This is a genomic window from Nocardioides sp. FY1077 (assembly GCF_058681775.1).
Window position 1 is genome coordinate 454,931 of sequence record NZ_JBZWDB010000002.1, and the last position, 54,965, is coordinate 509,895.

Consider the following 54,965-nt stretch of genomic DNA (forward strand, 5'->3'; position numbering starts at 1 on the left):
CCAGTGGCGGTCGGCGGCGTCGAGGGCGAGCCCTGCGGTGTTGATCGCGCGGCGCAGCAGCGAGGTGTGCACGACGTCGGGCAGCAGGCCCGACTCGCGGATCAGCTCGCCGCCGCGGGCGGCCTCGGCCTCGCCCTTCTCGGTCAGGGCCACGTCGACCCAGCCGGTGAAGAGGTTCTTGGCGTTCCACTCGCTCTCGCCGTGGCGGAGCAGGACCAGGGTGTGGGTCATCAGCCCTCCTCCGACTCGCTCGGCGCGGGAGCCTCTTCGGACTCCTCGCTGGACTCCTCGCCGCCGTGCTCGGGACCGTACTCGACGACGGCCTCGGGGAACTCGCAGTCGTAGGCCTCGGTGGTGCCGGCGCCCTCCGTGCTCTCGGTGCTCTCGGCGGACTCCGACGACTCGGAGGGCTCCGCGCTCGCGGACTCCTCGGAGGCCGCGGTCTCCTCCTCGTCGGAGACCTGCCCGTCGTCGCCGACCGTGCCGCCGTTGGCGGTGTCGTAGCCCTCGTACTCGTCGCACGCGGTGACCACCGGCACCTCGATGTCGACGGTGTCGTCGTCGAAGGTGAACGTCAGCGGCAGCACCTGGCCCGCGACGAAGTCTCCGGTGATGCCGACCGGGGTCTCCAGCTCGGCGAGGTTCAGCAGGCTCTGCGGCGCGATCTCGCCCCCCTCGATCGAGGTGAGGGTCAGCTCGGTCTCGGCGTCGGACTGCGCCGAGATGCTCTCGAGGCTGGCGTCGTCGGACTGGCTGTCGTTGGTGACCGTGACCACCAGGGTGCCGGCGCCGGGGGCGGCGGAGACGATCACCGCGCCGAGCACCCGGACGGCACCGTCACCGGCGTTGGTGCCGGCGGTGATGGTGTTGGGCCGGTTGGTGCCGGGCTGGAAGCCGCACGAGGTCAGCACGGGAGCGGTGAGCGCGATCGCGCCCACCGCCAGCGTGAGCTTGCGGGGGAGGAGCATGTGGTGGCCTTCACAGGTCGTCGTGGCGCGTGACTGTGGCGCCAGCCTAGCGGTCGCCCCGGGGGCCGCAGCGCCGGTCCGGTACGGCGCCGGGCGCGGTGAGGGGCGCGGTGAGCGGCGGGGTGCCGGCCGGCGAGGTGGGGCGGTCAGCTGCGCAGCCCGACCACGGTGCCGGCGACGCCGAGACCGACGACGACCAGCGCCAGGTAGACCACGACGACGGCCAGCACCCGGGTGGCGCCGAGCTTGAGGCCGAGCCGCAGCGGCAGGTAGGTCCAGCCGTCCTCGTTGTCGGCGACCAGGCCCCACAGCGCCCGCAGGACGTGCACCCCGATGCCGAGCAGTGCGGCCAGCACGACCATCACCACGGTGGGCGCGGAGCCGGCGTCCTCGCCGTTCCAGCCGCCGTAGGAGAGGAAGACGGGGTAGAGCGCGAACGACACCGCCCACGGCACGAACGACAGCAGCCCGCTGCGCAGCACCACGTTGCCCACCAGCCCCACGGCCAGGGAGACCAGGTACGCCGAGCCGGCGGTCGTGCCGTGGGAGATCGCCAGCGGCACCACCAGCAGGACGCCGCACGCCAGCGCGAACCACACCGTCCCGGGGTCGAGGCGGCCGTCGGCCAGCGGCTTGCCGGCGGTGGCGTGCGCGGCGTCGCGGCCGCGGTCGACGAGGTCGTTGTGCCAGCCCAGCACGGCCTGGCCGACCAGCACCGTGGCGAGCACCAGCGCGAGCTCGCGCAGGGGTCGGTCGGCCAGCGCCGCGGCGGCGGTGACCAGCACGGCGGTCAGCGCGGCCTGCTTGGGGTGGGCGGCCTGCAGCAGCTGGACGCCGGTGAGCCGCGAGGGGGAGAAGCGCCCGGCCCGGCCGGCGTCGCCGCTCGAGACGGTGTCGGCGTGCGGGTCCGCGGGTCGGTCGGCGACGGCGACCGCGGTCGCGCCCGGGGCGGTCCCGCCCGGTGCGGTCGCGCCCGGTGCGGCGGCGGTCGTGCCGGCGTCCGGGCGCGGGGTCTCGCTCACGGTGTCGCCGGGCTGCGCGGCGTCGGCGCGGCGGCGTCGCCACGGGGTCGGTCTGGACATGCTCCGCAGTATCGGTCACCCGGGGCCGGTGCGGGAGGGGAACGCGCGGTGCACGTGTCGCCGGGGGCTGCGCGGGGGCGTCGGGAGGCTTCCGGAGGGGGTCGACGGAGCGTGCCGCACCACACAGTGCGAATCCTGTCAAGACCCGAACACGCGTCTGACCTGCACAAACGCGGCCGGCGTCGTTCTCAGGCCGTGTTAAGATAGCCGCCTAGGAAGGGGTACCTGACATATGACATTCACCGTCGGCGAAACGGTTGTTTACCCGAATCACGGGGCCGCAGTCATCGAGGACATCGAGATGCGGACGATCAAGGGTGAGGACCGGCAGTACCTCGTCCTCCGGATCGTGGCCCAGCAGGACCTGGTCGTGCGCGTGCCGGCCTGCAACCTCGACCTGGTCGGGGTTCGCGACGTCGTCGACAAGGAGGGCCTGGAGCGCGTCTTCGACGTGCTGCGCGCCGCCCAGGTCGAGGAGCCGACCAACTGGTCGCGTCGTTACAAGGCCAACCTGGAGAAGCTGCACAGCGGCGACGTCATGAAGGTCGCCGAGGTCGTGCGCGACCTGTGGCGCCGCGAGCGTGACCGCGGCCTGTCGGCCGGCGAGAAGCGGATGCTGGCCAAGGCCCGCCAGATCCTCGTCTCCGAGCTGGCGCTGGCCGAGCACACCAACGAGGACAAGGCCGAGGCACTGCTCGACGAGGTCCTCGCCTCCTGATCCACCGACCCGGCCTGAGCCGGGTCCCGCACCACCACGACGCCCCCGGGGAGCACCCCTGGGGGCGTCGTGCGTGCCGGGGGCCTCGCCGTACGGTAAGGCGTGACCTCTCCCCAGCTCGACGGCCAGCTCGACGGCCAGCCCGGCGACCAGCCGAGCGACCAGCACCCCCTCGAGGACGACGCCGAGCCCGTCCCGGCGCTGGGCGTGGTCGTGGAGCAGGGACGTGGGTCGCTGCCGTTCGCGCTCGTGCACGGCGAGGCGCTGGTCGCCTGCGCGGCGTGGGCCCTCGGCGAGGCCGGGGTCAGCGCGGTCGACCTCGGCACCCGGTGGGAGGGCCTGGCCGACTCCGGTGAGCCGTTCGTGCTGCACGACGCGCTGTGCCCGATGACGCCGGCGTCGTTCATCGCGCAGTGCGTGGCCACGGCCGTCGAGCACGACTCCGTCGTGGTGGGTGTCGAGCCCGACCTCGACAGCACCCCGCGGGTGGCCTCGCCCGTGGTGCTCCCGCCCGCCGTGGTGGCCGCCTGGGCCGAGCGGGCGTCCGGCGGCGTGGGCGACCTGGCCGGAGGCTCCGACGGGTCCAGGGAGGGCGACGGGATCGACGGCGGCGACCTGGCCGGGCTCGTGGCGGCCCTGGCCGAGCAGCACCCCGTCGTACGCCTCGAGGTGCCGACGGCCGGGCGGCGGGTCGCCTCGCTCGACGACGTGCACGCCCTCGAGGCCCTCACCACGCCCGTACGCCGCTGACCCGGGCCTGACGCCGCGGAGGCGCCCTCTACGGTGGGGCCGATGAGGACGACCGCTGACACCACGCCGGCCCCGCCCGCCGCGGCGCTGGAGGCCGTGCTGGTCGTCAGCCACCACGACGCGCTGCCCTTCGCGCTCCTGCACGGACGCCCGCTCTACCTGCACGCCGCCGCGTCGCTGGTGGCGGCGGTGGGGGCGACCCCGACCCGCACCACGCTGGTGGTCACCGACGCCGACCGCGACCGGGTCGTCGCGGGCTGGGCCGGGGCCGCCGTCGACGGCGCCGGCCGCGGCCCGGGCGAGGTGGTCGTGCGCACGGCCGGCGAGTGGTGGGCGGACCGCCGTACCCGACCGGGCGCGCCGCTGCTCGTGCACGACGCGCTGTGCCCGCTGGCCGCGCCCGACTTCCTCGCCTCGGTCGCTGCCGAGCAGGCGGCCCGGCCCGGGACGTCGGTGGCGACCTTCCGGCCGGTGACCGACACGGTGAAGACCGTCGACGACGGGCGGATCTCCGGCACCATCGACCGCGAGGGCCTCGCAGCCCTGATCGGGCCGGCCGTGGTGTGCGGCGACCTGGTGGGCGCCGCGGTGGGCGACGGGGAGGCGCCGCCGGTGGAGGACATGACCGCGCTGGTGTCGTGGATGCGCGCCCGCGGCCCGGTGCACCTGGTGAAGGGGCCGTCGCTGGCCCGCCGCGTCGACGACCGCTCCGCCGTCGAGCTGCTCGAGTGCGTCGACGAGCTCAGCCGGCACGTGCGGCACTGACGCCGTGCGCCGGCGGTCGCCCGTTCCGTGCAGGTGCGCCGGTCGAGGGCCGCGAGACGGCAGACCTGCCCGAACCGCGCGAAGCAGGCTTCGTCGACCCCGTAGGCACGCCACGGACGGGACGGTCCTGAACCGGTGTGAGACCTGATCGAGCACCCGGCGCGTCTTCTCGACGTACCGACCCCGACAGAGAGGAGACACCGTGCGCGGGAGCAGGCGCGACGACACCGAGTTCACCGAGTTCGTCGCTCAGCACTCCGACCGGCTCTACCGCAGCGCGTACCTGCTCACCACCTCGCCCCACGGCGCCGAGGACCTGCTGCAGACCACGCTCGCCAAGGCCTTCGCCGGCTGGGGCCGGCTGCGCACCACCGACGACCCGGTGGCCTACTGCCACCGCATCCTGCTCAACGCGTTCCTCTCAGAGCGGCGGCTGCGCCGCAGCAGCGAGCTCCCGTTCGGGGAGCTGGCCCACCACCACGCCGCCGACACCGCCACGCCGTCGGCGGACGTCGCCGACCGCGTCACCCTGATGGCCGCCCTGGCCGAGCTCACCCCGCTCGACCGCGCCGTGGTCGTGCTGCGCTACTGGCACGACCTCAGCGTCGCCACCACGGCCGCAGACCTGGACCTCACCGAGCCGGCAGTCAAGAACCGCACCAGCCGGGCACTGCAACGGCTGCGGGACCTGCTCGCCGACGACATCGACCTCCCGAGGAGCACCTCATGAACGACACCGACCCCTTCGACGGGCACGACGCCCACCTCAGCGAGCGCATGGACCGCGCCGTCGGCGGCCTGCGCGCCCCCGACGTCGCCGACCGCGCGATGGCACGCGGACGCCGGCAGCGCACCCACCGGCGTCTCGCCTACGGTGCCGGCGGCCTCGCCGCCGCCACCGCGCTCGTGCTCACCGTGCCGACGTTCGCCGCCGACCTGCCGGGGCAGGAGCAGGACCCCTCCTCACCCCAGGTGGCCACCGATCCGACGCCCACGAGCCCCTCCACGGCCCCCTCCACGAGCCCCACGGCGACGCCGGGCGACGGTGGCCCGGGGGACGACACGTGCGGCGCGGCGGCGACCGGGTGGTGGAGCAAGTCCACGGCGCAGATCGAGGCCGAGCTGGCCGCCCACCTGCCCGGGGGCACCCGGATCGGCGAGACCGACGGCGCCGTGGCCGGCGAGTGGCGCGGCACCCTCGTCGTCGGCGACGACGTGGACTTCGCCAGCCTCACCCTGCTGCCGCCCCCCGGTGTCCTGGGCCCGAGGAGGACCCTCGAGGAAGCGCGCAGCCTGGGGCCCTGCGGGGGTGGGAGCAACGCGCCCCTGCAGCCGGTGCAGCCGTGCGACCAGCTCACCGGCCTCCTGGCCTGTGCCGAGGTCCGCTCCGAGGACGGCGAGGTCGTCGGCGTCGTCACCGAGCAGGCCGAGCTGGTCGACGTGGACGGGCAGGAGCAGCCCACCGACAAGACCTTCGTCCTGGCCGCGGTCACCGTTCCCGGGGGCGGGCACGTCGAGCTCCACGTCGCCGACGGCAGCCCTGCTGACCGGCCCGACACGGTGCACGACCCTGCCGACGTGCCGGCCCTCACCGTCGAGCAGGTCGAGAAGATCGCCACCGACCCCTTCTGGACCAGCTGACCACCAGCCGGCTCGGCGCCGTCAGTTGCGCAGGCGACCGCCGGCGCGGCTTCCACCGGCCCGGCGGGTCGTGCCCGACCGGCGCGATCGCGCTGGTCGAGCACTGCGAGGCTGTCACGGGCAGCCCGAACGGCGCGATCGCGCCGGGGGCACCGGGCCGGAGGAGCACGGCACTACCGGCGCACCAGCTCGCGGAACTCGCGCAGGAACTTGACCGGCTGGCGCAGCACGGCCCCCGGCAGGTGACGCACGAAGCCGACGGGGTCGGCGGAGGCGCGGCGCAGCATGCGGCCGGGCTTGCTGGCGACGCGGTGCTCGAGGTCGACGACGTACGCCGGCAGCAGCGCGCGCTGCGACAGCTCGAGGTGGGTGCCGCAGCGGGTGCAGCGCACCGAGTCGAGCAGCCGGCCGGCGTAGTGCAGCTCGTGGTCGGTGACCCGGTCGCAGGTCTCGCAGCGCAGTGCCGCCTGCTCGACGCTCATGCGTGCTCACCCCCGGGCCAGAGCCCGCGCAGCAGAGGACGGCGGTGGGGTCGCTGGCCGGCCGGTGCGGAGAGGTCGTAGTCGGCCTTGGCGAGCAGCCGCTCGGCGAGGAAGAGGTCCTCGGGGAAGGTGATCTTGACGTTGCGGGCGTCGCCGTCAACGCACTGCACGACCAGGTCGGTGTAGCGCTCGACGCAGCTGGCGGTGTCGGTGCCGACGAAGCCGTCGGCGGCCGCGCGGCGGTAGGCCTCCAGCAGGGGCGCGGCGCGGAACGCCTGCGGGGTCTGCACCGCGACCACCCGCTCCGGCGGCTTGGTGGTGCCGTCCAACGAGGCGAGGTGGGGCTGGTCGCGCACCGGGATGGCCCCGCCGTGCTCGAGCGCCGTCGCGATGACGGAGGCGAAGAGGGCAGTGGTGGCCAACGGCCGAGCGGCGTCGTGGATCACCACGACGTCGACGGCGCCGCCCTCGATGTCGGGGGCGAGGGCCTGCAGCGCCTCCCACTCCGAGGCGTGGCGGCTGTCGCCCCCGGTCACCACCGTGACGTCGGCGCCGACCACCTCGCGGGCGACGGCGGCGCTGACGTCGGCACGGTCGGCCTCGCGGATCACCACGACGGTGCGCACCACGCTCGGCAGCTCGCGGGCCCAGCGCACGGCCCAGGTGAAGACCCGCCGCCCGGCCAGCGGCAGCAGCACCTTGTTGGTCTGGTAGCCCGCGCGGCGCCCCTCGCCGGCGGCCAGCATGACCACCGCGGCACGCGGACCTGGCTCGCGGCCGGTGGAGGCCGCCGCCGGAACACCCGGGTGCCGGGACCGTCCGGGCGGGCGGGAGGGACGGGGCGGCACGCCGCGAGCGTAGCGCTCGGCGCGGCCCCCTCCCGGCCCACCCGGACGACGTCCACCCGGCTCAGCCCGCCACGAGGCGACGGGCCAGGTCGCCCAGCGCCGGCACGTCGGCGCCGGGGGTGTCCATCGACTCCTGGATGCGCCGCATCCGCACGATCAGCGACGACTCGTCGAGCGTGACGTCGTCGTAGGTGAGCACGTGGTCGACCGGCACGTCGCGGGTGAGGACCGCGCCGGCCAGCACGCCTAGCGGCACCAGCCCGCCGCGGGCGAAGTCGTCGGCGGGGTCGATCAGGCCGCGCACCGTCATCCCCCCGATGCCGTCGATGCGCTCGCCGGCCGACATCGCCCTCTTGGTCTGCGCGCCCACCTCGGCGGTCCAGTGCTCCGTGGTGAGGCTCGCCCGGTGGTCGAGCACCATCTCGTACACGGTGAGCGGCGCCTCGATGCTGGCGAGGTGGTAGGGCCGGTAGAGCGCGAAGTACGGCCCGTCGCCCATCTGCAGGTAGCTCATCTCGTGGTGCACGTACGGGTCCTCGGTGCGCACGACCACGAAGACGCCGGGCGCCACCGGCCCGGTGCAGTAGTCGACGACGCCGGGTCGCTCGAGCACCCCGCCGTCCTCGACCAGCGCGAACGTCTGGTGGAGGGTGGGGACGGTGGAGGCCGGACCGTGCATGCCGCGGGTGCTGACGCCGAGGCCGGTGGTGTTGGCCAGCGACGCCATCTCGATCATGGCCTTCGAGCCGTCGACGAAGCTGGTGAGCATCTTGGGGTTCATCTGCTTGCCCACCGCCCGCTCGGCGAGCGACACGGGGGTGGCGTACGGGTCGAGCGGGTTGTTCTTGCCCTTGCCGGCGCAGATGACCTCGAAGTTCAGGTCGCGGGCGTAGTCGACCAGGATCTTGGTCTCGACCGGCTCGTCGCCGCGGCACACCGAGTAGATCGCCCCCGACTGGGCGGCCAGGTGGGCCAGGTAGCGGCCCACGGTGACGTCGGCCTCCACGGTGAGGGTGGCGACGCCGATGCCGGCCGAGAGCGCCTGCACCGCGACGTTGACCGCCACGTCGGGCACACCGGTGGCCTCGACGACGACGTCGAGGGGGAGCGCGGCGATGTCCTCGGGACGGGTCAGCGCGACGCTGCCCCCGCTCTCCACGACCCGGGCGGCCTCGTCGGGGCCGCTCACCGCGACGGGGTCGATGCCCGCCTGGGTGAGCGCCTCGACGGCCCGTTCGTGCTGGACGTCGACGACGGCCGACAGCGTGATGCCCGGCATCCGCAGCAGCTGGGCCGCGAACCCGCGGCCCATCTGCCCGGCGCCGACCAGGCCGATGCGCAGCGGTCGTCCGGTCTCCTCCAGGCGCACCTGGAGCCTGTCTCGGTAGCTCATGGGCTGCCTTCCTGTGTCGCGCTGGCGCGCGTGATCGCGAACGAGTCGCCGACGGCGAGCAGGGGCAGGTCGCCCTTGCGCACGCACACGTCACCGGGCAGCTTCGCCTCGGTGCGTCCGTCGGCCTTGAGGTCGAGGTGGCCGAGCTGCAGCAGGTTGTCGCGCACGACGTCGCCCACCGCGAGCACCTCGAGCGAGGTGCCCCCGACGTGCACGGTGTCGCCGGGACGGGGCCCGTCGGTGGCGACGTCGGCGCGGTGCAGCACGGAGATGTCGTGCAGCTCGGCCGGGGAGCCGTCGGCGAAGAGGATCAGCAGCCCGTGGCCGAGGAACGCCTCGACCTGGTCGCCGACCTGGGTCACCTGCGAGGAGTACACCGTCGTGACGGCCCGGCTCGTGGTGGTCATGCCTGCGCCACGTCGTCGGTGCCGACCCCCGAGACGAACAGCTCCTCGGTGATGAACTGGGCCAGCGGACCCGCCGGGCTGGTGGCGTGGATGTCGACGGTCTTCACCTTCTTCATCGGGTAGACCCCGACGCGGGCGGTGCCGCCGCAGTCGATGACCGCGACCGCGATCTTGTCGAAGGGCGCGGAGCCCTTGAAGCCGTCGACGACCTCACCGCCGGTGAGGTCGGCGATGCGCTGGGCCACCGGGTGGATGCCGCCGCCGGTGATGGAGGCGATCAGCGGGCGCTCGGCGGTGGGAGTGATGGTCAGGGGACCGCCCCAGCCTCCACGGCCCTTGCTGACGGTGACGGACGTGTAGTCGCTCATGGGAGTCCTTCGTGTGGCGGTGGGTGGGATCAGCTGGAGGCGCTGTAGAGGCCGAAGCTGGCGAAGTAGGCGATGACCACGGACAGGGGGCCGGTGATCATCCGCGAGATCAGGACGGCGGGGACGCCGACCTCGACGGTCTCGGGCTCGGCCTCGCCGAGGGCGAGCCCGACCGGGATGAAGTCGCAGCCGACCTGCGGGTCGATGGCGAACAGGGCCGGCAGCGCGTACTGCGGCGGGATGTCGCCCTCGCCGATGCGGGTGCCGAGGATGACGCCGACGACCTGGGCGATGACCGCGCCGGGCCCGAGCACCGGGGACAGGATCGGGATGGAGCAGAAGATGCTGATGGCCAGCAGGCCGAGCAGGTTGCCCGCGAGGGGCTCGACGAGGTGGGCCAGCAGGTCGCCGAGGCCCGACTCCTGGATGATGCCGATGAGCACCGCGATGAACGCGATGAACGGCAGGATGTTGCGGATGACGGTGTCGATCGTGTCGCGACCGGCCTGGTAGAGCGTGTTGACGACGCCGCCGACGGACTTGCCGACGCCGACGAGGGCCCGGTTGACCGCGCCGACGCCCTTGTTCGGGGTGCGTCCGCTCGGGGTGTTGGTGGTGGTGCTCATGCCGCGACCTCCTGGGTGGTGCCACGGCGCGCGAGCATCCGGGCGGTGATGATCTCGGTGAGGATGCCGCGCAGCAGGATCACCACGAGGCCGACGAGCAGGTAGCGCACCGCGAGGTCGCTGGTGCCGAGGCCGAGGGTGGTGATGCCCGCGGCGATCCCGAGGTAGACGAACAGCTCACCGGCGTTGGCGTGCGGGAAGATGCCGGTGATCGGGTGCACGAAGCTGACGGCCGAGTCGTAGAAGGCCGGCTTGTAGCGCTCCGGGAGGAAGCGGCCCATCGTGTAGCACATGGGGTTGGTCAGGAAGAAGACCGACAGCATCGGGAACACCAGGTAGCGCACCGGGTACCACTGGATGCCGGGGCGGGCGGCGTACTCGCCGAGCTTGTCGATGCGCTCGGGGCCGATCCAGCGGATCAGCGCGTTGACCGCCGTCAGCAGGACGATCAGGGTCGGCAGGATGCCGGTGACCAGGCCGATGAAGACCTCGCCGCCGGCCTCGAACAGACCGATGAACCACTCGGCGCCGTCGGCGAGGGCGCCGAACACCCCGGTGGGCTCGTCGATCGAGGGATCTGCTGCCCAGGGCAGCAGTCCCACGGTGGTGGTGAATGGCATGATTGCTCCTCGTCGAGTAGGCCGCCGTCGGGGGCCAGTTCGTGATGCGTGCCCGGCATCGTGGTGACGACCGGCGGGTGGGCCCGCTCGATCCGTGTGCCTCTCGTCGGTCCCGGGCTCCACCCCGGGGTCGACGGAGGTCGTGCTGGTGCTGAGGTGCTGGTGCTGAGGTGCTCGTGCTGGGTGGTGTCGGGTGGTGCTAGGCCGTCGCCCGGTCGGCGGCCCTGGTGCCGGCCCGCAGCAGCTGCACGGCCTGGCGGGCCGCCTCGCGCTGCTGGGGGGAGAGAGGGGGCAGGTCGCGCTCGCCGAGGACGAGCGAGGACTTCACGTCCACCAGCGCGGGCACCGGTCGGGCGCGGGCGAAGGTGGTGAAGCCCCTGAGGGTGAGCGCGTCGCGCACGACGCCGTGGTCGTCGACGGCCACCGCCACGAAGGCGCGACCGCCGCGGTAGCGACGTCCGGCGGCGCCGACCGAGACGGTGCCGGAGCGGCGCAGGCCGCGCACGGCGTCGTTGAAGGCCGTCGACTGCCGGTACGACAGCACCAGCTGGACGACCCAGCCGGCCACGACGGCCGCGAGCACGAGGATCCAGGACGTGGGCATGGTCAGGCTCCTCTGCCGGCGACGGAGCCGGGGGTGGTGGGCGGGACAGGCTCCTGCGCACTGCTGAGCAGGCTGCGGGCGAGGGTCTCGTCGCAGACCAGCGAGTCGACGATGCGTCCGCGCAGGGCGCCGAGGACGCCGGGGGTCTTGGCCCGGCCGCAGGCCACGCCGACGACGTGGGGGATCTCGAGCAGCGCGGTGAGGCCGATGCCGAGGACGCGGTCGTCGACGGCCCCGCGCACGGGGCGGCCCTGGGCGTCGAAGTAGCGGGCGGCGACGTCGCCCACCGGCCCGGCCGACCAGAACTCGTCCTGCTCGGCGGGGGTCAGGTTGAGCGCCTCGAGGATCGCCGACGACGACCCGTGGGTGGGGGTGCCGATGCCGACGAAGGCGAGGTCGGCGCGGCCGGCCTCGGCCAGCGCGTCCGCGATCGACGACTCCGCCACCAGGGCGTTGCGCGAGCGGGCGCTCTCGAGCGTGGCCGGTGCGTGCAGGAACCGGTACTCCGCCCCGAGTCGGACGGCGAGCTCGCGCACCAGCTCCTGGCCGCTGATCTCGTTGCTCACCGAGGACAGCCCCCCGACCAGCTGCACCAGCGAGAGCCGGTCGTGCTGCTGCTCGGAGGTGGTGGCGTACACCATCGTCTGCAGGGCGTGGCCCCACGACAGCGCGACGGTCATGGAGTCCTTGAGGTTGTCGAGCAGCAGCCGCGCGGCCTGGGTGCCGACCTGGTCGTCGATGCGCATGCCGGGCGCCAGCCGGGCGTGCGCCACCCGGACCTCCTGGAGGCCGAAGCGGGTGCGCAGGGCGTCCTCGAGCTCGTGCACGCGCCCCTCGGGGTCGTTGATGCGGATCTCGACGATGCCCTGCAGCTGGGCCTCGGTGAGCATCCGCGAGACGTTCGAGCGGCTGGTGCCGAGGGCGTCGGCCACCTGCGCCTGGGAGCGTCCCTGCAGGTAGTACAGGCGCGCCGCAGCCAGCAGCATCGCGGGATCTCGGGGGTTAGGCATCGTCACCTCTGTGCAGACGTGGATCACATATGTCGGTGGGACATGTATAGGAGTGTGAGGCCGGTCACGTCAAGACATGAACCGGTCATTTCCGGGTGGCGCCCTGCGGAGCGGGAGAGCTGCGGGGCGCCGGGGCGCGCCCGCCCCCTGCACCGCCCGTGGGGGCGGTGCAGGGGGCGGGCCGGCGCGGCCGGCGCGGCGCTACAGGCTGCCGTCCAGGCGTCGCTGCACCTGCTCGAGCAGCTGGGCGGCGTGGGCGCCGTCGGCCACCCGGTGGTCGACGGTGAGGCCGGCCTCCACGGTGAGCGCGAGGCCGACGCCGCCGGTCACGGCCACCGGGCGCTGCGCGATGCTCCCGAGGCTGAGCACGCTGGCCTGCGGCGGGGTGAGCAGTGCCTGGAAGCGGTCGACTCCCATGCCGCCGAGGTTCGACAGCGAGGCGTTCGCCACGCCCATGTAGCTCGGGTCGAGCTTGCCGCGGTGGGCCGAGGCCACCACCGCCCGGATCTCGCGGTCGAGCTCGGCGGCCGTGTCGACGTCGGGCTCGGTGAACGTCGGCACCAGCAACCCGCGGTCGGTCGCCACCGCGAGAGCCACCGACGGGGGCGTCGCCGGGCTGGGCCGCTCGTCCTCCCACCGGCTGAGCAGCTCGGGCACCTCGCGCAGCGAGGCGGCGTAGGCCCGCAGGAGCACGGTGGTCCACGAGAGCCCGTGACGGCGCGCGTCGGCGGCGTCGAGGTGCAGCTGGCGCCACACCGTGAACTGCGGCACCGCAGCGCTCGGGCCCATCTTGCGGGCCACCGCCACCCGGATCGCCGTACGGCGGTCGGGCGCGGGCGGCCGCGCGGCGGCGGGGGCTGCCGGGGCGGCGGCCGCCGCGGGACGGTGCTCCGGGGGAGCAGGCGCCGCCTGCGGCTGCGGTGTCGGTGCGGGGGTCGCCGCCGGTGCGGGGGCCGCCGGGGTGAGCAGGGCCTCCACGTCGCCCACCCGCACCAGCCCGTCGGGGCCGGTGCCGCTGACCGTCGCGAGGTCGATGCCGTGCTCGGCGGCCAGGGCGCGGGCCCGGGGCACGGCGGCGACCGGTCCCGCAGCCGTCGGTGCCGCCGCCGGCGGCGGGGCCGTCGGTGCGGCGGCCTGCGGGGCAGGCGGTGCGGCCGGTGCGGGGGCGGGGACCGGGGTGGTCGTCTCGGCCACCAGCGTGGTGGCCGGCACCTCTGCGGCCGGCACCCCCTCGGTGGTGGTGTCGGTGGGCAGGGGCTCCGGCGCCGCGGCGGGCTCCGCGGCGGGTTCCGGGGCAGGGGTGGCCGGGGCCGCGGGTGCGGCGTCCGGAGCGGCGAGCAGGTCGCCGAACCCGCCACCGTCGTCCTCGCCCTCGACCCAGCCGATGGGCTCGCCGACAGCGGCGACCTCGCCGGAGTCCACGGTGATCTCGACGAGCGTGCCGGCGACGGTGCTCTCCACCTCCATGTCGACCTTGTCGGTCATCACCTCGCACACGACGTCGCCGGTCTCGACGGTGTCACCGACCGCGACCATCCAGGAGGCGAGCTCGCCCTCGGTCATCGTCATCGACATCTTCGGCATGCGGATGGCCAAGCGTGCCATCAGGACTCCTTCACCAGCGTCAGGGCGGCCTCGACGATGTCGTCGACCTGCGGGACCGAGGCGCGCTCCAGCTGCGGGGCGTAGGGGATGGGCGCGTCGAGGCCGCTGAGGCGGCGCACCGGGGCGAGCAGCCGGAACAGCGTGGGCGAGCCGGTGATCCGCGCGGCGATCTCGGCGGTGAACCCGGCGTGGCCGGGGGCCTCCTGCACGAGCAGGGCACGCCCGGTGCGCGAGACGTCGTCGAGGATGGGGGCGTCGTCGAGCGGGGTCAGCGTGCGCGGGTCGAGCACCGAGACCTCGATGCCCTCCGCCGCGAGGGTCTCGGCCGCCTCGAGGGAGCGCGAGACCATCACGCCGGTGGCCACGATGGTCAGGTCGGCGCCGCGGCGGTGCACCGCGGTCTCGCCGAGCGGCACCCGCACCGCCTCGGTCGGCACCGGCCCGGAGGTGCGGTAGAGCAGCTTGTGCTCGAGCACGATGACCGGGTTGGGGTCGTCGATGGCCGAGAGCAGCAGGCCCTTGGCGTCGGCCGCGGTCGCCGGCATCACCACCTTGAGCCCGGGCACGTGGGCGAACCACGCCTCCAGGCTCTGGGAGTGCTGGGCCGCCGCGCCGGTGCCGGACCCGGAGGGGGCGCGCAGCACCATCGGCACGCTCGCGGCGCCGCCGAGCATGTAGTGGATCTTCGCGGCCTGGTTGACTATCTGGTCCATCGCCTGGTTGGTGAAGTCGGAGAACTGGATCTCCACGATCGGGCGCATCCCCGCCAGCGCCGCACCCACCGCGGCACCGACGATGCCGAGCTCGGAGATGGGGGTGTCGCGGATGCGCTCCGGTCCGAAGCGGTGGAAGAGGTCGCCGCTGACGCCGAAGGCGCCGCCGTACACGCCGATGTCCTCCCCGAGCATGAAGACGCGCTCGTCGGCCTCCATGGCCTGGCCGATGGCCTCACGGACGGCCTCGGAGTAGGTGATGACGCGTTCTCCCGCGGGGGGCGAGGTGGGGTCGAGGGACGGGTCGAGGGTGGTGGTCATGGGTGCTCCTGTGCGTGCGGGCGGTCAGGCCGGGGCGAAGACGGCGGAGAGGAGGTCGGTCGGGTCGGCGTCGGGCGCCGCGTCGGCGGCACGGACGGCGTCGCGCATCGCGGCCATCGCCTCGGCGCGCACGGCCGCGACGGCGTCGGCGTCGAGCAGCCCCTGCTCCTGCACCACGGCCTCGAAGCGCACGATCGGGTCCTGGGCCCGCCAGCCGGCGATCTCCTCCTTGCTGCGGTACAGGTTCTTGTCGGACTTGGAGTGGCCCTTCCAGCGGTAGGTCACGTTCTCGACGAGGGTCGGGCCCTCACCGGCGCGGGCCCGGTCGACCGCGGTGGCCACGGCCTCGTGCACCGCCTGCACGTCGTTGCCGTCGACGGTCACGCCCGGGATGCCGTACGCCGTGGCGCGGTCGGCGACGTTGGCCACCGCCATCGACTTCTCGGTGGAGAACGACATGCCGTACTTGTTGTTCTCGCAGATGAAGACGACCGGCAGCTTCCAGATCGCGGCGAGGTTGACCGCCTCGTGGAACGCGCCCTCGTTGGCCGCGCCGTCGCCGAAGAAGCAGGCCACCACCCGGTCCTCGCCGCGCAGGCGGTAGGCCAGCGCCGCGCCGGTCGCGATCGGGATGCCGCCGGCGACGATGCCGTTGGCGCCGAGGTTGCCGGTGGCGACGTCGGCGATGTGCATCGAGCCGCCGCGGCCGCGGCAGTAGCCGGTCTCCTTGGCCAGCAGCTCGGCCATCATCCGCGTCAGGTCGGCGCCCTTGCCGATGCAGTGACCGTGGCCGCGGTGGGTGGAGGTGATCGCGTCGTCGTCCCGCAGCGCCATGCAGGCCCCGGTCGCCGAGGCCTCTTGGCCGATGGAGAGGTGCATGGTGCCGTGCATGAGGCCGCGGGCGAAGAGGTCGTCGACCGCCTCCTCGAAGCGGCGGATGGTCCACATCGTCAGCAGGGCGTGGCGGGCCCGGGTCGGGTCGGCGAGCGGGGCAGCAGTCATGATCGCTCCTTGCGCACATATGTGCATATGTCAGTCACGGATGTCCCGACTGTAGGTGACGTGGATCACCGCGGCAAGACCTGTGGTCGGCCGCCGGGGTTTTCACGCCCGTAACGCGGCGAAACAGCCCCCGAACAGAGCAGACCTAGCGTCGGCGGGGTGAAGGAGGCACCCGGATGGCGATGACTCGGCCCGCCGTCGGGCGCGGGTGACCCCGCGCGCGGCCCGCACGACGAGCCATGACGAGTGGCAGCCCGTCTGCCGCGTCAGCGAGCTCGAGGTCGAGCGCGGCGCCACCGCGCTCGTGCACGGCCAGGCGGTGGCGCTGTTCCGCACCCCCGAGGACGAGGTCTACGTGCTGGGCAACCACGACCCGTTCGCCAAGGCCTCGGTGCTGGCGCGCGGCATCGTCGGACGCCGCGGCGGGGTGCCGTTCGTGGCCTCGCCGGCCCACAAGCACGCCTTCGACCTGCGCACCGGACGCTGCCTCGACGAGGTCGGGGTCTCCGTGCCGGTCTACTGCGTCAAGGTCGTGGAGGGCACGGTGCTGGTGGGCCACCGCAAGGTCGACGCCGCCTGACAGGTCTCACCCACGAGGGCGGGGATCAGCCCGTCGGGCCGCCACGCCCCTGCAGCATCGCGACCGCGACGGCGGCCACGCCCTCCCCGCGACCGGTGAGGCCCAGGCCGTCGGTGGTGGTGGCCGAGACCGACACCGGTGCCCCGGCAGCGGCACCGAGGACGGCCTCCGCCTCGGCGCGGCGCGGGCCCAGGCGGGGGCGGTTCCCGATCACCTGCACCGACACGTTGACCACGTCGAAGCCGGCCGCGCGCACCCGCCGTACGGTCTCGGCGAGCAGCGCCGTGCCGGCCGCCCCGGCCCACTCCGGCTCGGAGGTACCGAAGTTCGTGCCGAGGTCGCCGAGGCCCGCGGCGCCGAGCAGGGCGTCGCAGGCGGCGTGGGCGGCGACGTCTGCGTCGGAGTGCCCCTCGAGGCCGAAGGGCTCGTCGGGCCAGGCGAGGCCGGCCAGGTGCATCGGGCGCCCGGCGACGAGGCGGTGGACGTCGGTGCCGAGGCCGACGCGGGGGCCCAGCGGGGGTTCCTGCACGCCGATGATGATGCCTGAGCCATGATCGGGGCGTGGAACGACCCCGGGACCTGTGGCCGCCCGCCGGCCTGGTGGCCGGCTGGGCCGGCCTGCTGACCAGCTACGCCGCGGCGATGCTGATGACCATCCGCGAGTCGCCGGTGGTGGCCATCGCCGAGCTGGTGATCCGGCTGACCCCGGGAGCGGTGGCCGAGCGGGCCATCCGCTTCCTCGGGACCCTCGACAAGCCGTTCCTCGTCGTGGTCATCCTGCTGCTGGCCTCCTGGATCTTCTGGGGCACCGGCCGCCTCGCCCGCACCCGCTGGTGGGCCCCCGCCGCCGTCTACTCGGCGCTCGCCGTCTTCACCGCCGTGGCCGTGATGCTGCAGCGCAGCGCCACCACCATCGACCTGGTGCCGGTCGCGATCGGCTACGTCACCTGGATGGTGGCGCTCTCGCTGCTGACCGAGCCGCTGCGCCGCCGCGACCGCGCGCTGGCCGACGGCAGCCTGGACCCCGAGACCGCGGCCGCCGCCGACGCCGGCACCCGGCGCGCGTTCGTGGTGCGGGCGGGCCTCATGGTCGGCGTGGGCGTCGTGCTCGGGGTGGCCGGGCGCGTGCTCGGCTCCGGGCGCCGCCACGTCGAGGAGACCCGCAAGCTGCTCAAGATCGACGGCGTCACCGAGCCCGCCGTGCCGGCCGGCGCCCGCATCGAGGTCGACGGCATCTCGCCGTGGATGACCCCCAGCGAGGACTTCTACCTCATCCACACCGCCATCGTCGTACCCGCCATCGAGCCGGCCGACTGGACGCTGCGCATCCACGGCATGGTGGAGCGCGAGGTCGTCGTCACCTACCAGGACCTCCTCGACCGCGAGCTCACCGAGGCGTGGGTGACCCTCAACTGCGTGTCGAACCCCGTCGGCGGCGACCTGATCGGCAACGCCTGGTGGAGCGGCGTGCGCATCGCCGACCTGCTCGAGGAGGCCGGCGTGCGAGCCGGGGCCGACGCGGTGCTGCAGACTTCCGAGGACGGCTGGAACTGCGCCACCCCGCTCGCCGCGCTCACCGACGGGCGCGACGCGATGCTGGCGGTGGCGATGAACGGCAAGCCGCTGCCCATCGACCACGGCTTCCCCGTGCGCTCCGTCGTCCCGGGGCTCTACGGGTACGTCTCGGGGACGAAGTGGGTCGTCGACTACGAGGTCACCCGCTTCGCCGACGTCGACGCCTACTGGACCCAGCGCGGCTGGGGCGAGCAGGGCCCGGTGAAGATGTCGTCGCGCGTCGACGTGCCGTCGTCGGGCTCGGAGGTCGCCGCCGGGACGGTGCGGGTCGCCGGCGTCGCGTGGTCGCAGCACACCGGGATCTCGGCGGTGCAGTTCTCCGTGGACGGCGGCCCGTGGATGGACGCCGAGCTCGGGCGGGTGCCGAGCGACGACACCTGGGTGCAGTGGGTCGGCGAGACCGACGTGCCGCCCGGTGACCACGTCGTGCGGGTGCGGGCCACCGACGCCACCGGTCTGGTGCAGACCGCCGTCGAGCGCGACGTGCTCCCCGACGGCGCCACCGGCCTCGCCTCGGTCGACTTCACCGCGCGGGGCTAGGCGCCGGGGGTCTCGATACACCTCGTCGCTGGCGCTCCTCGGCACTCGACCACCGAGGCCCGGTTCGTCGGTCGAGCAGCGAGCGCCAGCGAGCGTATCGAGACCCGTGGCGCCGAGGTCTCGATACACCTCGTCGCTGGCGCTCCTCGGCACTCGACCAACGAGGGCGAGCGAGTCGAGACCAGGGGGCCGAGAGTCTCGGTCCATCGGTCGAGCGGCGAGGGTGGGCGTGCCGAGACCCGGCCGCCGCGGGCGGGCTACCAGCTGCGGTGGGTGCCGGGGCTGGGCAACGGGTGGTCGGCGTCGGTGACGACGTAGGCGAGGCCGCCGGAGGTGGGGAGCCAGGCGTCCTCGAACTGCCCGCGGTCGTAGGTGCGGCGCACCCCGCTGCGCTCGCGCGCGGCCGGGTCGTTGACCACGACGTCGCCGGAGCGGGTGAACCCGACGACGACCAGCAGGTGGCCGGCGGTCGACGAGATCGGGGCTCCGGTCAGCTCACCGGAGCCAAAGGAGATCGAGGTGATCACCGGGATGCCGGCGGCCACGAGGTCCTCGGCCTGGCGCAACGACTTCAGTCGGGTCACGAACGCCCCGCCCTCGTCGCCGGAGGTCGTGTGCGCGGCGGCGTAGGCGGTGTTGAAGGGCCAGTTGCCGGTGCCGTCGTAGGCGTGGTCGTAGGTGGAGCGGGCGGCCGCGTCGACCCACGGGTCGACGTGGTCGTCGCCCACCCAGGCGTAGGAGGCCGGGTCGGGCAGGGCGTCGTAGTAGCCCAGGACCATCGAGGTGGCGGTGGGGGAGCACCACGCCTCGCCGCCGCCGCCCCACTGCGGGTAGTGGCCCTGGTGGACCATCTGCGAGTAGCGGGGCACGTCGAGGACGACGCCGCGGGCGACGCCGGGCTGCGACGTCGCGACGTCGCCGGCGGGCAGCCGCGACGACACCGCGCCCACCATGCCGAACGACGGCACCTTGGTGCGCGCGCCGTCGCGCTGCACCAGCGAGACGCGCAGCTGCCAGACCTGGGCGCCGCGGTCGTCACCGACCTGCCAGGTGTCGACGGCCACCGAGCCGAGGTCGTCGTCCTGGCCGGAGACGGTCGTGCGCTCGAGGTGGGTGTCGGCAGCGGCCCAGCGGCCCAGGGTGTCCCACGACGACGTGGCGCCGGCGGGACCGCGGCCGCGCACCTCGACCTCCACCCAGCTGTCGCCGGGGGTGCGGGCCTCCCAGGAGGCGACCAGCTCGGTGAGGCCGAAGCCGGGGTCGACCCACGGCGTCGACCAGCGGGCCACGTCGTAGGCGCGGCCGTCGACGGTGCGGGTGGCCACCGGGTCGTCGAGGAAGACGCGCCCGCGGGCGGCGCGGGTCCCGGTGAAGGTGCCGCGGCGCAGCGCGGTGGCGTCGTCGAAGCGGGTCTGATCGACGTGGCGCGTCGCCACCCGGGCCGACGTGGTGGCGCGCTCGCTCGCGGCGGCGGTGCCGGCGCCGCCGGCGGTTCTGTCAGCGGTGCCGTCGGCGGCGCCGGCCGGGCCCGGGGCGAGCAGGCCGGCGGCGACCAGCAGGGCGACGGGCACGGGGGCGAGGCGTCGAGATCGGGACATGACCCCGACGATAGGTCACTCCCGTCACTCTGGTCACAGGATCCGACGATGCGCCCGCGGGGGCGCCGCGCTCCTAGACTGGGCGGGTGACGCTCAGGCTCTACGACACCGCGACGCGCGGGGTGCGCGACTTCGTCCCCCTCCAGGAGGGTCGGGCGGGTCTCTACCTGTGCGGGCTCACGGTGCAGTCCGAGCCGCACGTCGGGCACGTGCGCTCCGGGGTGGTCTTCGACGTCCTGCAGCGCTGGCTGCGCCGCTCCGGCTACGACGTCACCTTCATCCGCAACGTCACCGACATCGACGACAAGATCCTCACCAAGGCCGCCGAGCAGGGCCGGCCGTGGTTCAACCTCGCCTACGCGATGCACCGCGAGCTCGACCGCGCGTACGCCGCGCTCAACGTCGCGCCGCCGACGTACGAGCCCGCGGCCACCGGCCACGTGCCGGAGATGGTCGAGCTGATCAGCACGTTGGTCGAGAAGGGGCACGCCTACGCCGCGGCCGACGGCTCGGGCGACGTCTACTTCGACGTGCGGTCGTGGCCGGCGTACGGCGAGCTGACCCGGCAGGGCATCGACGACATGGAGGCGGCCGAGGACGCCGACCCCCGCGGCAAGCGCGACCCCCGCGACTTCGCGCTCTGGAAGGGCCGCAAGGCCGCCGAGCCGGAGACCGCGTCGTGGCCGAGCCCGTGGGGCCGCGGCCGACCGGGCTGGCACATCGAGTGCTCGGCGATGGCCGGCAAGTACCTCGGGTCGGCCTTCGACATCCACGGCGGCGGCGTCGACCTGCGCTTCCCCCACCACGAGAACGAGCAGGCGCAGTCGCGCGCCGCCGGCCACCCGTTCGCCTCCTACTGGCTGCACAACGCGTGGATCACCACGGCCGGCGAGAAGATGAGCAAGTCGCTGGGCAACACGCTGTCGATCCCGTCGGTGCTGCAGCGCGTGCGCGGGGTGGAGCTGCGGTTCTACCTGGTGGCGGCCCACTACCGCAGCCACGTGGAGTTCAGCTTCGAGGCGCTCGACGAGGCAGCGCAGGGCTTCCGCCGCATCGAGGGCTTCCTCGACCGCGCCGGTCGCGGTGACGTCACCGACGCCGCACCCGACGTCCTGCCGGAGGCCTTCGTGGCAGCGCTGGACGACGACCTCGGCACCCCGGCGGCCGTCGCGGTGCTCTACGACGCCGTGCGCGAGGGCAACCGCCTGCTCGCCGCCGACGACCGTGCCGGCGCCCGCGCCCTCTCCGACCAGGTGGTGGCGATGCTCGACGTGCTCGGCCTCGACCCCGCCGACGCCGCCTGGGGCCCCGCCCCCGGCGGTGACGACCAGCTCACCCACGCCGTCGACGTCCTCGTCGGCGGCCTCCTCGAGCAGCGCGACGCGGCCCGGGCCGCCAAGGACTGGCCCACGGCCGACGCCCTGCGCGACCGGCTCACCACCGCCGGCATCGCGATCGAGGACACCCCCGACGGACCGAAGTGGAGCATCGGCTGATGCCAGGTAATTCGCAGCGCAAGGGCGCCATCAAGAAGACCGGCAAGGGCAACCCGACCGCCGGCTCCGGGGGCCGCGTGCGTCGTGGCCTCGAGGGCCGTGGCCCGACGCCCAAGGCGACCGACCGGCCCTACCACCAGGCCCACAAGGACGCGAAGCGCGCCGAGAAGTCGGCCGAGCGGCGCCCGCAGAAGCGGCGCCGCACCGGCTCCAGCGACATCGAGTGGATCGCGGGCCGCAACTCCGTGGTCGAGGCGCTGCGCGAGGGCGTGCCGGTCAGCGGCGTGTACGTCGCCGAGGGCGCCGAGCGCGACGGGCGGCTGCGCGAGGCGTTCGCGCTGGCCTCCGACAAGGGCATCAGCCTGCTCGAGGTGGGTCGCGGCGAGCTCGACCGGCTCACCCAGGGCGCCGTGCACCAGGGCCTGGCCGCGAAGATCCCGGCCTACGCCTACGCCCACCCCGACGACCTGCTCGACCGCGCCGAGGAGCTCGGCGAGCCGCCGCTCATCGTCGTGCTCGACCAGGTGACCGACCCGCGCAACCTCGGCGCGGTCGTGCGCAGCGCGGCCGGCTTCGGCGCCCACGGCGTGGTGATCCCCGAGCGGCGTGCCGCCGGGATGACCGCCTCGGCGTGGAAGACCAGCGCCGGCGCCGCGGCCCGCATCCCGGTCGCCCAGGCGGTCAACCTGGTGCGCCAGCTGAAGGCCTACCAGGAGGCCGGCTGCATGGTCGTCGGCCTGAGCGCCGACGGCACCGTCGCGCTGCCCGACCTCGACCTCGCCGACGGGCCCCTCGTGGTCGTCGTCGGCTCCGAGGGCAACGGCCTGTCGCGGCTGGTGGCCGAGACCTGCGACCAGCTGGTGTCGATCCCGATGGCCAACCAGGTCGAGTCGCTGAACGCCGGCGTCGCCGCCTCGGTCACCCTCTACGCCGTCGCCCAGGCCCGCGCCTGACGCACCGCCCCGGCGGGCGCCCGCAGCGCCGCCGAGCACCACGCCCGTGACCCACCACCCCGCCGACCCGCCCGCGCTGCCCGCGCCGGCGGGTCGGCGGCGTCGGCCTCCGATCGCGCGCGTGCCGGCGTACGTCGTCGTGTGGCTGGTGACCGCTGCGCTCGCGGGGCTGGTGCTGTTCGCGGTCAGCGAGCGCGAGGTCAACCTGGCCAGCCACGACGCGGTGGTGCGCCCGAGCACGTCGGGCGAGCTGGTGGTGCGCACCGGACCGGTGCTGCCCGACGTCCGGGTCGACTCCGGCGGTCGCCTGGGTCTCGAGGTGGTGCTCGGCAAGACCGACGCCACCAGCACCGCCGTCCTGCTCGACCGCTACGCGCTGATCGCGGCCAACCCGGAGGGCGTCGAGCTGCGGCTGCGCGACGTGGTGCGCGACATGGCCCTCGACGCCGCGCTGCGGGGTGCGGCGCTCGGGCTGCTGCCGGTGCTGGGGTGGGTGCTGCTCGGGGCCGGACGCCGTCGCGACCTGCTGCGGGCCGCACGCACCCGCCGGGGCCCGCTGGCGCTGCTGCTGGCGGCCGGGCTGGTCGTGGCGCTGTGGCAGCCGTGGACCGGTGAGCCGGAGGGCCTCGGCGACGACCAGGACTGGCAGAGCCTGCAGGACCTGCTCGGGCCGCGGGTGCCGGTGCCTGCCGGGCTCGACGACGTGGAGGTGCTCGGCGACCTCACCACGGCCCAGACCACCCGGCTCGTCGAGAGCGCCGTCGACACCTACGACACCAGCCAGCAGTTCTACGCCGACGCCGCCGAGGCCGCCGCCGACCTCGACCTGCGCGAGCCCGCCGACGACGAGACGGTCGCGGTCCTCGTCTCCGACCGCCACCTCAACATCGGCATGGACGCCGTGGCGGCCGCCGTGGGAGCCGCCGCCGGGGCCACCGCCGTGCTCGACGCCGGCGACGACACCTCGACCGGCCAGCCCTGGGAGGCGTTCTCGCTCGACTCCCTCGACGCCGCCTTCGACGGCGAGCCCTGGGACGAGGATCGCTGGGCGGTGGCCGGCAACCACGACAACGGCGACTTCGTGCCCGGCTACCTCGCCGACCGCGGCTGGACGGTGCCGGCCGGCGAGGTCGTCGACGGGCCCGGCGGCAGCGACCTGCTCGGCGTCTCCGACCCCCGCGCCAGCGGGCTCGGTAGCTGGCGCGACGAGGCGGGCCTCGGGTTCAACGAGCTCGCCGAGCGCCTCGGCGACGCCGCCTGCGCCGCCGACGACCGCATCGAGACGGTGCTGGTGCACGACGCCAACATGGCCGTCGAGGTGCTGGAGCGCGGCTGCGCCGACCTCGTGGTCGGCGGCCACTCGCACGTCCAGCGCGGGCCCGAGGCCGTGACGGGGGAGAACGGCGCGGTGGGCTACCGCCTCACCAACGGCACGACCGGCGGTGCGGCGTACGCCATCGCGGTGGGCAGCAAGATCCGTCGCCCCGCAGACATCAGCCTGGTGACCTACCGCGACGGCCGGCCCGCCGGGGTGCAGTCGGTGCAGCTGCAGAGCGACGGCACCTTCCTGGTGCGCCCCTACGTCGAGCTCGACCTCGCCGCCGCCGACTGACCTACCTGGTCGCCGGCCGGCCGGCCTGGCCGAGCCGCGGCCGGCGTACCTGTCGGCCCGGACCCGCACTTGTCGGCCCATGCGACGGCCGACAGGTGCGGGTTTCACCAGCCGGCTGGTGAAACCCGACTCCCGGCCGGGGTTGTCAGCCCAAACCCTTGGTTGTCGGCCGAAGCCTCGGTCGACAACCAAGGGTTTCACCGGATATCCGGTGAAACCCGCGGCAGGGCCTCAGGGCTGGTCGAGCGCGACGACCTCGTCGGGACGGCGGGGCAGCACGGTGGCGACGTAGTCGCGGGCGGTGTCGAAGATGTCGACCTCGCGCCCGGCCTGCTCGGAGAGGTACCACCGGTGCTCGAGGATCTCGTGGAACACCTCGGCCGGCTCCAGCTTGCCGCGCGCGTCGGGCGGCACCAGCGCGGTGACGGGCTCGTAGATGCGGGTCAGCCAGCGGTTGGCGACCAGCGAGCGGTCCTCGCGCCCGAGGTCGTGGTGGGCGGTGAACGACGCGAGGTCGTTGAGCAGCCGCCGGGCCTGCGCGTCCTCGACGTTCAGGCCGGTGAGGGCCCGCAGCTCGCGGCAGTGGTGGCCGAGGTCGACGACCTTGGGCTGGATGCGGACCTGGTCGCCGTCGAAGTCGGTGACGATGTCGAGCTCGTCGACGTCGAAGCCGAGGTCGTTGAGCCGGTCGATGCGCTGCTCGATGCGCCACATCTCGCCGACGGAGAACTGCTCGGCGCCGGTGAGCTCGTCCCACAGCTCGTGGTAGCGCCGGGCCAGCAGGTCGACCACGTCGTGGGGCCGCAGCTCGTGGTCGACGGCCCGGCTGGCCTGCAGGTCGAGCAGCTCGGCGAACACGTTCTCGGTCGCCACGGTGACGTCGTGCTCGCGCAGCCGCGGCGAGAGCGTGGAGTTGAGCTCGCCGGTCTCGGCGTCCACGAGGTAGGCGGCGAACCCGCCCGCGCTGCGGCGGAACAGCACGTTCGACAGCGACACGTCGCCCCAGTAGAAGTCGGCGAGGTGGAGGCGCACCAGCAGCACGACGAGCGCGTCGACCAGCGAGGGGAGGCCGTCGGCGGTGGTGCCGTGGCTGAACAGGCTGCGGTAGGGCAGCGAGAACTGGAGGTGCTCGGTGAGCAGGGCCGCCGGCAGCTCCTCGCCGTGGGCGTCGGTGCGCCCCGCCACCACGCCCTGCGGCACGACCGCCGGCAGCCCGAGGCGCCCGAGGTCGCGCAGCAGCCGGTACTCGCGGAACGCGATCGCCTCCACGGTCTCCTTCACCGCGTAGGTGCGTCCGTGCAGCCGCACGATCCGTACGACGTGACGCGACAGCCCGCGCGGCAGCGGTACGACGACCCGGTCGTCCCACTCCTCCAGCGGCGTCGACCAGGGCAGCGTGACGATCGCCGGGTCGGGCCGGTGGGCCACGATGCGCAGGGCCATCACGCGACCCTAGTGGTGGCGCGAGCCGCTCGCCAGGGACCGCGGCCGGGCACCGGCGGGCGACGTCGCTACGATGACCCGGCGCTCCTCGGGCGCACGCCGGTGTAGCTCAGTAGGTAGAGCGCTTCTCTTGTAAAGAAGATGTCGCGGGTTCGACTCCTGTCACCGGCTCCGTACGGAGCCCGCCTCCCACCCGCAGTGGTCTCGAGACGCTCGCTGGCGCCCGTTCCTCGACCACCGTCGACGAAGGCCGCTACGGCGGCGGCTGCCCCGCGGCGCTCGCGGGCGCCTCGACCACCGCGGACCGAGCCCGACCCAGCTCAGCGCAGGCGGCGCGGGGTGAAGGTGGCCGGGGGGTGGGCGATGTCGTGCTGGGCGGCGACGAGCTGGATCTCGCGGGTGCCGGCGGCGATGGTCTGCTCGAGCACCGCGAACACCGAGCCGGTGGTGCGCGCCAGCGCCTGCTCGGGGGAGCCGGTCTCGTGCAGGTGGGCGAGGTAGAGCGCGGCGGTGACGTCGCCGCAGCCGTTGGGGCTGATCGGCAGCAGCGGCGTGGTGACGGCCCAGGCCCCCGCGTCGGAGACCGCCACGACGTCGAGGTGGCCCTCCGGCACGGCGTCGTGCAGCACGCTGGTCACCAGCACGTCGCGGGGGCCGCGGGCGCGCACGACGTCGACGGCGTCGAGCACCTCCGCGAGGGTGCGGGTGGTGGTGCCGGCGAGGAAGTCGAGCTCGAAGTGGTTGGGCGTCACCACGTCGGCGGCCGGCACGACGGTGTCGCGCATGAACTCGGGGATGCCGGGGCGCACGAACATGCCGCGGCCGACGTCGCCCATGACCGGGTCGCAGCAGTAGACGGCGTCCGGGTTGAGCGCCTTGACCTGCGCGACGGCGTCGAGCACCACGGCCCCGACGGCGGGGTCGCCCTGGTAGCCCGAGAGCACCGCGTCGGCCTGCCCCAGCACGCCGCGCTCGCCGATGCCGGTGATCACGTCGCGCACGTCGTCGGGCGAGAGCAGCGGGCCGCGCCAGGCGCCGTACCCGGTGTGGTTGGAGAAGTGCACCGTGAGCACCGGCCACACCTCGTGCCCGAGGCGCTGCAGCGGGAAGACCGCTGCGGAGTTGCCGACGTGCCCGTAGGCCACCGAGGACTGGATGGAGAGGATCTGCACGTCGCCATCGTGGCACCCGCCCCGTCGACGTGGCAGCCTGGCCGGGTGTCCGCCCCGCGTACCTACCCGCCCGACCGCTACACCGGCGCCGAGGGCGAGGTCTCCGCGTGGTCCCGCCTGGCCTCCGAGCCGCCCGACCTGACGCTGCCCGGCGGCGGCTCGTGCGAGTACCTCGCCCAGGGCGGGCGCACCGGCGGCCGCTACGGGCTCTACCGGTGGACGTTCGGCGAGGAGGAGAGCGGCCCGGCGGCGCACTTCCACCGCTCGATCAGCGAGCAGTTCTACGTGCTGTCGGGCGAGGTGCGCCTGTACGACGGCCGCTCGTGGCTGCGCGCGGGGCCCGGCGACTTCGTGCACGTGCCGGAGGGCGGGGTGCACGGGTTCCGCGGCGGCGGGGGCGCCTCGATGCTGCTGATGTTCTCACCGGGCGCGCCCCGCGAGGAGTACTTCGAGACCCTCGCGCGGGCCGAGCCGGTGAGCGACGACGAGCGCGCCGCGTTCATGCTGCGCCACGACACCTACTGGGTGTGAGCACCCCGACCGGCGCCGGAGGCGCCGCGCCCGACCTGCGGGAGGTGCGCACGCAGCGGCTCCTGCTGACCGCGATGGCGACCGACGACGCCGAGGGGCTGCACGCCGTGCTGTCGGACGCCCGGGGGTGGTGGTTCGACCCCGCGGCCCGGCACGCCGACCTGGCGCGCACCGCGGGCTTCGCGGAGCGTGCAGCCGCCCGGTGGCCCACCGAGGCGCTGTCGTACTGGACGGCGCGCGACGCGACGACCGGCGAGGTGGTCGGCCTCGGTGGCTCGCAGCGCCACCGCAGCGGGGTGTGGAACCTCAGCTACCGCATCGCCACCCACCGGTGGGGCGAGGGGCTGGCCGTCGAGCTGGCCCACGCCGGCCTCGTCGCGGCCACCGCGGTGGACGCCGGCTCGCCCGTGGTGGCGTTCGTGCTCGACGCCAACGTCGCCTCCGCGCGGGTGGCGCAGCGCCTCGGGCTGCGTGACCGCGGCCTGGTGGTCGACGCCAACGACGGCGCCGTGCGCCGCGCCTGGGCCGACCGGCCGCTGCCCGCCCTCGACTAGGCGGTGGTGGGACCACGACGCGCCCGCCCCGGGGTCGGGACGGGCGCGCGGGTATCGGCCGGTCGGCCGAGGACGGTGGTGCAGGTCAGCCGATCAGGCGCTGGGCGATGCCCTTCTTCTGCTCGGTGGCGCGCTGCTGCTCGCCGGCCAGCGAGGTGACCACGACGAGCGCACCGGTGATCGCGGGCACGACCCACTGCAGGGTGGCCAGCTTCTTCTGGGCGGCGGCGACGTCGTCCGGGGTGTGCGAGGAGGGCGTGGTGCCCGACTCGACCGGCACGCGGGGCTGCTCGGAGACCTTCTTGCCGAGGGCACGCGAGTAGGCGGTGGCGCCGAGGGCGGCCACGGTCAGGCCGGTCTTGGCCAGCGCCATCGAGGCGACGCCCTCCTGGGCGGCCATCCGGCCGGCGTTGCCGCTGAGCTGGCCGACGCTGCCGACGAGGTGGGCACCGATGGCGGCCGCGTTGACCGGGGTCCAGCGGTCCCAGCCCTTGTTGGCGACGGCGCCGGAGCTGCTCTCGCCGGTGGCCTCGGCAGCGGCGGGGTTCAGCGCGACGGCGTTGGCCAGCGTGCCGCCGAACCACGCAGCCAGGCCGACGTCGTGCAGGGAGCGGGACAGGGTGTTGCGAGCCATGGTGGTCTCCTCGGGGAGGACAGGTGTGGAGGGGATGGACCTCCTCGGTACCCACGACTCCGGGGGTGACCCACAGCCCGGCCCGATCAGCGGCTGTCCTCACCTCTCCGGGCGGGCAGGCGCACGCCGGCGCGTCACGCCTCCGGCAGCTGCCACGCCACCGGTGCCCCGCCCTGCTCCACCAGCAGGGCGTCGACGCGGCTGAAGGGGCGCGAGCCGAAGAAGCCGCGGCTCGCCGACAGCGGCGAGGGGTGCACCGACTCCACGGCCGGGACGGCGCCCAGCACGGGCTTCAGCGACTGGGCGTCGCGGCCCCACAGCACCGCCACCAGCGGGCCGCCGCGCGCCACCAGCGCCTCGATCGCACACCGGGTCACCGCCTCCCACCCCTTGCCGCGGTGGGACGCCGGGGTACCCGGGCGCACCGTCAGCACGCGGTTGAGCAGCATCACGCCGGCGTCGGCCCAGGCCGTCAGGTCGCCGTGGGCGGGCGTGGTCACCCCCAGGTCGTCGCGCAGCTCGGTGTAGATGTTGGCCAGGCTGCGCGGCACGGGACGCACGTGGGGGTCGACGGCGAAGCTCAGCCCGATGGGGTGGCCGACGGTCGGGTAGGGGTCCTGGCCCACCACCAGCACCCGGACGTCGGCCAGCGGACGCCGGAACGCGCGGAAGACCTGGTCGCCGGCCGGCAGGTAGGCGCGCCCGGCCGCGACCTCGGCGCGCAGGAACGTGCCCATCGCGGCCACCTGCTCGTCGACCGGCGCGAGGGCCTGGGCCCAGTCGGGGGCCATCAGGCCCTTGTCCACCAGTCCGGCCAGGGCGCTCATGGCCGCGACGCTACCCAGCGGGCCGAGCGCCGTCCGCGTCGGGCGTGGCGCCCGTCGGCCCGCTCGGGGCCTTCCTCGCGGCGGCCTTCCTCGGTGCGGCCTTCTTCTTCGCCGACTGCTTCCTGGCCGCGGCCTTCTTCGCTGCAGGCCTCGACGCGGTCTCGACCGGCGTCGACCACCGGGCGATCCACTCGTCGAGCGCGGGCCAGGTGGTGCCGCGGGCGGCGCGGCCGGTGAGCATGCCGAGGTGGCCGCCGGGAACGATCTCCAGCTGCACCTCCGCGGAGCCGGTGAGCAGGCTGGTGACCGCGCTGACCGCCGGCACCGGCGCGATGCCGTCGGTGGCGCCGGCGACGACCAGTACCGGCACCTCGATGTCGGCGAGGTCGATGGTGCGCCCGTCCATGTCGAGGCGCCCGGTGACCAGGGCGTTGCCCTTGACGAAGCGGTGGTACAGCTGCCCGAACGTGCGGCCCGGGTACGCCGTCATCCCGGCGGTGAACCGGTCGACGGCCTCGATCTGCGCCAGCCAGTCGGTGTCGTCGAGGTTGCGCACCACCGCCAGCGGCTTGGTCACCAGCTTCTGCACCGAGGAGAGGTGGAAGGCCCACCGCACCAGCGGCCCCGGGGCGCCGCCGAGCGCCTGGTAGCTGCGGGTCACCACCCCGCGGCCGTCGGTGAGGTTGAGCAGCGGGCGCAGCGGCGCGACCAGCGGCACCAGGCCGACGTCCACCGGCGAGCCGAGCACCGTGAGCGAGGCGATCGGCAGGTCGCGGGAGTCGGCGGCGGCGAGCATCGCGAAGATGCCGCCGAGGCTCCAGCCCACGACGTGCACCGGGCGTCCGCCGGCGTGCGCCGAGACCTCCCGCACCGCGGTCGGCACGACCTCGTCGACCCAGTGCTCCATGCCGAGCGCGCGGTCGCGGAACGACACCTGGCCGTACTCCACCAGGTACGTCGGGCGCCCGCCGCGCACCAGGTGCTCGACCAGGGAGCAGTCGCGGCGCAGGTCGTAGCAGGTGGCGGGTGCGGCCAGCGGCGTCACCAGCAGCACCGGGTCGCCGTGCTCCTTGACCGCCGCGGCGGGGCGGTAGTGGTAGACCTCGCGCAGGGTGCCCTCGTCGATGAGCGTGCGCGGCATCGGGCGCAGGTCGGCCAGGCCGCCGTAGAAGACCTTGTGGGCGACGTTGCCGGCGGCCGACACGACCTGCTCGGGCGTGGGGACGAGGGCCATGTGCCGAAGTTACCCCGCGGTCACCAGTCGTGGCAGAGGTGCCCACGACCGGCCGGGCGCCGTGGCCGGGGTCAGGAGAGCTCGGCCGGGCGCACCGACTTCTCGTGGGTGTCGATGTCGGCGAGCTCGGACATGAACGACGCCGCCCACGCGGCGACGTCGTGCTGGGTGACCGTCTTGCGCATGGCCTTCATCCGCCGCGTCGTCTCGCGCGGCTCGGCGCGGTGGGCGTCGAGCAGCGCCTGCTTCATGCCGTTGATGTCGTAGGGGTTGACCAGCCACGCCTGGCGCAGCTCGTCGGCGGCGCCGGCGAACTCCGAGAGCACCAGGGCGCCGTCGTTGCCGTAGCGGCAGGCGACGTACTCCTTGGCGACCAGGTTCATCCCGTCGCGGTAGGGCGTGACGACCATGACGTCGGCGGCGCGGTAGAGCGCCGCCATCTCCTCGCGCGGGTAGGAGGAGTGCAGGTAGGAGATCGCGGGGCGCCCGATGCGGCCCAGGTCGCCGTTGATCCGGCCCACCAGCCGGTCGATCTCGTCGCGCAGGATGCGGTACTCCTCGACCTGCTCGCGCGAGGGCACCGCCACCTGCACGAAGACGGCGTCCTCGACGTCGAGGGTGCCGTCCTCGATCAGCTCGGCGTAGGCGCGCAGCCGCGCGAAGATGCCCTTGGTGTAGTCGAGCCGGTCGATGCCGAGGAAGACCCGGCGCGGGTTGCCCAGCGCCTCGCGGATCTCCGCGGCGCGCGCCACGACCTGCTCGGAGCGGGCCATCTCCTCGAAGCCGGCGGCGTCGATGGAGATGGGGAACGGCTTGGCCCGCACGGTGCGGCCGTCGGGCAGGTAGACGACGTCGCGGTGGGTCTTGTGCCCGACCCGCTGGCGCACCAGGCGCACGAAGTTCTGGGCGCCGCCGGGCAGCTGGAAGCCGAGCAGGTCGGCCCCGAGCAGGCCCTGGAGCAGCTGGCGGCGCCACGGCAGCTGCTGGAACAGCTCGGCAGGCGGGAAGGGGATGTGCAGGTAGAACCCGATGCGCAGGTCGGGGCGCAGCTCGCGCAGCATCTGCGGCACCAGCTGCAGCTGGTAGTCGTGCACCCACACCGTGGCGCCCTCGGCGGCCAGCGAGGCGGCCTTCTCCGCGAAGCGCTTGTTGACCGCGACGTAGGAGTCCCACCACTCGCGGTGGAACTCCGGCTTGGCGACCAGGTCGTGGTAGAGCGGCCACAGGGTGCCGTTGGAGAAGCCCTCGTAGAAGCCCTCGATGTCGTCCTGGGTCATCGTCATCGGCACCAGCTCGAGGCCGTCGTGCTCGAAGGGCTCCATGTCCTGGTCGGTGCCGCCCGGCCAGCCGATCCACACCCCGTCGTTGGCGCGCATCACCGGCTCGATCGCGGTGACCAGGCCGCCCGGGGAGGTGCGCCACCCGGGCGTGCCGTCGGGGGAGTCGACCCGGTCGACCGGGAGTCGGTTGGCGACGATGACGAGGTCGTAGGGCACGCCCCGACCCTAGCCACCCGCGACGGCGGGTGCGCCCTCCCGTGGGGTGGAGGACGGCGAGGACGCCCCGGTCGACCGGGGTGGCCCGGGGGCGACCGGAGTCGCCCGGGGTCGCTCAGCGCGCGCCGCCGCCGGGGAAGCGGACGCCGACCTGGGTGCGCACGTCGTCCATCTGGCGCATCAGCAGCAGCGTCTGGTCGTGCGGCACCAGCGGGCTCTCCCGCAGGCCCGCGGCCAGGCAGCGACCCACCTCGAGAAGCTCGTTGCCGTAGCCGCGTCCGATCACCGGCTCGGCGCCCTCGATGCGCACGACGTCGCCGAGGTCGGTGCTGTCGTTGCTGCCGGCGTCGCCGTACGGCGTGAAGGTGGCGTGGGTGGGGTGGTGGAAGTCGGCGACGTCGATGCGGCCGAGGTCGGTGGCGATGCTGGCCGTGCGCGACGACCACGACGTCATCGAAGCCGTCATCGTGGCCAGCGCGCCGCCGGGGTAGCGCCCCGTCACCGCGACGTCGAGGTCGATGCCGCGCTCCGAGAGGGCCGCGGAGGCCTGCAGCGACTCGGCCTCGCCGAGCATCAGGTGGGCGAAGGTGAGCGGGTAGACGCCCATGTCGAGCAGGGCGCTGGCGCCCAGGGCGGGGTCGAGCATCCGGTCGTCCGGCCCGGCGTCGACGCGGAAGCCGAGCTCGGCGTGCAGGTGCCGCGGCACCCCCAGCTCCCCCGAGCGCAGCCGCTCGGCCAGCGCGCGCACCACCGGGTGGGTGGCGGTCCACATGGCCTCCATGAGGAACCGGTCGTGGTGGCGCGCCAGGCGCACCATCTCGGCGGCGTCGTCGGCGTCCAGGGTCACCGGCTTCTCGCACAGCACGTGCTTGCCGGCCTCGAAGGCCAGGCGGGCGTGCTCGAGGTGCAGCGCGTGCGGGCTCGCGACGTAGACCACGTCGACCTCGGGGTCGGCCACCAGCGCCTCGTAGCTGCCGTGCGCCGTCGGCCGCTCGGCGGCGGCGCCGGGCCCGGCCGCCCAGTCGTCGGCGAACGCGGCGGCGGCCTCCGCGCGCCGCGAGCCCACCGCGGCCAGGCGCGCGCCCGGCACCAGCGCGAGGTCGGCGGCCACGGTGCGCGCGATCTTGCCGGTGGCGAGGACGCCCCAGCCGAGGGGGGACGTGGGGGAGGGGGTGGTGGAGGCCATGACGCCAGCCTAGGAGGCCGCTGCGGCGGCCGACGAGGGGCCGGCGAGGGGCCGGCGAGGGGCCGGCGAGGGGCCGGCGAGGGGCTGGTGAGGGGTGGCGGAGGGTGGCGCGGCGGCGTGTCCGCCCGACGCGCCGACGGCAATGCCCGGTCGAATGACACCGGTGTGGTTCCTTGACTACAGTACGGACGTCAGACCCCCGTCACGCCCCTCGATTCCCCCGGAGATCTCACGCATGGAGCCCCAGCGAGACCCCCAGCGGGACGCCGCGACCGACGGCGTCGTCGACGGCCTGAGCGTGCGCGACCAGGAGATCCTGGAGTTCGAGCGCCAGTGGTGGAAGTACGCCGGCGCCAAGGAGTCGGCCGTGCGCGAGAAGTTCGACATGAGCTCCACGCGGTACTACCAGGTCCTCAACGCCCTCATCGACCGCCCCGAGGCCCTGGTGGCCGACCCGCTGCTGGTGCGTCGCCTGCGCCGCCTGCGGGCCGCCCGCCAGCGCCAGCGCTCCGCGCGCCGGCTCGGCTTCGACGTCTGACCCCAGCACCTCCCCTTCCCCACCTCACCAGGAGTCGGCATGCGGCGTGACCAACGAGGGGTCGTCTACCCCTCGCCCGTGGTGATCTTGTCGATCATCGCCGTGGCGATGGCGGCGGTGGCCTTCGTCGCCACCCGCAGCACCGCCCCCACCGAGCGGGAGATCACCCCCATCGCCCGCGAGGAGGCGAGCCCGTCGGCGTCCGCGTCGGCCACTCCCGGGGCCTCCGAGTCCACCGCTCCCGCGGAGCCGGAGAAGACCAAGAAGCCGAAGCCCGCCGTCGAGCGCGGCGAGGTCTACGTCGAGGTCTACAACAACTCCAGCATCGCCGGCCTCGCCGCCGACGCCTCGAGCGCCGCCACCGCCGTCGGCTGGCAGGTCGTCGGCACCGACAACTGGTACGGCACCGTGCCGGCCACCACCGTCTACTTCCCGCAGGACCTCGCCCGCGAGGCCGACCTGCTGGCCCTCGACCTCGGCGTCGACCGCACCATGCCGGCCGTCGGGGCGATGAAACCCGACCGGCTCACGCTGATCCTCACCGCGCCCCTGTCCTGACGCCCCTGTCCTGACGCCGCCGGCCCGCGTGAGGGGACTCACGCGGCGTTCGCCGACCGGGTGCCGCGCGGCCCCGCCGCGCGGGGCCCCGGCGTGGTTGGCTGGTGACATGGAGTTCACCTCGCCCGCGGGGGAGCAGCGCTGGGCCGCGCTCGTGCGCGTCGCCGCCGAGACCGTCGTCGGTCTCGACTTCGACGGCACGCTGTCGCCGATCGTCGACGACCCCGAGCAGGCCCACATCCACCCCGACGCCAGCGACGTGCTGGTGGCGCTGGCCGCCCAGGTCGCCGCGGTCGCCGTGGTGACGGGCCGACCCGCCCGGCAGGCCCTCGACCTCGGTGGTCTCGAGGAGGTCGGCCACGCCGTGGCCGCCTCGGGCAAGGAGCTGTACCTCTTCGGGCAGTACGGCAACGAGCGGTGGAGCTCGACCCGGCGCCGCATCGTGGGCGCCCGCCCGCCGCAGGGACTGGCCACGTTCCTCGCCGAGCTGCCCCGGCTGCTGCGCGAGGCCGGCGCCGACGACGCCTACCTCGAGGACAAGGGCCTGGCCGTCGCCGTGCACACCCGGCGGCTGGCCGAGCCCGAGCGGGCCTTCGAGGCGCTGCTGCCGGGCGTGCGCGAGCTGGCCCGTCGCCACGACCTCGGTGTGGAGCCGGGGCGCAACGTGATCGAGGTGCGCTCGCCCGGCATGCACAAGGGCCTGGTGGTCGACCGCCTCGCCGACGAGCTCCACGCCGGCGGCTTCCTCTTCGCCGGTGACGACCTCGGCGACGTCGAGGCCTTCGAGGCCGTCGGCGCCCTCGACCGCGCCGGCCTGCCCACGCTGCGGGTCTGCTCGGCCTCCGACGAGGAGAGCACCCTGGTGCCCATGTCGGACGTCGTCGTCCACGGCCCCGACGGCGTCCTCGAGCTGCTCGCGCGCCTCACCGCCGACGCCGCCGCCGCTCGCGCCTGAGGGTGGGGCCGGGGCGGGCGGTTTCCCCGGCCGGCCGGGGAAACCGGAACTCGGCAGCCGAAATTTCGGCCACCATGAGGCAGTTTCCGCCTCCCAGTCCGATGGCGGGCCGCGTCGGACGGCGGGCCCAGTCGGCCGGCCCAGTCGTACGGCGGCCGGCGGGCAGGGCCGGGCCGCGGGACCCGTTCGCCCACGGCGAACGGTGGAAGAGCGGGGGCCTGCCCAGGGTTGAGCCGACACCACTCACGTCCAGCCCTGAGAGAGGCGGCACCATGTCGTCCACCAGCACCACCCTCCCCGTCCTGTTCCTCCCCGACGTCGTCGTCCTGCCCGGCATGGTCGTGCCGCTCGAGCTCGACGAGCCGGCCCAGGCCGCGATCGACGCCGCCCGCGCCAGCAGCGAGAGCCGCCTGCTGGTGGCCCCGCGCCTCGACGACCGCTACGCCTCCCACGGCGTCGTGGCCACCGTGGAGCGCGTCGGCCGCCTCGGCGGCCCCGGCAGCTCCGGCGCGCCCGCCGCCGTCCTGCGCGCCGAGCGCCGCGCCCGCATCGGCTCCGGCGTCACCGGGCCCGGCGCGGCCCTGTGGGTCGAGGTCGAGCCGGTCGACGAGGTCGTCACCGAGCGCGCCCGCGAGCTCGCCGAGGACTACCGCCGCCTCGTCGTGGCCGTGCTCCAGCGCCGCGAGGCCTGGCAGGTCATCGACCAGGTGCACCAGATGACCGACCCCGGCCAGATCGCCGACGCCGCCGGCTACGCGCCGTACCTCTCCGCGGAGCGCAAGCGCGAGCTGCTGGAGACCACCGACCTGGAGGTGCGCCTGGGCAAGGTCATCGCCTGGACCACCGACCACCTCGCCGAGGCCGAGCTGACCGACAAGATCGGCCACGACGTCGCCGAGGGCATCGAGAAGAGCCAGCGCGAGTTCCTGCTGCGCCAGCAGCTCGCCGCGATCCGCAAGGAGCTCGGTGAGGGCGAGCCCGAGGGCGCCGACGACTACCGCGCCCGGGTCGAGGCCGCCGACGTGCCCGACGCCGTGCGCACCGCGCTGCTCAAGGAGGTCGACAAGCTCGAGCGCTCCAGCGAGCAGAGCCCCGAGACCGGGTGGATCCGCACCTGGCTCGACACCGTGCTCGACCTGCCGTGGGCCGTGCGCACCGCCGACCACACCGACGTCGTCGCCGCCCGCGCCGTGCTCGACGCCGACCACCACGGCCTCGACGAGGTCAAGGAGCGCATCGTCGAGCACCTCGCCGTCCGCGCCCGCCGTGCCTCGCGCGGCCTCGAGGTCGTCGGTGGCCGCGGGTCGGGCGCGGTCGTGCTGCTCGCCGGGCCTCCCGGCGTCGGCAAGACCTCGCTGGGGGAGTCGGTGGCCCGCGCGCTGGGGCGCAAGTTCGTGCGCGTCGCCCTCGGCGGCGTGCGCGACGAGGCGGAGGTGCGCGGCCACCGGCGCACGTACGTCGGCGCGCTGCCCGGCCGCATCGTGCGCGCCGTCTCCGAGGCCGGCTCGATGAACCCCGTCGTCCTGCTCGACGAGGTCGACAAGGTCGGCTCCGACCACCGGGGCGACCCCGCCGCGGCCCTGCTCGAGGTGCTCGACCCCGCGCAGAACCACACGTTCCGCGACCACTACCTCGAGCTCGACCTCGACCTGTCCGACGTGCTGTTCATCGCCACCGCCAACGTGGTCGAGCAGATCCCGTCGGCGCTGCTCGACCGCATGGAGCTGGTCACCCTCGACGGCTACACCGAGGACGACAAGGTGGCCATCGCCCGCGACTTCCTGCTGCCGCGCCAGCTGGAGCGCGCCGCGGTGACCGCGGAGGAGTTCACGATCACCGACGAGGCGCTGCACGAGCTGGCGTCGCAGCACACCCGCGAGGCCGGCGTGCGGCAGGTCGAGCGGTTGCTGGCCAAGGTGCTGCGCAAGGCCGCGACCCGGCTGGCGACCGAGGACGTCGACCGGGTGGACGTCGACCGCGCCGACCTGGCCGCGCTCGTCGGCCGGCCGCGGTTCACCCCCGAGTCGGCCGAGCGCACCGCGGTGCCCGGCGTGGCCACGGGGCTCGCGGTCACCGGGCTCGGCGGCGACGTGCTGTTCATCGAGGCCTCGGCGCACCCCGGCACCGCGGGGCTCACCATCACCGGCCAGCTCGGCGAGGTGATGAAGGAGTCGGCGCAGATCGCCCTGTCGTTCGTGCAGGCCCACGCCGACGTGCTCGGCGTCGACCCGGCCTTCTTCGACCAGGCCGTGCACGTGCACGTGCCGGCCGGGGCCGTGCCGAAGGACGGGCCCTCGGCGGGCATCACGATGGTCACCGCGCTGACCTCCCTGGCGACCGGTCGCCCGGTGCGCGAGGAGGTCGGGATGACCGGCGAGGTCACCCTGAACGGGCGGGTGCTGCCGATCGGCGGGCTGAAGCAGAAGCTGCTCGCCGCGCAGCGCGCCGGGCTCACCGAGGTGTTCGTGCCGCTGCGCAACGAGCCCGACCTCGACGACGTGCCGCAGGAGGTGCGCGAGGCGCTGACCGTGCACGTGGTGGGCGACGTCCTCGACGTGGTGGCCGGAGCGCTGGAGCCCGTGGCCGAGCAGCAGGCCGCCGGTCCGGCTGCCGGTCCGACCGTCAGCGCCGCCTGACCCTGCACCGACCCGCACCGATCCGCGCAGCACCACCGCGGCCCCCGACCCGGGACGGGTCGGGGGCCGCGGTGTGCGTGCCGGTGGTGCTCAGTGGTCGTGGCAGCAGGGGATCTGCTCGCGCTTCTCGAACGGCACCAGGCCGCCGCGCCCCGACTGCACCAGCAGCACGCAGCGCCCCTCGCGCCACACGGGCCGGGCGAACCCGGTCAGGTCGAGGCCCGAGCCGTCGTCCACCGGGGTGCCGGCCAGCCCCTCGACCGCGTCGATGCCGCTGGCGGCCACCACCTCGCCCGGCGTGGTGGGTCGCTCCACCTCGGGTCGGCCGGGGTAGTCGACCAGCCGGCCCGTGGCGCGGGCGCGGTGCTCGACGAGCGCCGCCCGGGCACCGGCCGCCAGGTCGGCGTCCGCCGCCGTGCCGGACGTCGGAGCCGTCTCGGGGGCGTCGCCGCCGGCCACGTCGGTGACCACGGCCGCCTCGGGCAGGGCTGCCCGCAGGGCGTCCAGGTCGACCTCGGTGCCACCCGACCACGACGCCGCGAGGGCGACGTGGGGGCCGCCGGTGCGCACGACGTGCGTGCTGACCCAGCGGCCCGGGTCGCCCTCGGTCCACCCGAGCACCTCGCCCACCCGGTGGGCGAGGTGCTCGGCGGCGGCGTGGTCGCGGCTGCCGGCGTCGACCGCCAGCGCAGGACTCACTTGGCCGGGACCACCCAGATCGGGTTGGTGTAGAACCACAGGTCGACCCACGGGTCGGCGTCGCCGGCCACGTCGATGGCCGGACCGGCCGGGTCGATCTCGGCGCCGAGGTAGCCCGGCTGCTGGCGCTTCCCGTCCGTGCCGCGCAGGCGCACGTAGAACGCCTCCTCGGCGGTGCCCAGGTCGCGGCGCAGCTGGAAGGTGCCGGTGCGCGTGGAGGTGTCCCACTGCTCGACGACCTTGGTGTCGGGCGCCACGAACGTGTCGCGGTCGGTGACGTAGCCGGGAGTGACCTTGCCCTGCACCACGTCGACGCGGTTCAGCTTGGGCGTGAACTGCGCCCAGTTCGGCACGTCCTGGGCGGTGATCGTGACGACCAGCTTCAGGCGCGAGCCGCGCGGGGCCACCAGCGTGCCACCGAGGGTCTCGGTGAGCTGGCGGGGGCGCCGGTTGCCCGGGCGGGTGGCGACGACCTTGACGTCGACGGACTTCACCAGGCCGCCGTGGTCGACCCAGATGCGCCCGTCGCGCATGCCCTTCATCACCGCGCGGTAGCCGCGCGACGTGGTGCCGACGTGGGTGCGGCTGTAGAAGCCGGGCCAGAAGTCGCCCGCGGTGGTGTTCAGCGCGCCCTCGTAGACCGGGTCGCCGTAGCGGCCGTCGGCGTTGAACTGCGTCGAGCCCGAGCCGTCGGGACGGCGCGAGAGGTCGGTGAAGTTGACGTGGGAGTCGGAGTTGGCGCTGATCGACCAGGGCTTGCCCTCGGCGAGCAGGGAGTCCCAGAGGCCGCCGACGGTGGAGGTCATCCAGTCGAAGCCGCCCCAGGTGCGGTAGCTCTCGGCGGGGTAGCCGGCGTAGGAGTTCGCGTTCGGCGAGTTGCCGTAGTAGCCGCGCTCGGAGGCCGCGCCGTAGGGCAGGCCGGCGGCCTGGTGCCCGGGGGCGCCCTCGAAGCCGATGGCCACGGTCGGGTCGGCGTCGCGCCAGGCGCGGATCTCGTGGGGGCTGTCGATGCCGTTGCGGGCGGGGTGGTTGGCCAGGAACAGCGCGTCGGTGACCCGCTTGCTCTTGACCTGCTGGCCCAGCCACTGGATGCCGGAGACGGCGAGCGCCTCGTTGGCCGGCGAGCTCGGCGACGCGCCCTTGACCGAGCCGTCGTAGTCGTTCTCGAACTGCTTGAGCACCGAGACCTCGTTGGCGCCGGGCGCCACGAAGACGGTGCCGTGCTCGGCCGAGGGGATGTTCCACTCCAGGCCCTGGAAGATCAGGGTGCCGGGCAGCTCGCCGCGCGCGTCGACGATGTCGGGGTTCACCAGGTCGACGCCGATGCGGGCGTGGGTCGCGCCGCCGTGGTCGGTGATGACCAGCCAGTCCAGGCCGTACGCCGCGGCGTGCTGGGCCTGGTCGAGCACGGTGTACTGCCCGTCGGAGCTGTACTGGGTGTGGATGTGGTGGTCGCCGGCGAGCCACTGGGTGACCGAGCCGCCCGACGGGCCGGGACCGCGGAGCGCGGCCTCCTCGGCGGTGGCGGCGGTGACGCCGGACATGCCCGCCATGCCGGCCGCGGCCGCGCCGGTCAGGCCGGCGGCGCGCAGCAGGTTGCGGCGGGAGAGCTCGGAGGGGCTGAGGTCGCGGTCGCCGGTGGAGCCGTCGAGGGCTGCCGTGGTGAGGGCGGTCGCCTCGTCCGTGGTGTCCCGGTGGTGGCTGTGCCCGTGGTCGTGCCCGTGGTCGTGCGCGTGGTCATGGCCGTGGTCGTGGCCGTGCGTGTGGTCGTGATCGCTGCTCACGCAGGTCTCCTCGAGTCGGTGGGGGCCGGCCGTCGTGGCCAGCCCTGCGACGCTCCACCGTGCCGGTGAACAGCGGTCGTGCCGTGGGCGCCGCTCGGGTGAACGAGGCCGGTCGCCGCGGCGTGCGGTCCACATCCCGGGACCGGTGCGCGACGCGTGGGGCGCCCCCGTACTGTCGTGGACAGCTCATCCAGAGGGACTGAGGGAACGGCCCAGTGAAGTCCCGGCAACCGCCACGAGCCTCCGCCACCCGGCACGACGGGGACGGACGTGGAGACGGTGCCAATTCCGCCCGGCGCGACGGTCGCAGCCGGGGAAGATGAGAAGGAGGACGCGTGAGCACCGTCATCGCTGAAGCCCAGCCCACCCCCGAGGAGCTGCCGGGCACCACCGGCATCCGAGAGGGAGCGTTCGGCAACGCCCGCTGCCTGGCCTGCCGCGAGTGCGGCCACGAGGTCGAGCTCGGGCCCCACTACGCGTGCCCGGAGTGCTTCGGCCCCCTCGAGGTGGCCTACGACTTCCCGGTCGTCACCCGCGCCGAGATCGAGGCCGGCCCGCGCAACATCTGGCGCTACAAGGCGCTGCTGCCGGTGCCGGACGACATCGAGCAGAGCCCCAACATGGAGCCCGGGTTCACCCGCCTGCTGGAGGCCCGCAACCTCGGCGGCGCGCTCGGCCTCGACAAGCTCTGGGTCAAGGACGACAGCACCAACCCGACGAACTCCTTCAAGGACCGCGTGGTGGCCTGCGCGCTGAGCGCCGCCACCGAGTTCCACTCCAAGGTGTTCGCCTGCCCCTCCACCGGCAACCTGGCCAACGCCGTGGCCGCCGCCGGTGCCCGCGCCGGCATCAAGACCGTGGTCTTCATCCCCAGCAACCTGGAGAAGCCCAAGCAGGTGAACTCGGCGGTCTACACCGACTCGCTGGTGGCCGTCGAGGGCAACTACGACGACGTCAACAAGCTGGCCTCCGAGATCGCCGGCGAGGAGGACGGCTGGGCGTTCGTGAACGTCAACGTGCGCCCCTTCTACGCCGAGGGCTCCAAGACGCTGGGCTACGAGATCGCCGAGCAGCTCGGCTGGCGCCTGCCCGACCAGGTGGTCATCCCCGTGGCCTCCGGCTCGCAGCTCACCAAGGTGCACAAGGCGTTCCGCGAGCTGGTGGCCCTCGGCCTGGTCGAGGACAAGCCGGTGAGGATCTTCGGCGCCCAGGCCACCGGCTGCTCGCCGGTGTCGACGGCGTACAAGGCCGAGGTCGACGCGATCCGGCCGGTCAAGCCCGACACCATCGCCAAGAGCCTGGCGATCGGCAACCCCGCCGACGGCATCTACGTGCTCGACATCTGCCGCAGCACCGGCGGTGCCGTCGAGGACATCGACGACGACGCCGTGCGCGAGGGCATCCTGCTGCTCGCCCGCCACGAGGGGATCTTCACCGAGACCGCCGGCGGCACCACCGTGGGCGTGCTGAAGAAGCTCGTCGAGACCGGCCAGCTCGACACCTCGCTCGAGACGGTGGTCATCAACACCGGCATGGGCCTGAAGACCCTCGACGCGATCTCCGACCAGGTCGGCCCCGCCGCGACGATCAGCGCGTCGTACGCCGCGTTCGCCGCCACCGGCATCGCCTGACCTCCCCCCGACCCACCGATCCAGGAGCACCCCGCACATGAGCGTGTCCGTCCGCGTCCCGACCATCCTGCGCACCTACACCGGCGGCCAGTCCGAGGTGAGCGCCTCCGGCGCCACCCTCGCCGACGTGCTCGACGACCTCGAGGCACAGTACGCCGGCATCAAGGCCCGCGTCCTCGACGACAACGGCAAGCTGCGCCGCTTCGTCAACGTCTACGTCGGCAACGAGGACGTCCGCTTCCTCGACGACCTGGCCACCCCGACCCCCGAGGGCACCCAGGTCTCCGTCATCCCCGCGGTGGCCGGCGGCTGCTGACGCCGGGCGCGCCCCGTCGAGCGTCGTCCCGATCGACACGTCGCGACCACCGTCACGACACACGGCGTTCAGGGGCGCGTGGTCTAACAGGGGGGTGATCCTCCGCAAGCGCCTGGTGGCCACCGGCCTCACCACGGCAGCCGTGGTGGCGGCCGGCGGCGGCGTCGGGTACGGCGCCCGCGAGCTGCTCCACCGCCAGGCCGAGACCGCCCGTCGGCTGATCGGCAAGCCGCTGGGGGAGTCGGCCCCCGACGCCGACCGCACCTGGAAGAAGTCGTACGGCGACCCGGTGCAGCTGCTGCTGCTCGGCGACTCCATCGCGGCCGGTCTGGGCGCCGACCGCCCGAAGGACACCCTCGGTGGCCGGCTCAGCAAGGCCCTGGCGCAGGCGACGCACCGCTCGGTGCGGCTGACCACCGCCGCGGTGGTGGGCTCGGAGAGCTCGATGCTGGCCGCCCAGGTGGCCGCGCTCGACCCGGCGTACCGCCCCGACGTCGCGCTCATCGTCGTGGGCGGCAACGACGTCACCCACCGGGTGCCGGTCGCCGACAGCGTCAAGCACCTCGAGGAGGCCATCGCCCTGCTGCGCGAGCGCGGCGCGGCGGTGGTGGTGGGCAGCTGTCCCGACCTGGGGCTGCTGCGGCCGGTGCCGCAGCCGCTGCGGGCGCTCGGGTCGCGGGCCTCGCGGCAGCTGGCGCAGGCCCAGGAGGCCGCCGCCGTGGCGGCCGGAGCCCACGCGGTGTCGCTGGCCCACGTGGTGGGCCCGTTCTTCATCACCAACCCCGACGAGATGTTCAGCCTCGACCGCTTCCACCCCAGCGCGATCGGCTACAAGCGCACCGCCAAGGCCGTGCTGCCCTCGGTGCTCGCCGCGCTCGGCGTCCACGACGCCGACGCCCAGCTGCCGCCCGGCCACCGCACGCCCGAGCGCCGCTGACCCGGGCTCCGTCCGCTGCGGCGCCGTGCGGCAGCATCACCCGGGTGACCACCGTGCTGCTGGCGACCTTCGACCTCCTGCCCGACGGCGAGCGCGGCGGCGCCCTGCTCCCCGAGGCGCTGGCGCGCCACGGCGTGCAGGCGCGCTGGGTGCCGTGGGCCGACGACGCCGTCGACTGGGCGGGCGCCGACCTGGTGGCGGTGCGCTCCACCTGGGACTACACGCGCCGGCTGCCGGAGTTCCTCACCTGGGCGCGCGGCGTCGAGGCGGTCGTGCCGCTGCTCAACGGCTCCGACGTCTTCGCCTGGAACGCCGACAAGGCCTACCTGCTCGACGTGGCCGAGCACCTGCCCGTCGTGCCGACCCGGCTGGTGGACGACGCCTCGCTCGCCGACGCGCTGGCCGCGGGCCTCGCCGAGCACGGCGAGGTCGTGCTCAAGCCCCGCACCGGTGCCGGCGGCGTGGGGCTGGTCGTGGCCGGCGCCACCGACGACCCCCGCCTCGCCGAGCTCGGTGCCGGGCCCTGGCTGCTGCAGCCGGTGGTGGCGTCGGTGCGCACCAGCGGCGAGCGCTCCCTGTTCGTGCTCGACGGCCGGGTGTGCTCGCAGGTCGACAAGGTGGCCCCGGCCCACGACCTGCGCGTGCACCCGCAGTACGGCGGCACGTCGCGGCCCGTGCCGCTCGACCCCGCCGCCGTGGCGCTGGCCGAGGAGGCGATGGCCGTCGTGGCGCGGCGCTTCGGGCGGACCCTGCCCTACGGCCGGGTCGATCTGCTCGAGGTGGACGGGCGCCTGGTCGTCAGCGAGCTGGAGCTCATCGAGCCGGGCCTCTACCTCGACCTGGTGCCGGCCAACGCCGACGCCTTCGCCGCGACGGTCGCTGCCGCCCTGGGCGCCACGGGGGCCTGACCCGCCCCGGCACCCGTCGTACGGGTCGGGCGTTCTTGCACTCGCCCATGCCGAGTGCTAGACATGGCGCTGGCACTCTCCCTCGGAGACTGCCAAGACAACCGGACCGGTCAGTTGAGGTCTGCAGCGTCGGCGGGAAGGGTCCGCCGGATCGGCCAGATCGTCCGTCGCGGGCAACGAACCGGGCCATCACGCACTTTCCATGCGAAGGATCGCAGGAGTTATGCCGAAGCTGATCGCATTCAACGAAGAGGCCCGACGCGGGCTCGAGCGTGGCATGAACACGCTCGCCGACGCCGTCAAGGTGACCCTCGGGCCCAAGGGGCGCAACGTCGTCCTCGAGAAGAAGTGGGGCGCCCCCACGATCACCAACGACGGTGTCAGCATCGCCAAGGAGATCGAGCTCGAGGACCCCTACGAGAAGATCGGTGCCGAGCTCGTCAAGGAGGTCGCCAAGAAGACCGACGACGTCGCGGGCGACGGCACCACCACCGCCACGGTCCTGGCCCAGGCCATGGTCCGCGAGGGCCTGCGCAACGTGGCCGCGGGTGCGAACCCGATGGGCCTCAAGCGCGGCATCGAGGCCGCGGTCTCGGCCGTCTCCGAGCAGCTGCTCGCGATGGCCACCGAGATCGAGACCAAGGAGCAGATCGCTGCCACCGCGTCGATCTCCGCCGCCGACACCACCGTCGGCGAGATCATCGCCGAGGCGATGGACAAGGTCGGCAAGGAAGGCGTCATCACCGTCGAGGAGTCGAACACCTTCGGGCTCGACCTCGAGCTCACCGAGGGCATGCGCTTCGACAAGGGCTACATCTCGGCGTACTTCGCCACCGACATGGAGCGCATGGAGGCCGTCCTCGAGGACCCCTACGTGCTGATCGCCAACCAGAAGGTCTCCAGCGTCAAGGACCTGCTGCCGATCCTCGAGAAGGTCATGCAGTCGGGCAAGCCCCTGCTGATCATCGCCGAGGACACCGACGGCGAGGCCCTGTCGACCCTGGTCGTCAACAAGATCCGCGGCACCTTCAAGTCCGTGGCCGTGAAGGCCCCGGGCTTCGGCGACCGCCGCAAGGCCATGCTGCAGGACATCGCGATCCTGACCGGCGGCCAGGTCATCTCCGAGGAGGTCGGCCTGAAGCTCGAGTCGACCGGCATCGAGCTGCTCGGCCAGGCCCGCAAGGTCGTCATCACCAAGGACGAGACCACGATCGTCGAGGGCGCCGGCGACGCCGCCCAGATCGAGGGTCGGGTCAACCAGATCCGCGCCGAGATCGAGAAGTCCGACTCCGACTACGACCGCGAGAAGCTGCAGGAGCGCCTGGCCAAGCTGGCCGGCGGCGTCGCGGTCATCAAGGTCGGCGCGGCCACCGAGGTCGAGCTCAAGGAGCGCAAGCACCGCATCGAGGACGCCGTGCGCAACGCCAAGGCGGCCGTCGAAGAGGGCATCGTCGCCGGCGGCGGCGTGGCCCTCGTGCAGGCGTCGGCCACCGCGTTCGACAAGCTCGAGCTCGAGGGCGACGAGGCCACCGGTGCCAACATCGTCCGCGTGGCGACCGAGGCCCCGCTGAAGCAGATCGCGATCAACGCCGGCCTCGAGGGCGGCGTCGTGGCGGAGAAGGTGCGCAACCTGACCCCGGGTCACGGCCTCAACGCCGCGACCGGCGAGTACGTCGACATGCTGGCCTCCGGCATCATCGACCCCGCCAAGGTCACCCGCAGCGCCCTGCAGAACGCCGCCTCCATCGCGGCGCTGTTCCTCACCACCGAGGCCGTCGTGGCCGACAAGCCGGAGAAGGCCGCGCCCATGGGCGGCGACCCCTCGGGCGGCATGGGCGGCATGGACTTCTGAGTCCCGCCCCTCGGTAGTCGCAGCACCCGCACGACCCGCACCACCAGCAGGGCCCCCGCTCCGGCGGGGGCCCTGCTGTCGTTCTGGGGTGGCGGTTTCCCCGGCCGGCCGGGGAAACCGCCTCTTGGTGGCTGAAGTTTCAGCCACTATGAGGCAGTTTCCGCCGCCCATTACGCCGGCGCCCCGCCGCCCAACACGCCGGCGCCCCGCCGCCCAACACGCCGGCGGCCCGCCCGGCAACCCGCCCGGCAACCCGCCCGGCAACCCGCCCGGCAACCCGCCCGGCAACCCGCCCGGCAACCCGCCCGGCAACCTGCCTGACAACTCGCCCGGCGGCCCGCAGGCGGGCCACGCAGCTCCCGGCGCACGTCGTGCGGGCACGGTCCTCGCCCACGGGGGTGGACGGGGCCGGGGAGGCCTAGGGGGTGTGTGAGGGTGGTGGGGTGGATCCCGTCGACCCCCTGCCCGACGACGACCGCGACCGCGCGCGCTTCGAGCGGCTGGCACCCGCGCTGGTCGAGCCGCTGCGCCGGTTCCTCGTGCGTCGCACGGACGCCGACACCGCCGAGGACGTCCTCGCCGACACGCTGCTGGTGTGCTGGCGCCGCGTCGACCAGCTGCCCGACGAGCCGCTGCCGTGGGCGTACGGCGTCGCGCGCAACTGCCTGGCCAACGCCGAGCGCGGCGAGCGCCGGCGGCGGCGGCTGGTGGCGCGGGTGGCGGTCGTCGACCCGCCCCGCGACGTCACCGACGGGCCCGACGCCGGCGACCACGACGACGCGCTGGCCGCCGCCCTCGACGCGCTGCGCGACGACGACGCCGAGCTGCTGCGGCTGTGGGCCTGGGAGGGGCTGAGCGCCGCCGAGGTCGCGGTGGTGCTCGACATCACCCCCAACGCGGCGAGCATCCGCCTCCACCGCGCCCGCGGGCGGCTCGGCGAGGAGCTGGTCGCGCGAAAGCACGAGCGCGCTGCCGGACATGAGGGCACGACAGGGAGGAGCACCCGATGAGCCAGCACGACCGACCCGACACGCACGGCGAGCCCGGCCAGGACGACGACGCCGCGCTGCGTGCCCGGCTGCGCGGCCTCGACCCCGCCGCCTCCCTCGGCCCGGCCGACCCCCAGCGGGTGGCCCGACTCGTGGAGGACGTCATGAGCAAGCCCCTGCCCACCGAGGGCACCGGCGCCACGCCGCTGGCCCCGGCCACCCGCGCCGCCGGCACCCGTGGACGCAACCCCCTGACCTGGCTGCTGGCGGCCGCGGCGGTCGCGATCATCGCCGCGCTCGGCGTGGTGGCGATCGTCGGCGCCGACGACCCCGACGACGTGCCGGTGGTGACCGCCGGCGACGGCGCGCTCGACCCCCGGCCCGAGGGCGGGTCCGAGGGCGGGCCCACCGACGGCGCCGGCACCGGCGAGGGCACCGGCCCCACCGTCACCGAGCTGCAGGTGGGGGAGGCCGCTGCCGGTCGCTGCATGGTGCCGACCGCCGAGGTCCTCAGCGGCGCACCGCTGGCCTTCGCCGGCACCGTCACCGAGCTGCGCGGCGGCACCGCGGTGCTCGAGACCACCGAGTTCTTCGCCGGCCGCGCCACCGACGTGGTCGAGGTGAGCGCGCCGAGCGAGGAGCTGCAGGCCCTGATCTTCGCGGTCGACTTCGAGGCGGGCGAGGACTACCTGGTGGCCGCCGACGGCGGCCAGGTGATGCTGTGCGGCTACAGCGACGTCGCCTCCGCCTCGCAGCAGGAGCTCTACGCAGACGCCTTCGACCGGTGACGGGAGCGCCGCGGTGAGCGTCGCGGGCCTGCTGCTCGCGGCCGGCGCCGGGCGTCGGATGGGCCGGCCGAAGGCGCTGGTGCGCGACGACGACGGGCCCTGGCTGGTGCGCGGGGTGCAGGTGCTGCGCGACGGCGGCTGCGACCCCGTGACGGTGGTGCTCGGCGCCGCCGTCGACGACGCGGTGGTCCTGCTCGCCCCCACCGGAGCCCGTCACGTCGTGGCCGACGACTGGCACCGCGGGATGTCGGCGTCGCTGGCGGCCGGGCTCACCGCCCTCGACGCCGGCGACGCCACCCTCGCCGTGGTCAGCCTGGTGGACCTGCCCGACGTCGGCGCCGACGTCGTCGCGCGGGTGCTGGCCGCCGCGGGCAGCGCGCCCGGCGTGCTGGCGCGCGCGTCGTACGACGGCGAGCCCGGCCACCCGGTGCTGCTCGGACGCGACCACTGGGCCGGGGTGCGCGCCGCCGCCACCGGTGACCGCGGTGCCCGCGACTACCTCGCCGCCCGCCCCGTCGTGCTGGTCGAGTGCGCCGACCTGGCCACCGGTGCCGACGTGGACACCCCGCCCGCCCTGCGGCCGTGACGCCCGTGCGGCTGCAGCCGCTCACCCGGGCTCGTGCCGCGACGCTGGGACCCGCGGGCGCGCAGTGGGTGGAGCGGCTGCCCCGCCTGCTCGACGAGGTGGTCGAGCGGTGGCGCCTCGAGCCGGGCCGCCCGCTGCCCGGTGGCAGCGCGTCGTACGTCGTGGCCGCCCGCACCGCCGCGGGCGAGGACCGGGTCGTCAAGCTGCGCCTGCCCGACCCGGACCTGCCCGACGAGGCCGGCGCTCTCGCCGCGGCCGCCGGGCGTGGCCACGTGCTGCTGCACGCCCACGACGCCGACCGCGACGCGCTGCTGCTCGAGCGGCTCGGACCGTCGTTGGAGCAGACCCCCGGCGAGCCGGAGGTCGCGCTCGCCGCGCTGGCCGACACGCTGCGCGAGGCCTGGACCGTGCCCGTCGACCACCTGGCGCCGGCCGCACCCGGTGCGCTGGCCCGTGACCTCGCGGCGCAGGCGGTGGCGCGCGACGCCTGCCTCGGCGGCCCGGCCGACCCCGCCGTGCTCGCCGAGGCGCTGGCCTGCGCCGAGCGGCTCGCCGCCGCCGACGACCCCGTTCGCCACGTCGCTGCGCACGGCGACCCCCACCCCGCGAACCTGCTGCGCGTGCGGACGCCGCGGGCGGGCGCGGCGTCGGGGTGGGTGCTCGTCGACCCCAGCGCCCGGCGCGCCGACCCGGCGTACGACCTCGGCGTGGCGCTGCGCGACTGGACGGGGCGGCTGCGCGGTCCCGACCCGCGTCGCGTGCTGGGGCGCTACGCCGACCTGCTGGCCGACCGCACCGGCCTCGACCGCGCCGCGGTGTGGGACTGGGGCTACCTCGAGCGGGTCTCGACGGGGCTGTTCGTCACGGCGTTCGGTGCCGACGTCGTGGGGCGGCGCTTCCTCGACTCGGCCCGGGCGCTCCTAGGCTGAGCGGGTGCACCTCGACCTCGTGACCTTCCTCGTGCCCGACCAGGACGCCGCCGTCCGGTTCTTCGTCGACGCCCTCGGCTTCGACATCGACCAGGACACCACCACGACCCGCCCCGACGGCAGCACCCGGCGCTGGCTGGTCGTGCGCCCGCAGCGCGGGGGCGCCGGGCTGGTGCTGACCGAGCCCACGGACGACGAGCAGCGCGCCGCGCTCGGGCGCCAGGCCGGTGGCCGCGTCGGGTTCTTCCTGCACGTCGACGACTTCGAGGCCCAGCACGCCCGCATGGTCGCCGCGGGGGTGGAGTTCGTCGAGGAGCCGCGGCACGAGGCCCACGGAACCGTGGCGATCTTCCGCGACGTCGCCGGCGGCACCTGGGACCTGATCGCCCCGCCGCGCGTCGTCCCCTGACCTCGGGCTAGCGGGCGCGGCGGATGCGGATCGGCCCCTTCGCGGTCGACGGGTCGACCACCCGCCCGCCCTGGGTCACCTCGACCTCGCCGGCGGCCACCATGCGCCGCGCGGCGCGCCGGGCCGGCTCCATCAGGTCGCGCCAGCCGTCGTCCTCGGCCGGGCCGACGGCGCGGGCGGCGTCGGAGGGGCAGATGGTGGCGGTGCGGGCCCGCGCGGCCAGCAGGCTGCGGATCGACTCCTCGAGCGCGCGGTCGGTGTCGGTGACGCCGTGGCGCTTGCACGCGGTCGAGCAGTAGCGCACCTGCTCCCAGTCGCGCTCCCACTTCTTGCGCCACTCGATGGTGCGCCCGCAGGAGGCACAGGTCTTCGGCTCGGGCACGCTCACCCCCCGAGTGTGCCCACCGCGACCCAGGCGGGTGCCGGCCGTGTGTCGGCCGCGCGCCAACCGTGCGCCAACACGGGGGCGTCTACGGTGGCGCCATGCCGCTGCCGACGTCCGCCGCCGAGGTCGCGACCCTGCTCGGCGCCACCGGCTACCTGTGCGACGACGACCTGGCCACGGTCACCTACCTCGCCCTGGTCATGGAGCGCCCGCTGCTGCTCGAGGGCGAGCCGGGCACCGGCAAGACCGCGCTGGCCGAGGCGCTGGCGCAGTCGCTCGGCGTGCCGCTGGTGCGCCTGCAGTGCTACGAGGGCATCGACGCCACCCAGGCGCTCTACGACTGGGACTTCCCGCGCCAGATCCTGCACCTGCGCGCCCTGGAGGCCGCCGGCGGCGCCGACGTGGAGGAGGCCGAGAAGAGCCTGTACGACGAGCGCTTCCTGCTGGCCCGCCCGGTGCTCGCCGCGCTGCAGCAGAGCCCCGCGGTGCTGCTGGTCGACGAGGTCGACCGCGCCGACGACGAGTTCGAGGCGTTCCTGCTCGAGGTGCTGTCGACGTACCAGGTGTCGATCCCCGAGCTCGGCACGGTCGCCGCGGCCACCCCGCCGGTGGTCGTGCTGACCTCCAACCGCACCCGTGAGCTGCACGACGCCCTCAAGCGCCGCTGCCTCTACCACTGGATCGGCCACCCCGGCCTGGAGCGGGAGGTGGAGGTCGTGCGCACCCGCGCCCCCGAGGTGTCGGCCGTCCTCGCGCGCCAGGTGGTCACGCTGGTCCAGCAGCTGCGCGACCGCGGCGACCTGCAGAAGCCCCCGGGCGTCGCAGAGACCCTCGACTGGGCCCGGGCGCTGCAGCACCTCGGCGCCACCGAGCTCGACCTCGCCACGGCGGCCGCCACGCTGGGTGCGCTGGTGAAGTACCGCGAGGACGCCGAGCGGGTGCGGCACGCCCTCGACCGGATGCTGACCCCGTGACCGGCCCCGTGACCGGCCCCGTGATCAGCCCCGTGACCGGCCCCGTGCACCAGCCGGACGAGGTGCTGCTCGGCTTCACCCGCGCCCTGCGCGCGGCCGGCGTGGCGGTGACCCCCGACCGCTCGCAGTCGTTCCTGGCCGCCACCGCCGTGGTCGGCCTCGACGACCCCGACGCCACCCGGTGGGCGGGGCGCGCGACGCTGTGCGCCGGTCCCGACGACCTCGCCCGCTTCGACCAGGTGTTCGCGGCGTGGTTCGACGCCCGCGACGGGCTGCCGCGCACCGTGCCGGCGAGCGCGCCGGGCGCGCCCACCACCTCCGGGCTGCCGGAGAGCGAGGCCGACGGCGGCGCCGGCTCCACCGGCGAGGAGGAGGTCGTGCGGGCGATGGCCAGCGAGACCGAGGTGCTGCGCCAGCGCGACGTCGCCGGGCTGAGCAACGCCGAGAAGGCCCGCCTGGCCGCGCTGTTCGCCACGCTGCGGGTGCGCCCGCCGGTGCGCCGCACGTCGCGCCACCAGTCGTGGCACCGCGGCGACGTCGACGCCGCCCGCACCCTGCGCGCCAGCCTGCGCCGCCTCGGCGAGCCCGCCGACATCGCGTGGCGCCGGCGGGCCACCCGCCCGCGCCGGGTGGTGCTGCTGCTCGACGTGTCGGGCTCGATGAGCGGGTACGCCGACGCGCTGCTGCGCCTGGCCCACCGGCTCACCGTCGCCACCACCGAGGCCACCGGCCGCGCCGGCGGGGTGGAGACGTTCACCGTCGGCACCCGGCTGACCCACCTCACCCGTGCCCTGCGCCTGCGCGACCCGGAGCGGGCGCTGGTCGCGGCCGGCGAGGCCGTGCCCGACTGGTCGGGCGGCACCCGCCTGGGGGAGTCGGTGCAGCTGTTCCTCGACCGGTGGGGACGGCGCGGGATGGCCCGCGGCGCCGTGGTGGTGGTGTTCAGCGACGGCTGGGAGCGCGGCGACCCCGCGCTGCTGGCCTCCCAGATGGAGCGGCTGCACCGGGTCGCGCACCGTGTGGTGTGGGTCAACCCCCACCGCGGCAAGGCCGGCTACGCGCCGGTGCAGCAGGGCGTGCTCGCGGTGCTGCCGCACGTCGACGACTTCCTCGCAGGCCACTCGCTGGCGACCTACGCCGAGCTGTGCGAGGTGATCGGCCGTGCGTGAGGTGCTCCCCGAGCTGATGGCGTGGTGGGAGGCCGGCGAGCGCGTCGGTGTGGCCACCGTGGTGGCGACGTTCCGCTCCGCCCCGCGACCCCCCGGCGCCTCGATGCTGGTGGGGCCCGACGACTCCGCGGTGGGCTCGGTCTCTGGCGGGTGCGTGGAGGGGGCGGTCTACGAGCTGGCCCAGGAGGTGGTCGCGTCGGGCGCCCCCGAGCTGCAGCGCTACGGCGTCTCCGACGACGACGCGTTCGCGGTGGGGCTCACCTGCGGCGGCATCCTCGACGTGTGGGTGGAGGAGGTCAGCCGCGAGACGTTTCCCGAGCTCGCGGAGGTGGCCGCCGACGTGGCCGCGGGGCGCCCGGTGGCGGTGGCCACCGTCATCGACCACCCCGACGCCGAGCGGCGCGGTCGGCGCGTGCTGGTGCGTCCCGGGGTCGAGGGCCCGGTGGCCGGCAGCATCGGCTCGCCGCGCGCCGACGCCGCGGTGCACGACGACGTCCTCGGCCTGCTCGCCACCGGCACCAGCGCGGTGCTGACCTACGGCCCCGACGGCGAGCGCCGCGGGGAGGGCATGCGGGTGTTCGTGTGGGCGTTCGCCCCGAAGCCGCGGCTGCTGGTCTTCGGCGCCATCGACTTCGCCGCCGCCGTCGCCCGCGTCGGCGCGTTCCTGGGCTACCACGTCACGGTCTGCGACGCCCGGCCCGTCTTCGCGACCGCCAGCCGGTTCCCGGAGGCCGACGAGGTGGTCGTCGACTGGCCCCACCGCTACCTCACCGCCGAGCAGGAGGCGGGCCGCGTCGACGGGCGCACCGTGCTGACGGTGCTCACCCACGACCCCAAGTTCGACGTGCCGCTGCTCGAGGTGGCGCTGCGCCTCCCCGAGGTCGCCTACGTCGGCGCGATGGGCTCCCGGCGCACCCACGACGACCGGATGGCACGCCTGCGGGAGGTCGGTCTCGACGACGCCGAGCTGGCGCGGCTCTCCAGCCCCATCGGCCTCGACCTCGGAGCGCGCACCCCCGAGGAGACGGCGGTCAGCATCGCCGCCGAGATCATCGCCGGACGCTGGGGCGGCACCGGTGAGCGGCTGGCCCGCACCGACGGCCGCATCCACCACGACGACTGACCCCCGCCGGTCCACCACGACCGAGGCACCCTGGAGGCGCCCACCGGCCGACGACGGGAGTCCTCGTGCGACCCGCTGCCCTGCTGCTCCTGCTCGCCCTGCTGACCGGCTGCTCGCCCGGGTCGGACGGCGGTGCGGCGGCCCCGACCAGCACACCGACCAGCACACCGACCAGCACGCCGACCAGCACGCCGAGCAGCGCGGCCAGCGGCCCGGCGTCCGGCGCGCCGGCCGACCCGCCGCAGACCGCGGCGCTCGACGTACCCGCGGTGCCCGCCGTGCGCGACGAGCTGTCGCTGCCGGCGCTGATGCGCGACGTCGCCGCCGGTGAGGTGGTGGGCGGTGGGCTGCGGGTCGGGCGCACGGTGCTGGAGACCGACGCGTACACGCGCAGCGAGGTCACGTACCGCAGCGGCGACCTGCGCATCTCGGGCATCCTGCTGCGCCCGCGCGGGCGCGGCCCGTTCCCCGGGGTGGTGCTCAACCACGGCTACATCGAGCCGTCGGCGTACGTGACCGGGCAGGGCCTGGCCCGCGAGCAGGACTGGCTGGCCCGGCAGGGCTTCGCGGTGCTCCACACCGACTACCGCGGCCACGCGGGGTCGTCGCCGACGACGCCGCTCGACCTCGAGAGCCGGGTCGGGTACGCCCGCGACGCGATCGCCGCCGTGCAGGCCCTGGAGCGGCTGCCGTGGGTCGACGACGAGCGGATGGGAATGCTCGGGCGCTCGATGGGCGGCGGCACGACCCTCAACGCGCTGGTGGCCGCGCCGGGCCTCGTCGACGCCGCGGTCGTCTACGCCGGGGTCAGCTCGCGGTTCGTCGACAACCTGCGCCAGTTCACGCTGCCGGGGCGACCCGACGCAGCGCAGGCGCTGTTCGCGCGGCTCGGCACGCCGCGGGGGAGCCCCGGCTCCTACCGGCGGCTCTCCGCACGCACCTACCTCGACCGCGTGAGCGAGCCGGTGCTGCTGCTGCACGGCGCCGTCGACACCACGTGCCCGCTGCCGTGGGCGCGGGCCACCCACGCCGCGCTGCGCCGGGCCGACGTCGACGCGCGGCTGGTCGTCTACCCCGGGGAGGGCCACACGTTCTACGGCGCGTGGCAGCGTTCGATCGCGACGGCGACGACGTTCCTGCGCCGCGAGCTGGCCCGCTGAGGGCTCGCGGTCACCCTGTGATCGGCATCACCCCCGGTGCTACGTTGAGGGCGAGCCGGTAGCCACGACGGGGGTGCCATGACGGTCGACGACCTGCAGTCACGTCGCCACGACGCGGTGCGTGCGTGGAGCTCGTTCGTGGAGCGCGGCGACGAGGCCGCGACCCGCGTACGACCCGAGATCCTCTCCAGCTGGACGCGCTCCGAGGCCACCGTGCCGACCGACCTGAGCGCCGCGCCGCTGGCCGACGAGGGCGAGACCGCGGCGCTGTGGCGCGACTCGCTG

General features: G+C 74.6%; 58 protein-coding genes, 1 tRNA gene and 1 riboswitch (2 of these 60 running past the window's edge). Of the genes, 32 read left to right on the top strand and 27 right to left on the bottom strand.

The window, feature by feature from the left end:
* The 3 genes from AC4OR8_RS07080 to AC4OR8_RS07090 form a co-directional block, all read right to left on the bottom strand.
* Positions 1-231, bottom strand: the beginning of a protein-coding gene (locus AC4OR8_RS07080) for a phosphoglyceromutase (RefSeq protein ID WP_492164834.1). It extends 513 nt beyond the left edge of the window; 231 of the gene's 744 nt are visible here — the first part of the coding sequence; the start codon lies at positions 229-231; its stop codon lies beyond the left edge, outside the window.
* Positions 231-968 (bottom strand): copper chaperone PCu(A)C, encoded by a 738-nt coding sequence (locus AC4OR8_RS07085; protein WP_492164835.1) that lies wholly within the window; start codon positions 966-968, stop codon positions 231-233. The genes AC4OR8_RS07080 and AC4OR8_RS07085 overlap by 1 nt, the downstream gene beginning before the upstream one ends.
* Positions 969-1,114: 146 nt before the next feature.
* A complete protein-coding gene (locus AC4OR8_RS07090; protein ID WP_492164836.1) occupies positions 1,115-2,050 on the bottom strand; it encodes a UbiA family prenyltransferase in 936 nt (311 codons plus the stop codon).
* A gap of 232 nt (positions 2,051-2,282) precedes the next feature.
* Between AC4OR8_RS07090 and AC4OR8_RS07095 the strand changes: the two genes are divergently transcribed.
* The 5 genes from AC4OR8_RS07095 (at position 2,283) to AC4OR8_RS07115 (ending at position 5,924) form a co-directional block, all read left to right on the top strand.
* Positions 2,283-2,768: a CarD family transcriptional regulator gene (locus AC4OR8_RS07095; RefSeq protein WP_492164837.1), complete on the top strand. Its 486-nt coding sequence runs from the start codon at positions 2,283-2,285 to the stop codon at positions 2,766-2,768.
* 102 nt (positions 2,769-2,870) lie between these two features.
* Positions 2,871-3,518 carry a 2-C-methyl-D-erythritol 4-phosphate cytidylyltransferase gene (locus AC4OR8_RS07100; RefSeq protein ID WP_492164838.1) on the top strand — a complete coding sequence of 216 codons (648 nt, stop codon included), beginning with the start codon at positions 2,871-2,873 and terminating at the stop codon, positions 3,516-3,518.
* Between the two features lie 42 nt (positions 3,519-3,560).
* A complete protein-coding gene (locus AC4OR8_RS07105) occupies positions 3,561-4,283 on the top strand; it encodes a 2-C-methyl-D-erythritol 4-phosphate cytidylyltransferase (RefSeq protein WP_492164839.1) in 723 nt (240 codons plus the stop codon).
* A gap of 202 nt (positions 4,284-4,485) precedes the next feature.
* Entirely contained in the window at positions 4,486-5,013 is a 528-nt protein-coding gene (locus tag AC4OR8_RS07110; RefSeq protein WP_492164840.1) for a SigE family RNA polymerase sigma factor, read from the top strand.
* Complete coding sequence (locus AC4OR8_RS07115) at positions 5,010-5,924, top strand: hypothetical protein (RefSeq protein WP_492164841.1); 915 nt, start codon at positions 5,010-5,012, stop codon at positions 5,922-5,924. The genes AC4OR8_RS07110 and AC4OR8_RS07115 overlap by 4 nt, the downstream gene beginning before the upstream one ends.
* A gap of 173 nt (positions 5,925-6,097) precedes the next feature.
* Here AC4OR8_RS07115 and AC4OR8_RS07120 read toward each other — a convergent pair whose 3' ends face one another.
* The 12 genes from AC4OR8_RS07120 to AC4OR8_RS07175 form a co-directional block, all read right to left on the bottom strand.
* Positions 6,098-6,406 carry a hypothetical protein gene (locus tag AC4OR8_RS07120; protein WP_492164842.1) on the bottom strand — a complete coding sequence of 103 codons (309 nt, stop codon included), beginning with the start codon at positions 6,404-6,406 and terminating at the stop codon, positions 6,098-6,100.
* Positions 6,403-7,152 (bottom strand): IspD/TarI family cytidylyltransferase, encoded by a 750-nt coding sequence (locus tag AC4OR8_RS07125; RefSeq protein WP_492165312.1) that lies wholly within the window; start codon positions 7,150-7,152, stop codon positions 6,403-6,405. Before AC4OR8_RS07125 ends, AC4OR8_RS07120 begins: the two co-directional genes overlap by 4 nt.
* A gap of 163 nt (positions 7,153-7,315) precedes the next feature.
* Entirely contained in the window at positions 7,316-8,647 is a 1,332-nt protein-coding gene (locus tag AC4OR8_RS07130) for an NAD(P)H-dependent oxidoreductase (protein WP_492164843.1), read from the bottom strand.
* Positions 8,644-9,054, bottom strand: coding sequence for a PTS glucitol/sorbitol transporter subunit IIA (locus AC4OR8_RS07135; RefSeq protein ID WP_492164844.1), 411 nt, complete (start codon positions 9,052-9,054; stop codon positions 8,644-8,646). The genes AC4OR8_RS07130 and AC4OR8_RS07135 overlap by 4 nt, the downstream gene beginning before the upstream one ends.
* Positions 9,051-9,422, bottom strand: coding sequence for a PTS glucitol/sorbitol transporter subunit IIB (locus tag AC4OR8_RS07140; protein ID WP_492164845.1), 372 nt, complete (start codon positions 9,420-9,422; stop codon positions 9,051-9,053). The genes AC4OR8_RS07135 and AC4OR8_RS07140 overlap by 4 nt, the downstream gene beginning before the upstream one ends.
* A 29-nt stretch (positions 9,423-9,451) precedes the next feature.
* Complete coding sequence (locus AC4OR8_RS07145) at positions 9,452-10,048, bottom strand: PTS glucitol/sorbitol transporter subunit IIB (RefSeq protein ID WP_492164846.1); 597 nt, start codon at positions 10,046-10,048, stop codon at positions 9,452-9,454.
* The gene (gene srlA / locus AC4OR8_RS07150) at positions 10,045-10,668 is read right to left on the bottom strand and encodes a PTS glucitol/sorbitol transporter subunit IIC (protein ID WP_492164847.1); all 624 of its coding nucleotides are present in this window, start codon (positions 10,666-10,668) and stop codon (positions 10,045-10,047) included. The genes AC4OR8_RS07145 and srlA overlap by 4 nt, the downstream gene beginning before the upstream one ends.
* A gap of 199 nt (positions 10,669-10,867) precedes the next feature.
* On the bottom strand, positions 10,868-11,272 hold the full coding sequence (locus AC4OR8_RS07155; RefSeq protein WP_492164848.1) for a transcriptional regulator GutM: 405 nt from the start codon (positions 11,270-11,272) through the stop codon (positions 10,868-10,870).
* Between the two features lie 2 nt (positions 11,273-11,274).
* Positions 11,275-12,282 carry a sugar-binding transcriptional regulator gene (locus tag AC4OR8_RS07160; RefSeq protein ID WP_492164849.1) on the bottom strand — a complete coding sequence of 336 codons (1,008 nt, stop codon included), beginning with the start codon at positions 12,280-12,282 and terminating at the stop codon, positions 11,275-11,277.
* A 201-nt stretch (positions 12,283-12,483) separates the two neighbouring features.
* Entirely contained in the window at positions 12,484-13,887 is a 1,404-nt protein-coding gene (locus tag AC4OR8_RS07165; RefSeq protein ID WP_492164850.1) for a 2-oxo acid dehydrogenase subunit E2, read from the bottom strand.
* A complete protein-coding gene (locus AC4OR8_RS07170) occupies positions 13,887-14,921 on the bottom strand; it encodes an alpha-ketoacid dehydrogenase subunit beta (protein WP_492164851.1) in 1,035 nt (344 codons plus the stop codon). Before AC4OR8_RS07170 ends, AC4OR8_RS07165 begins: the two co-directional genes overlap by 1 nt.
* A 24-nt stretch (positions 14,922-14,945) precedes the next feature.
* The gene (locus AC4OR8_RS07175) at positions 14,946-15,923 is read right to left on the bottom strand and encodes a thiamine pyrophosphate-dependent dehydrogenase E1 component subunit alpha (RefSeq protein WP_492164852.1); all 978 of its coding nucleotides are present in this window, start codon (positions 15,921-15,923) and stop codon (positions 14,946-14,948) included.
* Positions 15,924-16,131: 208 nt separating this feature from the next.
* On the opposite strand from AC4OR8_RS07175, the gene nirD reads away from it, so the two are divergent.
* The gene (nirD, locus tag AC4OR8_RS07180) at positions 16,132-16,503 is read left to right on the top strand and encodes a nitrite reductase small subunit NirD (protein ID WP_492164853.1); all 372 of its coding nucleotides are present in this window, start codon (positions 16,132-16,134) and stop codon (positions 16,501-16,503) included.
* Positions 16,504-16,528: 25 nt separating this feature from the next.
* On the opposite strand, the gene ispF is transcribed toward nirD, so the two are convergent.
* On the bottom strand, positions 16,529-17,032 hold the full coding sequence (gene ispF / locus AC4OR8_RS07185) for a 2-C-methyl-D-erythritol 2,4-cyclodiphosphate synthase (RefSeq protein ID WP_492164854.1): 504 nt from the start codon (positions 17,030-17,032) through the stop codon (positions 16,529-16,531).
* Between the two features lie 32 nt (positions 17,033-17,064).
* Here ispF and AC4OR8_RS07190 point away from each other — a divergent pair, with 32 nt between their 5' ends.
* Positions 17,065-18,618, top strand: a complete 1,554-nt coding sequence (locus AC4OR8_RS07190; RefSeq protein ID WP_492164855.1) for a molybdopterin-dependent oxidoreductase — start codon at positions 17,065-17,067, stop codon at positions 18,616-18,618.
* Between the two features lie 257 nt (positions 18,619-18,875).
* On the opposite strand, the gene AC4OR8_RS07195 is transcribed toward AC4OR8_RS07190, so the two are convergent.
* The gene (locus tag AC4OR8_RS07195) at positions 18,876-20,216 is read right to left on the bottom strand and encodes a C39 family peptidase (RefSeq protein ID WP_492164856.1); all 1,341 of its coding nucleotides are present in this window, start codon (positions 20,214-20,216) and stop codon (positions 18,876-18,878) included.
* 86 nt (positions 20,217-20,302) lie between these two features.
* On the opposite strand from AC4OR8_RS07195, the gene cysS reads away from it, so the two are divergent.
* From cysS to AC4OR8_RS07210, 3 genes are read left to right on the top strand one after another with little or no spacing between them, the layout of a single operon-like run.
* Complete coding sequence (gene cysS / locus AC4OR8_RS07200; protein ID WP_492164857.1) at positions 20,303-21,712, top strand: cysteine--tRNA ligase; 1,410 nt, start codon at positions 20,303-20,305, stop codon at positions 21,710-21,712.
* Complete coding sequence (gene rlmB, locus AC4OR8_RS07205; RefSeq protein WP_492164858.1) at positions 21,712-22,665, top strand: 23S rRNA (guanosine(2251)-2'-O)-methyltransferase RlmB; 954 nt, start codon at positions 21,712-21,714, stop codon at positions 22,663-22,665. Before cysS ends, rlmB begins: the two co-directional genes overlap by 1 nt.
* Before the next feature lie 46 nt (positions 22,666-22,711).
* Positions 22,712-24,277, top strand: a complete 1,566-nt coding sequence (locus AC4OR8_RS07210) for a metallophosphoesterase (protein ID WP_492164859.1) — start codon at positions 22,712-22,714, stop codon at positions 24,275-24,277.
* Between the two features lie 231 nt (positions 24,278-24,508).
* On the opposite strand, the gene AC4OR8_RS07215 is transcribed toward AC4OR8_RS07210, so the two are convergent.
* Positions 24,509-25,720 carry a DUF4032 domain-containing protein gene (locus tag AC4OR8_RS07215; RefSeq protein ID WP_492164860.1) on the bottom strand — a complete coding sequence of 404 codons (1,212 nt, stop codon included), beginning with the start codon at positions 25,718-25,720 and terminating at the stop codon, positions 24,509-24,511.
* Between the two features lie 98 nt (positions 25,721-25,818).
* Between AC4OR8_RS07215 and AC4OR8_RS07220 the strand changes: the two genes are divergently transcribed.
* Positions 25,819-25,891: transfer RNA gene (locus tag AC4OR8_RS07220), tRNA-Thr, on the top strand.
* A gap of 149 nt (positions 25,892-26,040) precedes the next feature.
* Here the strand turns inward: AC4OR8_RS07220 and pdxY are convergent.
* Complete coding sequence (gene pdxY, locus AC4OR8_RS07225) at positions 26,041-26,892, bottom strand: pyridoxal kinase PdxY (RefSeq protein ID WP_492164861.1); 852 nt, start codon at positions 26,890-26,892, stop codon at positions 26,041-26,043.
* Between the two features lie 45 nt (positions 26,893-26,937).
* Between pdxY and AC4OR8_RS07230 the strand changes: the two genes are divergently transcribed.
* The gene (locus AC4OR8_RS07230) at positions 26,938-27,423 is read left to right on the top strand and encodes a cupin domain-containing protein (protein WP_492164862.1); all 486 of its coding nucleotides are present in this window, start codon (positions 26,938-26,940) and stop codon (positions 27,421-27,423) included.
* Positions 27,420-27,977, top strand: coding sequence for a GNAT family N-acetyltransferase (locus tag AC4OR8_RS07235; RefSeq protein ID WP_492164863.1), 558 nt, complete (start codon positions 27,420-27,422; stop codon positions 27,975-27,977). The genes AC4OR8_RS07230 and AC4OR8_RS07235 overlap by 4 nt, the downstream gene beginning before the upstream one ends.
* Positions 27,978-28,062: 85 nt before the next feature.
* Here AC4OR8_RS07235 and AC4OR8_RS07240 read toward each other — a convergent pair whose 3' ends face one another.
* From AC4OR8_RS07240 to AC4OR8_RS07260, 5 genes are all read right to left on the bottom strand, one after another.
* Positions 28,063-28,611 carry a hypothetical protein gene (locus AC4OR8_RS07240; protein WP_492164864.1) on the bottom strand — a complete coding sequence of 183 codons (549 nt, stop codon included), beginning with the start codon at positions 28,609-28,611 and terminating at the stop codon, positions 28,063-28,065.
* A 134-nt stretch (positions 28,612-28,745) separates the two neighbouring features.
* Positions 28,746-29,438: a uracil-DNA glycosylase gene (locus AC4OR8_RS07245; RefSeq protein WP_492164865.1), complete on the bottom strand. Its 693-nt coding sequence runs from the start codon at positions 29,436-29,438 to the stop codon at positions 28,746-28,748.
* A 10-nt stretch (positions 29,439-29,448) separates the two neighbouring features.
* Positions 29,449-30,672: an alpha/beta fold hydrolase gene (locus AC4OR8_RS07250; RefSeq protein ID WP_492164866.1), complete on the bottom strand. Its 1,224-nt coding sequence runs from the start codon at positions 30,670-30,672 to the stop codon at positions 29,449-29,451.
* Between the two features lie 71 nt (positions 30,673-30,743).
* Positions 30,744-32,168: an alpha,alpha-trehalose-phosphate synthase (UDP-forming) gene (locus AC4OR8_RS07255; RefSeq protein WP_492164867.1), complete on the bottom strand. Its 1,425-nt coding sequence runs from the start codon at positions 32,166-32,168 to the stop codon at positions 30,744-30,746.
* A gap of 115 nt (positions 32,169-32,283) precedes the next feature.
* Positions 32,284-33,354, bottom strand: a complete 1,071-nt coding sequence (locus AC4OR8_RS07260; RefSeq protein ID WP_492164868.1) for a Gfo/Idh/MocA family protein — start codon at positions 33,352-33,354, stop codon at positions 32,284-32,286.
* A gap of 235 nt (positions 33,355-33,589) precedes the next feature.
* Here AC4OR8_RS07260 and napA point away from each other — a divergent pair, with 235 nt between their 5' ends.
* From napA to lon, 4 genes are all read left to right on the top strand, one after another.
* Positions 33,590-33,892, top strand: a complete 303-nt coding sequence (napA, locus tag AC4OR8_RS07265) for a nucleoid-associated protein NapA (protein WP_492164869.1) — start codon at positions 33,590-33,592, stop codon at positions 33,890-33,892.
* Positions 33,893-33,931: 39 nt separating this feature from the next.
* Entirely contained in the window at positions 33,932-34,450 is a 519-nt protein-coding gene (locus AC4OR8_RS07270) for a LytR C-terminal domain-containing protein (RefSeq protein WP_492164870.1), read from the top strand.
* A gap of 109 nt (positions 34,451-34,559) precedes the next feature.
* Positions 34,560-35,405, top strand: a complete 846-nt coding sequence (otsB, locus tag AC4OR8_RS07275) for a trehalose-phosphatase (protein WP_492164871.1) — start codon at positions 34,560-34,562, stop codon at positions 35,403-35,405.
* Positions 35,406-35,677: 272 nt separating this feature from the next.
* A complete protein-coding gene (lon, locus tag AC4OR8_RS07280; RefSeq protein ID WP_492164872.1) occupies positions 35,678-38,041 on the top strand; it encodes an endopeptidase La in 2,364 nt (787 codons plus the stop codon).
* A gap of 90 nt (positions 38,042-38,131) precedes the next feature.
* Here the strand turns inward: lon and AC4OR8_RS07285 are convergent, their stop codons facing one another.
* Positions 38,132-38,740 (bottom strand): hypothetical protein, encoded by a 609-nt coding sequence (locus tag AC4OR8_RS07285; protein ID WP_492164873.1) that lies wholly within the window; start codon positions 38,738-38,740, stop codon positions 38,132-38,134.
* Positions 38,737-40,524, bottom strand: a complete 1,788-nt coding sequence (locus AC4OR8_RS07290) for a PHP domain-containing protein (protein ID WP_492164874.1) — start codon at positions 40,522-40,524, stop codon at positions 38,737-38,739. The genes AC4OR8_RS07285 and AC4OR8_RS07290 overlap by 4 nt, the downstream gene beginning before the upstream one ends.
* Before the next feature lie 183 nt (positions 40,525-40,707).
* Positions 40,708-40,850, top strand: a riboswitch (SAM riboswitch).
* A 9-nt stretch (positions 40,851-40,859) separates the two neighbouring features.
* On the opposite strand from AC4OR8_RS07290, the gene thrC reads away from it, so the two are divergent.
* From thrC to AC4OR8_RS07340, 10 genes are all read left to right on the top strand, one after another.
* The gene (gene thrC / locus AC4OR8_RS07295; RefSeq protein ID WP_492164875.1) at positions 40,860-42,155 is read left to right on the top strand and encodes a threonine synthase; all 1,296 of its coding nucleotides are present in this window, start codon (positions 40,860-40,862) and stop codon (positions 42,153-42,155) included.
* Between the two features lie 37 nt (positions 42,156-42,192).
* The gene (locus AC4OR8_RS07300) at positions 42,193-42,471 is read left to right on the top strand and encodes a MoaD/ThiS family protein (protein WP_492164876.1); all 279 of its coding nucleotides are present in this window, start codon (positions 42,193-42,195) and stop codon (positions 42,469-42,471) included.
* Between the two features lie 94 nt (positions 42,472-42,565).
* Entirely contained in the window at positions 42,566-43,408 is an 843-nt protein-coding gene (locus AC4OR8_RS07305; protein ID WP_492164877.1) for an SGNH/GDSL hydrolase family protein, read from the top strand.
* Between the two features lie 44 nt (positions 43,409-43,452).
* Positions 43,453-44,316 (top strand): ATP-grasp domain-containing protein, encoded by an 864-nt coding sequence (locus AC4OR8_RS07310; protein ID WP_492164878.1) that lies wholly within the window; start codon positions 43,453-43,455, stop codon positions 44,314-44,316.
* Positions 44,317-44,539: 223 nt separating this feature from the next.
* A complete protein-coding gene (gene groL, locus AC4OR8_RS07315; RefSeq protein WP_492164879.1) occupies positions 44,540-46,168 on the top strand; it encodes a chaperonin GroEL in 1,629 nt (542 codons plus the stop codon).
* A gap of 443 nt (positions 46,169-46,611) precedes the next feature.
* Positions 46,612-47,178, top strand: a complete 567-nt coding sequence (locus tag AC4OR8_RS07320) for an RNA polymerase sigma factor (protein ID WP_492164880.1) — start codon at positions 46,612-46,614, stop codon at positions 47,176-47,178.
* Positions 47,175-47,945 (top strand): hypothetical protein, encoded by a 771-nt coding sequence (locus AC4OR8_RS07325; protein ID WP_492164881.1) that lies wholly within the window; start codon positions 47,175-47,177, stop codon positions 47,943-47,945. The genes AC4OR8_RS07320 and AC4OR8_RS07325 overlap by 4 nt, the downstream gene beginning before the upstream one ends.
* A 13-nt stretch (positions 47,946-47,958) precedes the next feature.
* A complete protein-coding gene (locus AC4OR8_RS07330; RefSeq protein WP_492164882.1) occupies positions 47,959-48,531 on the top strand; it encodes a nucleotidyltransferase family protein in 573 nt (190 codons plus the stop codon).
* Complete coding sequence (locus tag AC4OR8_RS07335; RefSeq protein ID WP_492164883.1) at positions 48,528-49,460, top strand: aminoglycoside phosphotransferase family protein; 933 nt, start codon at positions 48,528-48,530, stop codon at positions 49,458-49,460. The genes AC4OR8_RS07330 and AC4OR8_RS07335 overlap by 4 nt, the downstream gene beginning before the upstream one ends.
* A gap of 4 nt (positions 49,461-49,464) precedes the next feature.
* A complete protein-coding gene (locus AC4OR8_RS07340; RefSeq protein ID WP_492164884.1) occupies positions 49,465-49,869 on the top strand; it encodes a VOC family protein in 405 nt (134 codons plus the stop codon).
* A gap of 7 nt (positions 49,870-49,876) precedes the next feature.
* Here the strand turns inward: AC4OR8_RS07340 and AC4OR8_RS07345 are convergent, their stop codons facing one another.
* Positions 49,877-50,257 carry a DUF3253 domain-containing protein gene (locus AC4OR8_RS07345; protein WP_492164885.1) on the bottom strand — a complete coding sequence of 127 codons (381 nt, stop codon included), beginning with the start codon at positions 50,255-50,257 and terminating at the stop codon, positions 49,877-49,879.
* Positions 50,258-50,352: 95 nt separating this feature from the next.
* Between AC4OR8_RS07345 and AC4OR8_RS07350 the strand changes: the two genes are divergently transcribed.
* From AC4OR8_RS07350 to AC4OR8_RS07370, 5 genes are all read left to right on the top strand, one after another.
* Positions 50,353-51,228, top strand: coding sequence for an AAA family ATPase (locus AC4OR8_RS07350; RefSeq protein ID WP_492164886.1), 876 nt, complete (start codon positions 50,353-50,355; stop codon positions 51,226-51,228).
* Positions 51,225-52,397, top strand: a complete 1,173-nt coding sequence (locus tag AC4OR8_RS07355; RefSeq protein ID WP_492164887.1) for a vWA domain-containing protein — start codon at positions 51,225-51,227, stop codon at positions 52,395-52,397. The genes AC4OR8_RS07350 and AC4OR8_RS07355 overlap by 4 nt, the downstream gene beginning before the upstream one ends.
* Positions 52,390-53,520, top strand: a complete 1,131-nt coding sequence (locus AC4OR8_RS07360) for an XdhC family protein (protein ID WP_492164888.1) — start codon at positions 52,390-52,392, stop codon at positions 53,518-53,520. The genes AC4OR8_RS07355 and AC4OR8_RS07360 overlap by 8 nt, the downstream gene beginning before the upstream one ends.
* A 65-nt stretch (positions 53,521-53,585) precedes the next feature.
* Positions 53,586-54,680 carry an alpha/beta hydrolase family protein gene (locus tag AC4OR8_RS07365; RefSeq protein WP_492164889.1) on the top strand — a complete coding sequence of 365 codons (1,095 nt, stop codon included), beginning with the start codon at positions 53,586-53,588 and terminating at the stop codon, positions 54,678-54,680.
* A 78-nt stretch (positions 54,681-54,758) separates the two neighbouring features.
* Positions 54,759-54,965 carry the start of a transcriptional regulator gene (locus AC4OR8_RS07370; protein ID WP_492164890.1) on the top strand. It continues 1,038 nt past the right edge of the window, so only the first 207 of its 1,245 coding nucleotides appear in the window; its start codon is at positions 54,759-54,761; its stop codon lies beyond the right edge, outside the window.

Coding starts and splice junctions, on each gene's coding strand:
- AC4OR8_RS07085 (WP_492164835.1), bottom strand. CDS start 968: ATGCTCCTCCCCCGCAAGCTCACGCTGGCGGTGGGCGCGATCGCGCTC.
- AC4OR8_RS07090 (WP_492164836.1), bottom strand. CDS start 2,050: ATGTCCAGACCGACCCCGTGGCGACGCCGCCGCGCCGACGCCGCGCAG.
- AC4OR8_RS07095 (WP_492164837.1), top strand. CDS start 2,283: ATGACATTCACCGTCGGCGAAACGGTTGTTTACCCGAATCACGGGGCC.
- AC4OR8_RS07105 (WP_492164839.1), top strand. CDS start 3,561: ATGAGGACGACCGCTGACACCACGCCGGCCCCGCCCGCCGCGGCGCTG.
- AC4OR8_RS07115 (WP_492164841.1), top strand. CDS start 5,010: ATGAACGACACCGACCCCTTCGACGGGCACGACGCCCACCTCAGCGAG.
- AC4OR8_RS07120 (WP_492164842.1), bottom strand. CDS start 6,406: ATGAGCGTCGAGCAGGCGGCACTGCGCTGCGAGACCTGCGACCGGGTC.
- AC4OR8_RS07125 (WP_492165312.1), bottom strand. CDS start 7,152: ATGCTGGCCGCCGGCGAGGGGCGCCGCGCGGGCTACCAGACCAACAAG.
- AC4OR8_RS07130 (WP_492164843.1), bottom strand. CDS start 8,647: ATGAGCTACCGAGACAGGCTCCAGGTGCGCCTGGAGGAGACCGGACGA.
- AC4OR8_RS07135 (WP_492164844.1), bottom strand. CDS start 9,054: ATGACCACCACGAGCCGGGCCGTCACGACGGTGTACTCCTCGCAGGTG.
- AC4OR8_RS07140 (WP_492164845.1), bottom strand. CDS start 9,422: ATGAGCGACTACACGTCCGTCACCGTCAGCAAGGGCCGTGGAGGCTGG.
- AC4OR8_RS07145 (WP_492164846.1), bottom strand. CDS start 10,048: ATGAGCACCACCACCAACACCCCGAGCGGACGCACCCCGAACAAGGGC.
- srlA (WP_492164847.1), bottom strand. CDS start 10,668: ATGCCATTCACCACCACCGTGGGACTGCTGCCCTGGGCAGCAGATCCC.
- AC4OR8_RS07155 (WP_492164848.1), bottom strand. CDS start 11,272: ATGCCCACGTCCTGGATCCTCGTGCTCGCGGCCGTCGTGGCCGGCTGG.
- AC4OR8_RS07160 (WP_492164849.1), bottom strand. CDS start 12,282: ATGCCTAACCCCCGAGATCCCGCGATGCTGCTGGCTGCGGCGCGCCTG.
- AC4OR8_RS07165 (WP_492164850.1), bottom strand. CDS start 13,887: ATGGCACGCTTGGCCATCCGCATGCCGAAGATGTCGATGACGATGACC.
- AC4OR8_RS07170 (WP_492164851.1), bottom strand. CDS start 14,921: ATGACCACCACCCTCGACCCGTCCCTCGACCCCACCTCGCCCCCCGCG.
- AC4OR8_RS07175 (WP_492164852.1), bottom strand. CDS start 15,923: ATGACTGCTGCCCCGCTCGCCGACCCGACCCGGGCCCGCCACGCCCTG.
- AC4OR8_RS07195 (WP_492164856.1), bottom strand. CDS start 20,216: ATGTCCCGATCTCGACGCCTCGCCCCCGTGCCCGTCGCCCTGCTGGTC.
- rlmB (WP_492164858.1), top strand. CDS start 21,712: ATGCCAGGTAATTCGCAGCGCAAGGGCGCCATCAAGAAGACCGGCAAG.
- AC4OR8_RS07215 (WP_492164860.1), bottom strand. CDS start 25,720: ATGGCCCTGCGCATCGTGGCCCACCGGCCCGACCCGGCGATCGTCACG.
- AC4OR8_RS07240 (WP_492164864.1), bottom strand. CDS start 28,611: ATGGCTCGCAACACCCTGTCCCGCTCCCTGCACGACGTCGGCCTGGCT.
- AC4OR8_RS07245 (WP_492164865.1), bottom strand. CDS start 29,438: ATGAGCGCCCTGGCCGGACTGGTGGACAAGGGCCTGATGGCCCCCGAC.
- AC4OR8_RS07250 (WP_492164866.1), bottom strand. CDS start 30,672: ATGGCCCTCGTCCCCACGCCCGAGCAGGTCGTGTCGGCCGCCGGCAAC.
- AC4OR8_RS07260 (WP_492164868.1), bottom strand. CDS start 33,354: ATGGCCTCCACCACCCCCTCCCCCACGTCCCCCCTCGGCTGGGGCGTC.
- napA (WP_492164869.1), top strand. CDS start 33,590: ATGGAGCCCCAGCGAGACCCCCAGCGGGACGCCGCGACCGACGGCGTC.
- AC4OR8_RS07270 (WP_492164870.1), top strand. CDS start 33,932: ATGCGGCGTGACCAACGAGGGGTCGTCTACCCCTCGCCCGTGGTGATC.
- otsB (WP_492164871.1), top strand. CDS start 34,560: ATGGAGTTCACCTCGCCCGCGGGGGAGCAGCGCTGGGCCGCGCTCGTG.
- lon (WP_492164872.1), top strand. CDS start 35,678: ATGTCGTCCACCAGCACCACCCTCCCCGTCCTGTTCCTCCCCGACGTC.
- AC4OR8_RS07300 (WP_492164876.1), top strand. CDS start 42,193: ATGAGCGTGTCCGTCCGCGTCCCGACCATCCTGCGCACCTACACCGGC.
- groL (WP_492164879.1), top strand. CDS start 44,540: ATGCCGAAGCTGATCGCATTCAACGAAGAGGCCCGACGCGGGCTCGAG.
- AC4OR8_RS07325 (WP_492164881.1), top strand. CDS start 47,175: ATGAGCCAGCACGACCGACCCGACACGCACGGCGAGCCCGGCCAGGAC.
- AC4OR8_RS07350 (WP_492164886.1), top strand. CDS start 50,353: ATGCCGCTGCCGACGTCCGCCGCCGAGGTCGCGACCCTGCTCGGCGCC.